At 72.8% G+C, this 45,052-nt stretch carries 37 protein-coding genes, 1 tRNA gene and 2 pseudogenes; 25 read left to right on the top strand and 15 right to left on the bottom strand.

Annotation, left to right across the window (positions count from 1 at the left end):
- Positions 1–1,658, top strand: a 1,658-nt coding sequence (locus PINTE_RS06655; protein WP_169798475.1) for a PD-(D/E)XK nuclease family protein, incomplete at its 5' end; no start/stop codon positions are given.
- A complete protein-coding gene (locus PINTE_RS06650) occupies positions 1,655–5,302 on the top strand; it encodes an ATP-dependent helicase (protein ID WP_068427721.1) in 3,648 nt (1,215 codons plus the stop codon). The genes PINTE_RS06655 and PINTE_RS06650, both read left to right, overlap by 4 nt.
- Positions 5,303–5,411: 109 nt before the next feature.
- On the opposite strand, the gene PINTE_RS06645 is transcribed toward PINTE_RS06650, so the two are convergent.
- Positions 5,412–7,796, bottom strand: a complete 2,385-nt coding sequence (locus tag PINTE_RS06645; protein ID WP_068427719.1) for a phosphotransferase — start codon at positions 7,794–7,796, stop codon at positions 5,412–5,414.
- 95 nt (positions 7,797–7,891) lie between these two features.
- Between PINTE_RS06645 and nudC the strand changes: the two genes are divergently transcribed.
- Positions 7,892–8,902, top strand: coding sequence for an NAD(+) diphosphatase (nudC, locus tag PINTE_RS06640; protein WP_084343323.1), 1,011 nt, complete (start codon positions 7,892–7,894; stop codon positions 8,900–8,902).
- A gap of 282 nt (positions 8,903–9,184) precedes the next feature.
- Positions 9,185–11,338 (top strand): ATP-dependent DNA helicase UvrD2, encoded by a 2,154-nt coding sequence (locus PINTE_RS06635; RefSeq protein WP_068427717.1) that lies wholly within the window; start codon positions 9,185–9,187, stop codon positions 11,336–11,338.
- Between the two features lie 52 nt (positions 11,339–11,390).
- On the opposite strand, the pseudogene PINTE_RS06630 reads toward PINTE_RS06635, so the two are convergent.
- Together PINTE_RS06630 and PINTE_RS22595 are read right to left on the bottom strand one after the other, a co-directional pair.
- Positions 11,391–12,074: pseudogene (locus PINTE_RS06630) on the bottom strand (MBL fold metallo-hydrolase); the annotation flags it as partial.
- A 12-nt stretch (positions 12,075–12,086) separates the two neighbouring features.
- The gene (locus PINTE_RS22595) at positions 12,087–12,227 is read right to left on the bottom strand and encodes a hypothetical protein (RefSeq protein ID WP_157087117.1); all 141 of its coding nucleotides are present in this window, start codon (positions 12,225–12,227) and stop codon (positions 12,087–12,089) included.
- Positions 12,228–12,388: 161 nt separating this feature from the next.
- Here PINTE_RS22595 and PINTE_RS06625 point away from each other — a divergent pair, with 161 nt between their 5' ends.
- From PINTE_RS06625 to PINTE_RS25000, 3 genes are all read left to right on the top strand, one after another.
- Positions 12,389–12,733 (top strand): hypothetical protein, encoded by a 345-nt coding sequence (locus PINTE_RS06625; RefSeq protein ID WP_157087116.1) that lies wholly within the window; start codon positions 12,389–12,391, stop codon positions 12,731–12,733.
- Positions 12,734–13,021: 288 nt separating this feature from the next.
- Positions 13,022–13,282 carry a WhiB family transcriptional regulator gene (locus tag PINTE_RS06620; protein WP_217996519.1) on the top strand — a complete coding sequence of 87 codons (261 nt, stop codon included), beginning with the start codon at positions 13,022–13,024 and terminating at the stop codon, positions 13,280–13,282.
- Positions 13,279–13,842, top strand: a complete 564-nt coding sequence (locus PINTE_RS25000; RefSeq protein ID WP_084343325.1) for a pentapeptide repeat-containing protein — start codon at positions 13,279–13,281, stop codon at positions 13,840–13,842. The genes PINTE_RS06620 and PINTE_RS25000 overlap by 4 nt, the downstream gene beginning before the upstream one ends.
- Before the next feature lie 440 nt (positions 13,843–14,282).
- Here the strand turns inward: PINTE_RS25000 and PINTE_RS06610 are convergent, their stop codons facing one another.
- From PINTE_RS06610 to PINTE_RS23145, 3 genes are all read right to left on the bottom strand, one after another.
- Positions 14,283–15,614, bottom strand: a complete 1,332-nt coding sequence (locus PINTE_RS06610; RefSeq protein ID WP_068427707.1) for an ABC1 kinase family protein — start codon at positions 15,612–15,614, stop codon at positions 14,283–14,285.
- A complete protein-coding gene (locus PINTE_RS06605; protein ID WP_068427705.1) occupies positions 15,611–16,828 on the bottom strand; it encodes a hypothetical protein in 1,218 nt (405 codons plus the stop codon). Before PINTE_RS06605 ends, PINTE_RS06610 begins: the two co-directional genes overlap by 4 nt.
- A gap of 142 nt (positions 16,829–16,970) precedes the next feature.
- On the bottom strand, positions 16,971–17,135 hold the full coding sequence (locus PINTE_RS23145) for a DUF5679 domain-containing protein (RefSeq protein ID WP_169798474.1): 165 nt from the start codon (positions 17,133–17,135) through the stop codon (positions 16,971–16,973).
- Positions 17,136–17,324: 189 nt separating this feature from the next.
- Between PINTE_RS23145 and PINTE_RS06600 the strand changes: the two genes are divergently transcribed.
- Positions 17,325–17,972, top strand: a complete 648-nt coding sequence (locus PINTE_RS06600; RefSeq protein ID WP_373280145.1) for a M48 metallopeptidase family protein — start codon at positions 17,325–17,327, stop codon at positions 17,970–17,972.
- 9 nt (positions 17,973–17,981) lie between these two features.
- Here PINTE_RS06600 and PINTE_RS06595 read toward each other — a convergent pair whose 3' ends face one another.
- From PINTE_RS06595 to PINTE_RS06585, 3 genes are all read right to left on the bottom strand, one after another.
- On the bottom strand, positions 17,982–18,743 hold the full coding sequence (locus tag PINTE_RS06595) for a YwiC-like family protein (RefSeq protein ID WP_068427703.1): 762 nt from the start codon (positions 18,741–18,743) through the stop codon (positions 17,982–17,984).
- Between the two features lie 83 nt (positions 18,744–18,826).
- A complete protein-coding gene (locus tag PINTE_RS06590) occupies positions 18,827–19,417 on the bottom strand; it encodes an NUDIX hydrolase (protein WP_245642831.1) in 591 nt (196 codons plus the stop codon).
- Positions 19,414–21,099, bottom strand: a complete 1,686-nt coding sequence (locus tag PINTE_RS06585; protein ID WP_245642830.1) for a zinc-dependent metalloprotease — start codon at positions 21,097–21,099, stop codon at positions 19,414–19,416. Before PINTE_RS06585 ends, PINTE_RS06590 begins: the two co-directional genes overlap by 4 nt.
- A 198-nt stretch (positions 21,100–21,297) precedes the next feature.
- On the opposite strand from PINTE_RS06585, the gene PINTE_RS06580 reads away from it, so the two are divergent.
- Genes PINTE_RS06580 through PINTE_RS06570 form a run of 3 tightly spaced genes read left to right on the top strand, consistent with a single transcriptional unit; the run spans position 21,298 to position 24,085 of the window.
- Positions 21,298–22,407 carry an NAD-dependent epimerase/dehydratase family protein gene (locus tag PINTE_RS06580; protein WP_068427702.1) on the top strand — a complete coding sequence of 370 codons (1,110 nt, stop codon included), beginning with the start codon at positions 21,298–21,300 and terminating at the stop codon, positions 22,405–22,407.
- Complete coding sequence (locus PINTE_RS06575; RefSeq protein WP_084343320.1) at positions 22,407–22,892, top strand: molybdenum cofactor biosynthesis protein MoaE; 486 nt, start codon at positions 22,407–22,409, stop codon at positions 22,890–22,892. Before PINTE_RS06580 ends, PINTE_RS06575 begins: the two co-directional genes overlap by 1 nt.
- Positions 22,889–24,085 (top strand): YlbL family protein, encoded by a 1,197-nt coding sequence (locus tag PINTE_RS06570; protein WP_068427699.1) that lies wholly within the window; start codon positions 22,889–22,891, stop codon positions 24,083–24,085. The genes PINTE_RS06575 and PINTE_RS06570 overlap by 4 nt, the downstream gene beginning before the upstream one ends.
- Positions 24,086–24,119: 34 nt before the next feature.
- On the opposite strand, the gene PINTE_RS06565 is transcribed toward PINTE_RS06570, so the two are convergent.
- Positions 24,120–24,635, bottom strand: a complete 516-nt coding sequence (locus tag PINTE_RS06565; RefSeq protein ID WP_245642829.1) for a PPA1309 family protein — start codon at positions 24,633–24,635, stop codon at positions 24,120–24,122.
- Positions 24,636–25,226: 591 nt separating this feature from the next.
- Between PINTE_RS06565 and PINTE_RS06560 the strand changes: the two genes are divergently transcribed.
- The 3 genes from PINTE_RS06560 to PINTE_RS06550 all read left to right on the top strand — a co-directional run bounded on the left by PINTE_RS06560 (position 25,227) and on the right by PINTE_RS06550 (position 30,004).
- Positions 25,227–28,256: a UPF0182 family membrane protein gene (locus tag PINTE_RS06560; protein WP_068427694.1), complete on the top strand. Its 3,030-nt coding sequence runs from the start codon at positions 25,227–25,229 to the stop codon at positions 28,254–28,256.
- A 251-nt stretch (positions 28,257–28,507) separates the two neighbouring features.
- Entirely contained in the window at positions 28,508–28,972 is a 465-nt protein-coding gene (locus PINTE_RS06555; RefSeq protein ID WP_068427692.1) for a MaoC/PaaZ C-terminal domain-containing protein, read from the top strand.
- A 279-nt stretch (positions 28,973–29,251) separates the two neighbouring features.
- Positions 29,252–30,004 carry an endonuclease/exonuclease/phosphatase family protein gene (locus PINTE_RS06550; protein WP_068427690.1) on the top strand — a complete coding sequence of 251 codons (753 nt, stop codon included), beginning with the start codon at positions 29,252–29,254 and terminating at the stop codon, positions 30,002–30,004.
- A 37-nt stretch (positions 30,005–30,041) separates the two neighbouring features.
- Here the strand turns inward: PINTE_RS06550 and PINTE_RS06545 are convergent, their stop codons facing one another.
- Complete coding sequence (locus tag PINTE_RS06545; protein WP_373280144.1) at positions 30,042–30,875, bottom strand: NADPH-dependent F420 reductase; 834 nt, start codon at positions 30,873–30,875, stop codon at positions 30,042–30,044.
- A gap of 108 nt (positions 30,876–30,983) precedes the next feature.
- Here PINTE_RS06545 and PINTE_RS06540 point away from each other — a divergent pair, with 108 nt between their 5' ends.
- The 9 genes from PINTE_RS06540 (at position 30,984) to PINTE_RS06500 (ending at position 39,321) form a co-directional block, all read left to right on the top strand.
- Positions 30,984–31,562: a TetR/AcrR family transcriptional regulator gene (locus PINTE_RS06540; protein ID WP_068427685.1), complete on the top strand. Its 579-nt coding sequence runs from the start codon at positions 30,984–30,986 to the stop codon at positions 31,560–31,562.
- A 33-nt stretch (positions 31,563–31,595) separates the two neighbouring features.
- Positions 31,596–32,450 (top strand): NmrA family NAD(P)-binding protein, encoded by an 855-nt coding sequence (locus tag PINTE_RS06535; RefSeq protein WP_068427683.1) that lies wholly within the window; start codon positions 31,596–31,598, stop codon positions 32,448–32,450.
- A gap of 156 nt (positions 32,451–32,606) precedes the next feature.
- Positions 32,607–33,596, top strand: a complete 990-nt coding sequence (locus PINTE_RS06530; protein ID WP_068427680.1) for an LLM class flavin-dependent oxidoreductase — start codon at positions 32,607–32,609, stop codon at positions 33,594–33,596.
- Between the two features lie 51 nt (positions 33,597–33,647).
- Positions 33,648–33,721, top strand: a tRNA-Met gene (locus PINTE_RS06525).
- A 243-nt stretch (positions 33,722–33,964) separates the two neighbouring features.
- A complete protein-coding gene (locus PINTE_RS06520; protein WP_068427678.1) occupies positions 33,965–34,420 on the top strand; it encodes a helix-turn-helix domain-containing protein in 456 nt (151 codons plus the stop codon).
- 1 nt (position 34,421) lies between these two features.
- Positions 34,422–34,973 carry a PIN domain-containing protein gene (locus PINTE_RS06515; RefSeq protein ID WP_068427676.1) on the top strand — a complete coding sequence of 184 codons (552 nt, stop codon included), beginning with the start codon at positions 34,422–34,424 and terminating at the stop codon, positions 34,971–34,973.
- A 154-nt stretch (positions 34,974–35,127) separates the two neighbouring features.
- Positions 35,128–36,516, top strand: a complete 1,389-nt coding sequence (locus PINTE_RS06510) for an NAD(P)/FAD-dependent oxidoreductase (protein ID WP_068427725.1) — start codon at positions 35,128–35,130, stop codon at positions 36,514–36,516.
- 88 nt (positions 36,517–36,604) lie between these two features.
- Positions 36,605–37,939: a M16 family metallopeptidase gene (locus PINTE_RS06505; RefSeq protein ID WP_068427674.1), complete on the top strand. Its 1,335-nt coding sequence runs from the start codon at positions 36,605–36,607 to the stop codon at positions 37,937–37,939.
- Positions 37,936–39,321, top strand: a complete 1,386-nt coding sequence (locus PINTE_RS06500) for a M16 family metallopeptidase (RefSeq protein WP_068427673.1) — start codon at positions 37,936–37,938, stop codon at positions 39,319–39,321. Before PINTE_RS06505 ends, PINTE_RS06500 begins: the two co-directional genes overlap by 4 nt.
- 49 nt (positions 39,322–39,370) lie before the next feature.
- Here the strand turns inward: PINTE_RS06500 and hisN are convergent, their stop codons facing one another.
- The 4 genes from hisN to aroA all read right to left on the bottom strand — a co-directional run bounded on the left by hisN (position 39,371) and on the right by aroA (position 43,752).
- Positions 39,371–40,204: a histidinol-phosphatase gene (gene hisN, locus PINTE_RS06495; protein ID WP_068427671.1), complete on the bottom strand. Its 834-nt coding sequence runs from the start codon at positions 40,202–40,204 to the stop codon at positions 39,371–39,373.
- 110 nt (positions 40,205–40,314) lie between these two features.
- The gene (gene ppk2 / locus PINTE_RS06490; protein ID WP_068427669.1) at positions 40,315–41,223 is read right to left on the bottom strand and encodes a polyphosphate kinase 2; all 909 of its coding nucleotides are present in this window, start codon (positions 41,221–41,223) and stop codon (positions 40,315–40,317) included.
- 88 nt (positions 41,224–41,311) lie between these two features.
- Positions 41,312–42,352 carry a ribosome small subunit-dependent GTPase A gene (gene rsgA, locus PINTE_RS06485; protein WP_068427667.1) on the bottom strand — a complete coding sequence of 347 codons (1,041 nt, stop codon included), beginning with the start codon at positions 42,350–42,352 and terminating at the stop codon, positions 41,312–41,314.
- Positions 42,349–43,752, bottom strand: coding sequence for a 3-phosphoshikimate 1-carboxyvinyltransferase (aroA, locus tag PINTE_RS06480; RefSeq protein WP_084343318.1), 1,404 nt, complete (start codon positions 43,750–43,752; stop codon positions 42,349–42,351). The genes rsgA and aroA overlap by 4 nt, the downstream gene beginning before the upstream one ends.
- A 158-nt stretch (positions 43,753–43,910) precedes the next feature.
- Here aroA and PINTE_RS06475 point away from each other — a divergent pair, with 158 nt between their 5' ends.
- Together PINTE_RS06475 and PINTE_RS06470 are read left to right on the top strand one after the other, a co-directional pair.
- The gene (locus PINTE_RS06475; protein WP_068427665.1) at positions 43,911–44,738 is read left to right on the top strand and encodes an SOS response-associated peptidase; all 828 of its coding nucleotides are present in this window, start codon (positions 43,911–43,913) and stop codon (positions 44,736–44,738) included.
- A pseudogene (locus PINTE_RS06470) lies at positions 44,735–45,052 on the top strand (hypothetical protein); the annotation flags it as partial. The gene PINTE_RS06475 and the pseudogene PINTE_RS06470, both read left to right, overlap by 4 nt.

Below are 45,052 nucleotides of genomic sequence, written 5' to 3'. Positions count from 1 at the left end.
CCGCCCTGGCGCCACCGGAGCCGCCGCACGAGCGCGAGCAGGCGGGGGAGCCGGAGACGACGCAGGCGCAGCACCGGCCGGGCCCTCCCCGGGCGCGTCCGCAGGTCGAGGTCGACGAGGTGCTGTGGGCCATCTGGTCGAGTCTGGGGCTGGAGCGGACGTGGCGCTCCCAAGCCCTGCGCGGGGGTCCGGCGGGGGCGCGGGCGGATCGCGACCTCGACGCGGTGTGCGCCCTGTTCGACGCCGCCGCACGGTACGTCGAGCGGCTGCCGGGAAGCCGCCCCGAAGGGTTCCTCGAGCACGTCGCGGAGCAGGAGATCGCGGCCGACAGCCTCGCGGCGCGCCGGGCGCGCGCCGGGGAGGTGACGTTGACCACCCCGGCCGGGGCGGTCGGTGGCGAGTGGCACACGGTGGTCCTCGCGGGCGTGCAGGACGGCGTGTGGCCCGATCTGCGGCCACGCGGCTCCGCGCTGCAGATCCCTCGACTGCTCGACGTCCTCGATGGCCGCGACACCGAGGCCGACGCCGACCGCGTTCGGCGGGTGCGTCACGACGAGGCGCGGCTCCTGTACGTCGCGGTGACGCGCGCCACCGAACGGCTCGTCGTGACCGCCGTCCGCGACGAGGAGACCCGGCCGTCGGCCTACCTCGACGTGATCGACCCCGTCGACGACCCCGACACCCGTCGCGCCACGGCCCCGGCTCAACGCCCCTTCTCCGAGAGCGGCGTGGTCGCCGATCTGCGCCGCCGGCTCCTCACCGAGACCGACGAGCGGGTGCGGGCCGCGCTGGCCGAGCGGCTCTCCCGGCTCGCGGAGGCGGGGGTGGCGGCCGCGGATCCCGATCGGTGGTGGGCGGGGCACGAGGTGACCGACGACCGCCCGGTGCGTCCGGCCGGCGAGCACGTGTCGGTCTCGCCGTCCCGGGTGGAGGCGTTCACGCGGTGCGGCCTGCGCTGGTTCCTCACCTCGTGCGGAGGCCAGTCGACCCACGAGTCGACGGCGGTCGCGGTGGGCAACCTCGTGCACGAGATCGCCGCCGAGGTCGACAACGGCGACGAGTCGGCGCTGCACACGGCGCTGGAAGCGCGGTGGGCCCGCCTCGGGCTCGGCGACGGGTGGCTCGTGCGGCGGCAGTACGACCTGGCGCGCTCGATGCTCAGCCGGCTCGCCCGCTACGACGCGCAGGCGCGCAACGACGGGTGGCAGGTCGTCGGGCGGGAACTGCCGACGGCGGTCGAGGTCGGGCGCGCCACCGTGCGCGGTCGGGTCGACCGGCTGGAGCGCGACTCCGAAGGCCGGCTGCGTGTCGTCGATCTGAAGACCGGAGCCGGCAAACCGACTCGCGCGGAGGTCCCGCGGTTGCCGCAGCTGGGCGCCTACCAGGTGGCCGTGAACCGGGGTGCGTTCGCGGCGCACGGCGCCGACTCCGCCGGTGCCGCGTTGCTCCAGCTGGGGCGTGCGGCGGGCGCCCAGGTGACCCTGCAGGTGCAGGACTCGCTGGACCGCGACCCCGAACCGGGGTGGGCGGAGAACCTGTTGGCACAGGTTGCCGAGGGCATGGCCGCGGATCGCTTCGAGGCCCGGCTCTCCGAGAGCTGTCGAACCTGCCCTGCGGCCGACTCCTGCCCGTTGCTGGCGACGAGGTGGATGCTGTGACCGGCGCCGGTGCGCACGCGATCGCGCGGGCGCTGGGGCAGCCGCCGCCGACCCCGGAACAGACCCGCATCATCGAGCACCCTCCCGCGTCGATGCTGGTCGTCGCCGGCGCGGGCTCGGGCAAGACCGAGACGATGGCGTCCCGGGTCGTGTGGCTGGTGGCCAACGGGCACGTCGCGCCGCGCTCGGTCCTCGGCTTGACGTTCACGCGTAAGGCAGCCGGGGAACTCGCTGAGCGCATCGAACGTCGGCTGCGACGCCTGCAGACCACCGGCCTGTGGACGCCTGCCGCCGAGGCGCCGGGGGCGGCCGTCGACGAGCGGCCGTCCGGGCCATCCGAGTTGCCCGGGTCGTCCGAGGCACCGGGCGCATCGGGGCTGACGACCGCGGAACCGCCGACGATCTCGACCTACCACGCCTACGCGGGGCGGCTGTTGCGCGACCACGGGTTGCGGCTCGGGGTCGAGAACGATGCGCGACTGTTGACCCAGGCCGCGGCCTGGCAGTTGGCTCACGAGGCGGTGACCACGTACGACGGCGATCTCGACGGCCTCGACGCCGCCGAGTCGACGATCACCCAGGCGGTGCTCGCGTTGAGCGCCGAACTGGCCGAGCATCTGCGTGCGCCGGCCGACGTCGAGGCCGTGCTGTCGGGCCTGGGGGAGCGGGTGGCCGGGCTGCCCCTCGGAGGTCGTCGTCGCGGGGTGCCGGCGCAGGTGGCGGCGCTGCTCGCGCACGCCCGTGGCCAGCGAGCGATCCTGCCGCTGCTGGAGCGGTATGCCGCGCTGAAGCGTCGCCGGGACTGCCTCGACTTCGCCGACCAGATGGCGCTCGCCGCGCGGCTCGTGCAGCGCTACCCGGACGTCGCCGCTGCCGAGCGCGCCCGGCACACGGTGGTGCTGCTCGATGAGTTCCAGGACACTAGCGAGGCCCAACTCCGGCTCCTGGAGTCGCTGTTCGCCGACCCGGCCGCGTCCGACCCGGTGCCGGTCATGGCGGTCGGAGACCCCAACCAGTCGATCTACGGGTGGCGCGGGGCGAGCGCGACCACCCTGTCGGCCTTCACCGAACGGTTCGGGGCCGGCCGCCGCGGGGTGCCGACGCTCCCGCTGTCGACGAGTTGGCGCAACGACGTGGCGATCCTCGACGCCGCCAACACGCTCGCGGAGCCGCTGCGTCGCGGGTCGCCCGTCGACGTGGCGCGACTCGTGCCGGCCCCGGCTGCGGGGCCGGGGCGGCTCTGGGCGTCGCGCGAACTGACGCACGTGGAGGAGGCACAGCGGGTGGCTGACTGGGTGGCCCAACGCTGGTGGGCCTCCGACGCCGACGGGCGCCGGTCGGGCGCGAGCGCCGCGGTGTTGTGCCGACGGCGGGCCCAGTTTCCGGCGGTCGTCGACGCCCTGCGCGATCGCGGGCTGCCGGTGGAGGTCGTCGGCGTCGGCGGTCTGCTGCTCACTCCGGAGGTCGGCGACCTGCACGCCCTGCTGGGGGTGGCGGCCGACCCCGCCCGCGGCGACATGCTGATGCGGCTGCTCACCGGTCCCGCGGTGCGCCTCGGCGCCGCCGACCTCGACGCACTCGCCGCCTGGACCCGACGCCTGCACCGCTCGCCGCGAACGCCCGCCGAGCCGGACGAGTCGGGCGAGAGGGGCAGGTCAGACACGGCGGAAGCGGCCCCTGATGCACCTGAGGCACGTGAGGCACGTGAGGCCATCGAGGTTCCGGTGGGGGAGGTGCACGACGCGCCGAGCATCATCGAGGCCGTGCACCGGCTCCCGCCGCCGGGGTGGACGGGGCCGGACGGGCAGTGGTTGTCGGCACCGGCTCGCAGCCGCCTACACGAGCTGGAGTCGGCGATCGCCGTGGTGCGGCGCGCCGCTGATCAGCCGTTGTCCGACATCGTGCGGGTCGCCGAGGAGGCCCTCGGCCTCGACGTGGAGGTCGCCGCCCGTCCGGGCGCCGACTGGGCGACGTCTCGAGTGCATCTGGACGCCTTCGCCGACGTCGCCCGCGATTTCGAGGCGGCCGCCGACCGGCCCGGGCTCGATGGTTTCCTTGCGTGGCTCGAGGTGGCTCGCAGCGAGGAACGAGGGTTGGAGACCCCGGCCTCACACGCCAGTGACGACTGCGTGCAGGTGCTGACCGTGCACGCGGCCAAAGGACTCGAGTGGGACGTGGTGGCGATCCCGGGGCTGCTCGAGGGTTCCTTCCCGTCGTACCGGTTCGGTCGGTCGACCCCCGAGGGAGATCGTTGGGTGCTCGGGCCGCCCAAGGACCGCGGGTGGGTCACCGGGCTCGACCGCATTCCGTACGAACTGCGAGGTGACGCCGCGGCGCTGCCCGTGCTCGGTTGGCGGTCCAGCGCCACGATGAACGATCTGGAGGCCGAGCTGGACGACTTCGCGCAAGAGGGCGGGCGCCACGCGCTGTCGGAGGAACGACGGCTCGCCTACGTCGCGCTGACGCGGGCCCGGCACGAAGTGCTCCTGTCGGCGTCCGTCTGGGCCGAAGCGGGCAGCCCCAGGGTGACCTCGCGTTTCTTGACCGAGCTGCTCGACACCGTCTCGACCGAGGTCGAGATGCTCGACTGGGTCGAGATGCCCGCGACCAACGATCCGTCGATCGCCAACCCACTGCAGGACAGCGCCCCCGTGGCGTTGTGGCCCGTCTCGAACGACGATGCCGGGCGGGCCGCAGTCCATGTCGCGGCGGCTGGCCTCGTTCGCCGACACCGCTCCGGCGACGCGCCGCCGCCGGCCGTGGGCGACGAGTTCGATGAGCAGACCGACGCTCTCCTGCGCGAGGCGGACCTGCTCATCGAACGGCGAGAGCTGGACCGGCGGGCACGCAGCCGCGAGACGGCTGGCGATCGTGGTGATCTCGGTGGACCCGGTGGACCCGGTGGACCCGGTGGACCCGGTGGACCCGGTGGACCCGGTGGACCCGGTGGACCCGGTGGACCCGGCGACCTCGGTGAGCCCGGCGAGCCCGGTGCCGTCGGTGAGCTCGACGACGAGGCGGCCCGACTCATGCCGGGGCACCTGTCCACGTCGCAGCTGGTGCGCTACGCGGAAGACCCCGACGGCTTCGTGGCCGACCTTCGCCGCCCTGTGCCGTCGAGGCCGTCTCGCGGGCGCCGGGCCGGCACCCAGCTGCACCGGTGGATCGAGCAGCATTACGGGAAGGCCTCCATCGTCGACCTCGACGACCTGCCCGGCTCGGCGGACGACGAACTCGGCCCCGACCTGGAGCAGGCGAAGGCACGGTTCCTCGCGAGCGAATGGGCGTCCCGGGAGCCGGTCGCCGTCGAGTTGCCTGTCGAGACCGTCATCGACGGGGTGCCGTTGCGGGGACGTATCGACGCGGTCTTCCCGGATCCTCGCAACGCCGGGGGCGTCGTCATCGTCGACTGGAAGTCGTCGCGACCGACCACTGCAGACCGGTTGCGGGCACGCACGCTGCAGCTGAGCGCCTACCGGCTCGCCTATGCCCGCTTGGCCGGACTGGCCCTCGACGACGTGGCGGCCGCATTCTACCACGCGGCGACCGGCCAGACGGTGTACCCGCCGCGCGCGCAGGACGCCGAGCACGATCTGCGACGGTACGTGGCTGCCCTGCGAACAGGGGGTGAGCCCGATGGCTAGGTGACCGTTCCGGCTGTCCGGACACTGCGCGGACTCCGGGCGTCTGCGGGCGTCGGTCGGCGTCGGTCAGCGCCTCGTCAGTGACCGTCAGCGCGCCCCGCGACTTCCGTCAGCGCCCCCGTCGTGGGGAGCGTGGCCGTTGCTGGAGGCGTCGATCGGACTGCCGTGGGTCGGCGGACATGCGCCGGCGGTTGGCTGCCCGCTGTTCGGCCAACTCGAGCCGGGTCAGCGGACGGGGCGGCTCGTCGTCATGGACGTCGTGGACGTCGTGCTGATCATCGGCTACGTGGTCCGGGTCGTCACGGGGCGCCGCCTCGGCGTGCTCCACGACGTCGATCTGTTCGACGTACTCAGCGTGCTCGACGTACCCGGCTTGATCGACGTACCCGGCTTGATCGACGCGGTCGGCTTGCTCGACGTACTCGGTTTGTTCGACCTGCTCGACCTGCTCGATGTGACCGATGTGCCCGCGGTCCTGGTGTCGTGGACTGGGCCCGGACGCGGCGGAGTCGGGCGACTCGGTCGACGCAGCTGTTGGGGCGTGCTCGCTGGTGAGATCCGTCGGCGCGGTGTCGGGCTCGTCGACCACCGGGACGATGTCGTCGTCCTCGTAGCCGATCTCGACGCCCGAATCCGCCGGTAGCACGACGTCGGCCTGGCGCGAGCGATACGCCTCTCGAACTCCATGCGTCTCGTGCCGCTCGTCGCGATCCGTCGGGCCAGGTGAGTCCCGGTCCGAGGAAGGCTCGACCGTCCCGTTGTCGTCGAGTAGTACCGGCGAGGGCTCGGCCGGCCCCGCCTCGCCGCGAGGACTCGATGTCGTTGTCACGGCGCGCTGGGTCGGGACGTCGGGCTCAGCCGTGGTGGTGGGTTCGGCCGTGTTGGTGGGTTCGGCCGTGGTGGTGGGTTCGGTCGAGAGGTCGGGTTCGGTGGGGACGTCGGGCTGTGCCGTCACGGTCGCTTCGAGTTCGACGCTCCCGTATCCATCGCGCTCGTCCGAGACGGCCGGGAACGGTGCTGTCCGGGCGCCGGTCTCGACCGTCTCGGGGCGGTCGATCGATTCGTCCTCGCGGTCCGCCGCGGAGATGTGCTCGCTCGCCTCGTCGCTCGCCTGGTCGCGCGCGATCGGCAGCGGAGCCGTCGGGGTAGGCCCATGCGGTCGTGACGTCTCCGCGCGGTCGGCCGCGCTCACGGGCAGCGGAGTTGTCGCCTCCCGGTCATTCCACTCGGAGTCGGACGGCGAATCCCCCGAATCCTCCCGAGACTCGGGCTCCCGCGCCGCCGTCGATGCTGCTTCCGGCGTGACCTCGCCACCCGGCACCTGCGGCTCGCCCGGCACCTGCGGCTCGCCCGGCACCTGCGGCTCGCCCGGCACCTGCGGCTCGCCCGGTGCAGCTGTCGCCTGCGACTGCTGACCGGCCCTGCCCGGCTTTTCGTGCACAACGCCGTGCTCGCCGAGGCGCCGGGTCGGGCCGCCCGCCTGATACAGCTCATCGGCGCCGGAGGGATCCGGCTCGAAATCCACCGGGAGCCGGTCCACGGCCGTGCCGCTGCGATTGCCGCCGTGCCCCATCGAGACCAGATCGTCGAGGCGGCGCAGGGCTTCGGTCGCCTGCGTCAGGTGCCGCCGGTCGCCGAGCCGCCGCGCCGTCAACAGCTCCGTGAGGTACTCCAGCTCGGCCAACAGCCTGGCCCGGTCGGCCAGGTGTGGGTCGGGGAGTTCGTGCCGCGCCCCGGCGTAGGCCTCGACGACCGTGTCCACCGCGTCCGACGGGCACAACGCGAGCAGCGCCGCCAGGTCCTGAGCCGGGTCCGCGATCTGCGCGTTCTCCCAACTCGTGATGCCGACCACCTGCGCGCTGGCCGTGTCCGCCGGGTCGCCGAAACGCAGCAACACGTGGTCGTCCTGCAGCCGTCCGTGCACCGGGGACGGCGCGAACCGCCACCACGACACGTCGTCGAGCATCCGCTCCCAGCGCGCCAACAAGCCCGTCGGCACCAATCCCGTCGCAGCACCACGGTCGACATCCGACTGCCGGCGCCGCCGCAGGTCGTCGGCCTCGTAAGCCGGCACCCCCGCCTCCTCGAACAAGCGCCGGTCCAGGTTGTGCACAGCGGCGATCGCGGCGGCGATGCCGGCCGTCAGCCCCGGTCCCGGGGGCAGCAACGTGAAGTCGACGCAGCGCCCGGTGATGAGCGGGTAGACGACGGCGCGCCGCCCGTCCCGCAGCGGCGCCACGCCGGTGATCTCCGGCACCGCGAACGGCAGTCGCCCGGTGAGCATCTCCGCCAGGGCGAACGACTCCTCCTGCTGCGCCGTGGCCACCGCGTCCGTCGGCACCCGCACCACCCAGCGACCGCCCTCGGCGCCCTCGATGAACCCCACCCGGAAGCGTTCCCCGACGCGGTCGACCAGCTCCTCGACGAGGTGCGGTCGCAATCCGGGCACGGCGGCATCCGCCAGCGCCGCGAGGGTCCAGGCCGAACGTGTCACCGCCCCACGGTATCCATGTCCCGCTCGCACGCACGCTCACCGCGCGGGCGGGGCGCCGACGTGGCCGGCCCGCGTCGTGTGGGAGTGTGACGCATATGGTTCCCCAGCCGTGGACGGCCTACCTCGACCGCTGTGCCGACGAACGGCTGCGCGAGGGCCTCATCGCCGACCTGCTCGCCGACCCCGCCACCCGCGTTGTCGACTGGTCCTCCGACGGGGCCCTCATCGACACCTCACTCGATGGAGCGGCTAGGAGCACGCGTCTCGCCCTGCGACCCGGCTCCGCCTATCCGCACCCCGGGCTCGCGTTCTTCCTCGGTCGTGACGACACCGGCTCCGCCTGGGTCGCCGTCGTCACCGATGAGCCGCGCGAACCCGGCGAGCCCGGCCACGTTGCGGGAGCGTCCGGCGCGCCCGGCGCCGCGGAACCCGTGCGGCTCGGGCTGCGCGACATCGGGCACCGCCTTCCCGGCGTAGAGCTCGAGGCATACCTGACCACTCAGGCGCTCGCCGGGTGGCATCGCAACCACCCGTGCTGCCCGCGCTGCGGCGCGCCCACCGTCGCCACGCACGCCGGGTGGGTGCGGCGCTGCGAGGCCGACGGCTCCGAGCACTATCCGCGCTGCGACCCGGCCGTCATCATGGCTGTCACCGATCCCGACGACCGCCTTCTGCTCGCCCGAGCACCCGCGTGGCCGCGGAACCGCCGCTCCGTGCTCGCGGGTTTCGTCGAGCCGGGAGAGCGACTCGAGATGGCCGTCGCCCGCGAGGTCGCCGAGGAGGTCGGCCTCGCCGTCGACGACATCGAGTATGTCGGCAGCCAGCCCTGGCCGTTTCCGGCCTCCCTCATGCTCGGCTTCACCGCCCGCGCCGGCACCGCGGACCTGCGCATCGACGACGGGGAGATCGCCGCCGCGGAGTGGTACACCCGCGAGCAGCTGCGCGCCGTCGTCGCCGACGGCACCTTGGGCCTGCCCGGGCGCCTGTCGATCGCGCGCCGCCTCATCGAGGGGTGGTTCGGGGAGCCGTTGACGCCGCAGCGCGAAGTGCCGTTCCACCGCCCCGACGCCTCGCACCTCGACGGCCCGCCGAGCAGCGGACGCTGAGGCGACCGTCCCAGCCGTTCCCATCCGTTCCCAGCCGTTCCCAGCCGTTCCATCGGAGGCAGTGACGCCCCCCGAGATCTGCTGCGCGGGTGCGGTCACCGCGCATCGGGTCGTCCGGCGGGCAAGCCGCGCCGTGCGCGCGTCGGCCCGGGCGCTCTGAGAGGATCGCCGGTGATGGCCCAGCGACCCGACTCCCGCCCGACCGGCAATCCAGCGCCCCTACGGGGCTCGCCGGTTACGCCCGTCGCGCCGGCGGTTCCGGTCGCCCCGGCTGGGCCCGGCATGCCGGTCGAACGGCTCACGACGAGCACCGCCGACCCCGACAGCCTGCTCGCCGCGCTCGACCCCGAGCAGCGGGCGGTCGCCGAGCAGCCGCTCGGCCCCATGTGCGTGCTGGCGGGCGCGGGAACCGGCAAGACGCGCGCGATCACCCACCGCATCGCGTACGGCGTCGCCGCGGGCATGCTCGTGCCGCAGCGCGTGCTCGCCGTGACGTTCACGGCCCGAGCGGCGGGGGAGATGCGCACGCGGCTGCGCGAACTCGGCGCCCGCGGCGTGCAGGCCCGCACCTTTCACGCCGCCGCCCTGCGGCAGTTGCACTACTTCTGGCCGCAGGCCGTCGGGGGAGCCGCCCCGGAGGTCGCCGCGCACAAGGCGGCCCTTGTGGCCGAGGCCGGCGGTCGTCTGCAGCTGCGGCTCGATCGCGCCGCGATCCGCGACCTGGCGGCCGAACTCGAGTGGTCCAAGGTCGGCATGCTCACCCACGAGACCTATCCGGAGGCGGCCCGCGCGGCCCGGCGCGAACCGCCGGGCATGGACGTCACCGCGATGGCCCGACTCATCGCCGAGTACGAGCAGGTGAAGGCCGAGCGCGGCGTCATCGACTTCGAAGACGTGCTGCTGCTGCTCGTCGGCATCCTGCGCGAGCGCGGCGACATCGCGGCCCGCATTCGCGAGCAGTACCGCCATTTCGTAGTCGACGAGTACCAGGACGTCAACGCCGTGCAGCAGCGTCTGCTCGACCTGTGGGTCGGAGACCGCACAGACGTGTGTGTCGTTGGTGACCCGGCGCAGACGATCTATTCCTTCACCGGCGCCTCTCCGCGCCACCTGCTCGACTTTCCGCGCCGCCACCCCGGCTCCAGCACCGTGCGACTCGTGCGCAACTACCGCTCCACCCCGCAGATCGTCGGCCTGGCCAACACGGTCATCGCGACCCGTCGGGGCGCCCACGCCGGCGTCGAGCTGACGGCCGTGAACGCGGCAGGTCCGCAGCCCGAGCTACGCCGCTACGACGACGACGACGCGGAGGCCGAGGGCACGGCCGCCGCCATCGGTGGCCTGATCTCCGCTGGTGTGCCGCCGGCGGAGATCGCCGTGCTCTACCGCACCAACAGTCAGTCGGAGGCGATCGAAGCGGCCCTCGCAGCCGCCGACATCCCCTATCTCGTGCGCGGCGGTGAGCGGTTCTTCGCCCGCCAGGAGGTGCGTCGCGGCGTCGTGCTGTTGCGGGGTGCGGCCCGCTCCGACGACGGGACGACGCCGCTGCCCCGGCTCGTCGGTGACGTGCTCACCGGCGCCGGTTGGACCCCGACGCCGCCCACCGGCCGGGGTGCGGTCCGCGAGCAGTGGGAGTCGCTCACCGCGCTCGTGCGGCTCGCCGAGGACCTGTGCCGCGTCAACCCGCAGGCCAGGCTCCGCGACTACATCGGCGAGATCGAGGAACGTGCCGCGGCCGCCCACGCCCCCCGCGTCGACGGCGTCACCCTCGCCAGCCTGCACGCCGCGAAGGGCCTGGAATGGGACGCGGTCTTCCTCGTCGGCGCGAGCGACGGCCTCCTGCCGATCTCGATGGCGCGGGGTGCCGCGCAGATCGAGGAGGAGCGCCGCCTGCTGTACGTCGGCCTCACCCGCGCCCGCAGACACCTCACCCTGTCGTGGGCGGCGGCCCGCGCGGCCGGGGGGCGACCCAATCGGGTGCCGTCCAGGTTTCTCGCCCCGGCCGTGGGCATCCTCGGGGAGTCGGTGCGCGGCCCAGAGCGAGCCGCGGCGCCCTCGGCCGGCGGCCAGAGTCGCCGAGGCCGGGCGGAACGCCCGAGGGTGCCGGCGCGCTGCCGCGGGTGCGGTGCCGAGCTGTCCGACGCCGCGGCACGCAAGATCGGCCGCTGCGCGGACTGCCCCCCGGCCTACGACGAACAGACCTTCGACCGGCTCCGGGCGTGGCGGCTCGAGGTCTCCCGCCGCGCCAAGGTGCCCGCCTTCGTCGTCTTCACCGACGCCACCCTCGTGGCCATCGCCGAGCGCGAACCCGCCGACCTCGCCGACCTCGCCCGCATCAGCGGCGTGAGCGGCACGAAGCTGGCCAAGCACGGCGAAGCGGTGCTGGCCGTGCTACGCGGCGAGGCCGTCGTCGGCGCCGTCCAGGCCGACGGCTGAGGAGGCGGTCCGGCCCCGCCCTCGCACGGGTGGCGCGGCTCCCGTCGGCTGGTCACGCGTCGATCAGGACGCGGCGCTCATCGAGCCGCCGGTGGGCGAGCGGGTCGTGGGCGGGCAGCAGCACGGTGGGCTCGGACCGGGCGAACGTGCTGATGGCGTCCATCGTGCGCAGCGACTCGCCGATGTCGGAGGCGGGCCCGTCGACGATGCGACGCCGCAACAGATCCTCGTCGTAGGTGGCGTCACCGGTGAGGAAGTACGTGACTTTCGGCGTGCGGACCACCAGCGACAGGTGCCCGGGCATGTGCCCCGGTGTCGGCACCGCGAACACCGTGCCGTCGTCGGTCAACGCCACGGACCCGTCGAACCCGGGCACCCCTGGCTCACGCATGTCGATCTGCTCCGGCTCGAACCACGCCGGCCAGCGCGAGGGTACCGCCCCGAGCAGTGCACCGCGCAGGCCGCGCGAGGCCGCGTAGTTCTGCCGGGACACCACGATCCGGGCGCCCTCGAAGTGCTCCATGCCGTCCGCGTGATCGTGGTGCAGGTGGGACAGGACCAGCGCCCGCAGGTCCCGGCCGGGGTCGATGCCCATCGCTCGCAGCTGCGGCCCGATCTCCTCGCCCGGCTCGATCGCGATGTCGCAGGCGAACCGGAAGAACGGGTGCCACCAGGGGAAGAAGCCGGCGCGCGAGGTCTCGCCGCAGTCCAGCAGGATCAAGCCCTCGCTGTGGTCGACGAGATACGTCTAGATCGGCAGCGGCTCCGTCCAGTCGCGGTCGGTGAGCATCGTCAGCCGCCGCCGCCACACCGGCAGGCCCATGTCGCCGGCACGGTGAGAGGGGCGGATACGGATGGTGCCCGTGCGGATCGGGACGATCGTCGTCACCGTCGCCTCCTGTCGAGTCTCGTTCGAGGAGCCCGCGCGAAGTCGCGGAATAAATACGTTGCACCGCCGCGACCGCCTCGCCTAGCCTAAGGTCCGTCCTGGTCACGGCCCTGCGTGCAGCGCCTGTGACGTTCATGATGCACCGAGAGGAGGAGCGACCGATGATCACGATTTCCCTGCCGACGCTGAACCGTCCGGCCCCCGTCGCTCCCGCCTCGCTCGATCGCGCACCGATGGCCGAAGGCCCCGCCGGGGCTACGGCGCGAAAGCGCGTCGACCGCACGCCGGCGCAGGCCATGCCGGCAGGTGCCGAGCGCACCGGGCTCGCCGAGATCGCTGCGTCCGCCGAGATCGCTGCGTCCGCCGAGCTCGCTGAGTCGGTGGCCACGGCGACCGCGGCCAGCTGGTCGCTCGGCGCCGGCAGCAGCGTTTTTGCCCACACCACGTACACGACCAAGGGTTTCGACCCGGCTCGCAGGAGATCGCGAGTGTCGAGCATCGTCTAGCTCGACCGTTCACCTCCAGGCCGCGGAACCCGCCAGGGTCCGCGGCCTTCGTCATCCGCGAGGCAGCGCACCCGCCCGAAAGAGCAGGTAATGACCAGCGCAGTCGCTCGCCCGAAGGTCCCGAACTCCGGGGCCTCGACGAGACCGCCCGCCAGGACGACCCGCCGCCACCGCGGCGAGAAGGAGGTGACGCCCGTGACAACGACCACCGTGACCCAGAGGGCACCGGAGCGCGGAGTCGACACGTTCGGCGTCGCCGACCTCGTCACCAGCGATCCACTCGCGGAGCTGCCGTGCCGCGAGCACGACGGCGAGTTGTGGTTCGCCGAGAGTCCCGAGGACGTCGAGCGGGCGAAGTCGCTGTGCGGCCACTGCCCGCTGCAGGAGCAGTGCCTCGACGGCGCGCTCGCGCGGCGGGAGCCGTGGGGCGTCTGGGGCGGACAGCTGTTCGTGCAGGGGAGCGTCGTGGCGCGCAAGCGCCCGCGCGGTCGACCCCGCAAGGACGGCACGCCCGCGCGCAGCCGCCTCGGTGACCCGAACGCCGCCTGACTCGAACGCGCCTGACTCGAACGCGCCTGACTCGAACGCGCCTGACTCGAACGCGCCTGACTCGAACGCGCCTGACCCGAACGCGCCTGACCCGAACGTGGCGTGACCCGAAAACATCCCCGGGCCGTCACGAGGTCGCCGGGATGTGGCCCGAGGCGGGTTCGTTGCGGCCTCCGACCGCGAGATACCTGACCACGATCCGAGACGACCACGTGGGTTGCTTGCGCCGAGGCTCGCTTCAGGCGGCCTTCAATACTGATGCACAGAACTCTGTGCGAACTTCTCCCTCTGGAGATCGACATGTTCACCCATCTCTGGGCCCGGTTCAGCCGGCCCGCGCCCGAACGCCCTCCCGAACCCCGGGCGAGCCGACCCGCCCGCGAGATCGCTATGCAGGACCGCCACCAGCAAGAACTCTGGCTTCGCGGGCCCTGGCAGCGGGGCTGAGGGTGCACATCGCAGCCAACGTGGATCGGGACGGGTCGAGCGCTTCGGCTCGACCCGTTCCGCGCGATGTCACACTGATGCGCTCTTGTTGGATACATCGCGAATCACATTGATACGACATGCATTGCGCCATAAATATGCCTCCGGATAACCTGTCATGCAGTACCGGGACATGGTTCTGAGTTTTCCGCGTGGTGTTCGGGGGCCGCGCGCCGGCACCGCGTCCGTAGGTACGCCGCCCTACGCCGCCACATTCAGTCATCGAGGGAACCCACGCGCATGCCTGCACCCGCCCGACCCAACACCGTTCTCACGCTCGATCGCCTCCGTCTCGCCGTGGCGCGCAACACGTCGACCGCGCGCCGCAGCGCCGACGTGACCTCCGTCGTCACTGCCGCCGACGCACAGGCTCAGGCGGTAGGGCCGCTGCGCTCGTTCGTCGCCATGCGGTCCGCGCGCGAGACCGTAGACCGCTCCCAGCGGTAGGCGGCAACGGCCGCCGGAAACCGAATCGCCGAGCGTGTTGACGCCGGCGGTCAACCAGGAGCCTGCGTCAGGCCGTCGATTCCGGAGCCGGAAAATCGGCTTCAGGCAGCCACTCGCCGAGGATCCGGCTGGCCGGTACCGCGCCCTCCAGCTGACACAGCACGCCGATGCCTCCGGCCCAGACCCGGTGGATGAGCAGGTATTCCGGCGGCAGGTTCATCCGGATGCCGGTGCGCCACTGCTCGCCGCGCGGGTCCTGCAGTGCGGTGGTGACCTCCCGCAGCCAGGCGCGGCGGAAGGTGTAGGTGGGCACGCGCAGCGCCTCGAGAAACGGCGTGACGAGACGCAGCACCCGGTCGGGGTCGAGTTCCTGGGACGGCAACACGAATCCCTCGGTGCGCAGCCCGTCCAGCAGCGGCTCCGCCTCCCCGCGCAGGGCCAGGCTCACGAGCCGGCCGATCGCCCCGGGTAGCCCCTGCGGCAGCGGCGCCACCGCCCCGAAGTCGAGCACCCCGAGACGACCGTCGTCCAGCAGCCGGAAATTGCCCGGGTGCGGGTCGGCGTGCAGGAGCCGGGCCTGTTGCGGCCCCGAGACGAGGAACTCCAGGTATCGGGTGGCGGCCTGCGAGCGCTCGGCGTCGCTGCCCTCGGCGATGATCCGAGACAGCGGCGTGCCGCCCATCCACTCGGTGATGATGACGGCGCCGCGCTGGTGCACGACCGCCGGCACGAAGACGTGAGCGTCGCAGTCGAAGGCCTCGCCGAACCGGCGCTGCCGGTCGGCCTCCAGCTCGTAGTCGAGTTCCTCCTGCACGCGGGCGACGAGTTCGGCGAGCACCGGGCCGAGGTCGAGGCCCGGGATCCACGACGCGAGCGCGCGGGTGGCCTGCGACAGTCGACGGAAGTCGCCGACGAGGGCGTCGCCGGCGCCGGGGTACTGGATCTTCACGGCGACCTCGCGACCGTCTTTCCAGATCGCGTGATGCACCTGGCCGACAGAGGCGGCGGCCGTGGGCTGGTCCTCGAAGAGCGCGAACTTCGTGCGCCAGCGGTTGCCGAGCTCGCGGGTCAACACCTCGTGGACGGTCGCGGTCGGCAGCGACGGGGCCGAATCCTGCAGCTTGGTGAGGGTCGCGCGGTACGGCCCGGCCAGTTCTTCGGGCATCGCGGCCTCGAGCACCGACAGCGCCTGGCCCACCTTCATCGCGCCGCCCTTGAGCTCGCCGAGAACCGTGAACAGCTGCTCGGCGGTGCGGGCCTGCAGTTCGGCGGCGACCGCCTCGGCCGGCTTGCCGCCCAGTCGCTTTCCGGCGCCCAGAGCGGCGCGACCCGCGACCCCCAGGGGCAGGGAGGCGAGCTTTGCGCTTCGGACGATCGCTCGTCGTGGCAGTTGGGTCACGACGCCATTGTCACCCGGGCCGCACAGTCACGACACCGAGGATGGGGGTGCCACACGTGATGCACCGCCTCCGGGGACGGGAGCCGGTACGTGACGGTGAGACCGGCCGGCCAGGGCTGCCCGTCGAGGCGGGCGTGCACGAACATCGCGGTGAGCCCGGCCGCGATCGAGCGCAGCGCGCTCTCGGCGTCGACCGCGGCCCGCGCCACCGGCGACCTCCCGTCGTCGAGTTGCGCCACGACTCGTGGCCATTGCGGGTCGCGGTCGGTGCGGTGCAGGTCGAGGCACAGCAGGCACGGCGCCGGCCCGTCGACGAGCGGACCGACCCGCAGCACCGGGCCGTCGACGACCACGGGGACGTGCGGCACGTCGCGGCGGCGCCACGGCTCCGCCCGCCGGTGGTCGACGGCGCCGTGACCCAGCAGCACGACGAGGTCGACGTCCGCCGCCGGGGTGTCCGAGGCCGCCGGGGTGTCCGAGGCCGCCGGGGTGTCCGGGGTGTCCGAGGCGTCCGGGATGTCGGGGGTGTCAGGGATGTTCGGGGAGCCGGACGAGCCGGACGAGCGGCTCCGCTCGCCGGACCCGAGGGAGCCGGGCGAACTGGGCGAACTGGGGGAGCTGGGGGATGTGAGGGAGCTGCCGGCGCCGCGGCGGGCGCGTCGCCGGTTGCGTTCTTCGCGTCGGCGCAGGGCCAACTCGGCGGCGTCGGCAGCGTCGGCGCCGACGTCGATGCGCCCGATGCCGCCGGCCCGCAGGCAGCGGGCGATCTCCGCGGCGAGACGGCCGTGCCCGTCGACGACGACGCGGCGTCGAGACCGCGCCAGGAGGAGCCGGTAACCGTCGTCGTCGGTGCCGTAGGCGCCGGTGCGGGCGGCGGCGTCGGGGCGAAAACCCCAGATCCGTCGCGGGGTCAGCGACCGCAGTCGTTCCGTCGGAGTCGGTCGCGCAACGAGCAACCGGCGCTCGCGGAGCAGCGCGACGACGTCGGCCACCCGCGTGGAGTCGAGCAAAGCGGCCGCCGGCACCCCGGGCCGCTCGGGGCCCTCGACGTCGTCGCCCTCGGAGGCGGGGCTAAGCCGCAGCAGCTGGTCGATCTCGTGTTCCTCGAGCCCGGTGACGACGACGCCGGAGTCGACGAGCCCGATCTGCAGGGCGCCGCCACCGCGGCGCAGGAGGCGGGCGTGGGGCTGCAGGACGAGACGGGACCGGCTCATGGGGGCAGTCTGCCGCGGCCCACCGACCGGTGGTCCCGGTTATCCACAGCCCCCGGGGACGCGACGGCGGGCGGGTGGAGCGTCCACCCGCCCGCCGTCGCGTGGCGTCGGCAGCCAGCCCCCCAGCCGGCCGCGAGCTGCCTCAGGCCTTGCCGAGGATGCGGTTGAGGTTGGTGCCGCAGGAGGGGCACTTGCCCTTGGCCATGCGGCGGCCGTTGGTCTCGACGACGTTGCCCTCCGCCTCGCGCTTCTCCTTGCACTTCACGCAGTAGAACTCGCCCTTGTAGGTCTCACCGGTGTCGGTCATGTCTGTGGATCTCCTTGTCGATTCGTGCCGCCCCAGGCGGCCCGGGACCAGGCCACAGTAGACCAGCGATTCCGTCGGAGCGCGCATGTCGGAGCCGGTGACCAGGGGTGTCGTGTCGCATCCGTCCGACCCGGTCGCCGGTGCGCGTGCCGTGTCGGCGGCGTCGGCAACGATCGGTATCCTGCGCCGGTGAACCCTGCGTGGCGCGAATCCGACCATGCCGAGCGGCGCAGCCAGCACCCCGGCGAGCACCCGAGCGGGCAGGCGAACGAGCCTGCGGTGGAGGTGCGCCGCAGCGCGCGGCGCCGCCGCACGGTCAGCGCGTACGAAGAAGACGGCCGGCTCGTCGTGCTCATCCCCGCCGGATTCACCCGCGCCCAAGAGCGGATGTGGGTGCAGCGGATGCGGGAACGGCTGGCGGCCCGCCGCGCCCGGCGCACCCCCGGCGACGACGAGCTGGCGGCCCGCGCACGCCGGCTGTCGACCCGCTACCTGCAGGGACGCGCCCGGCCCGCCTCCGTGGCCTGGGTCGGCAACCAGCGCCGCCGGTGGGGGTCGTGCACCCCCGCGACGCGCACGATCCGCATCTCCGAGCAGGTGCGCGGCATGCCCGGCTGGGTGCTCGACTACGTGCTGCTGCACGAGCTCGCGCACCTGCTGGTGCCCGGTCACGGACCGGACTTCTGGGCGTTGCTCGAGCCCTACCCGCGGCTGGAGCGGGCCCGCGGCTACCTCGAGGGCGTCGCGGCTGCCGCCCACCTCGACATCAGCGACGACGGCCCCGACGGCCACGACGTGTCCACCGATCGGGACGGGCGGGGCGAGCACGCGGTCTGAGCCGGCAGCTCAGCCCCAGACCCAGACGACGGCGAGCAGCGCCGCGCACACGGCGATCTCGCCGAGCCCGATGTACAGCGGCCGGATCGACCGCCCGGCCAGCGCCCAGGCCCGCGCGGTGAGCAGCGCGAAGATCGCCGCCAGCACGGCCAGCGGCCGGCGGTGCATGCCCGGCGGCAGCGCCGAGGCCACGGTGACGAGCGCGGTGAGGGCGAGGGTGACCGCGCCGTGGTAGGCCACGGACGCCACCTTCCAGCCGGCCCGGCCGCGCTCCCGGATCATCGTCTTGACGTACAGCGCGGTGCCGACGAAGTAGGCGAACAGGACGACGGTGATCGTGACCATCGCGCGCCACCCGGCGAGGATCGTGCCGCCGGGCTCGTATCCCGCCTGATACGTGACGAGCCCGAACACGCAGGCCGCGAAGATCGTCACGACGTCGTTGGTCAGCGCCCGCTCCCGGCGCCGCCACGAGAACAGCAGGCTCACCGCCAGACACACCCCGAAGACGGGCGCCCACCACAGCAGGTCGGGGCGCCAGAGCGCGAGCCCCACGCCGAGCGCGCCGGCCACCGCGCCGTACGTGAGCACCGGAGGCCGATAGCGCGCCTTGAACCCCGATTTCACCCACAGCGCGGCGGCGTTGAACGCGAAGTACCCGACGATCCAGAACGCCAGCATCGGCAGGTGGATCCACGCCCCGTTCGAGCGGATGGCGCCGACCAGGAACGGGACGAGCAGCATCGCCCACGCGCCGTGCTGCGACGGCATCCAGCCCGGACCGCGCCGGCTCCGGCGGGAGCGGACCTGTCGTGCGGCGCCCGGACCGGGGCCGGTCGCCCCGCGGGAGGCGGTCATCGCCGGCCGCCGCGGAGCCGGGCCACGCCGGCGGCGACGAGTCCGGCGACGTCGTCCTCGGGCAGGTCGTCGACGGGCCACCAACGCACGTCGAGCGATTCGGCGCTGACCCGGGGCGCGTCGGGAGTCGCAGTGGTCGCGAGGAAGCGCACGTCGAGGTGCTCGCGGCAGGTGCCGAATTCCGCCGGCAGGGGGTGCCGGTCGAGGTGCACCGGAGTCGGGTCGAGGCGCAGGCCGGGCAGGCCCGTCTCCTCGCGCGCCTCCCGCGCGGCGGCCGCCGCCAGGTCGGCGTCGTCGGCCTCGATGTGGCCGCCCGGCTGGAACCAGCGCCCGGCCTTGCCGTGCAGCACGAGGAGCGTGCGCGTGCCGGACTCGTCGAGCACGACGACACCGACCGTCAGGTGCGCGGGCGGACCGGTGCGCGCGCACGCCGCCTCGTGGTCGCGCAGGTGACGCAGGTACTGCCGGCGCAACGCCTCCTGGTCGGCGTCGGGCGCAGCCCAGGCGGTCAGCGTCGCGAGCGCCGACTCACGCAGCCGCGCGAACGCGCCGTCGGGATCGGGAGGGGGGATCGGCGAGCCGCTCACGACCGTGGGTCGTCGCCGCGGGTCTCTTCGTCCAGCAGGCGCTTGAGGGCTGCGTCCATGTCGTCCATGTCGGCGAAGTCGGAACCGCCCGCCGGCTCGCCCGAGCCCCCCGACGCGGCGGGCTTGGCCGACCCGGTCGACCCGGCCGAGCCGTCGTCGGCGTCCGAAGGCTGCTGCGAGCCCGGCTCCGCGGAGGTGGCCGGCGTCGGTTCCTGCGCCGAGCCGTCTCCCGTCGGCGCGCCGCCCTCGCCGCGGCCCTCCTCGAGCCCGGCCGCGGCAGCACCGCCAGAACCCGCAGCCCCGGCGGCACCTCGACCGGCGCCGCCGCGTCGGCCGGTGACGCGTTCGACGTAACCGAGGATGTCGTCGAGATCCTCGCTGGTGGGCGCGATGTCGGGGTGCCCCCAGGCCTTGTCGCGCGTGGCGGCGTCGCCGGCGTTCTCGAGCGCGGCGAACAGGTTCGCGGCGTCGCGCAGCCGGCGGGGGCGCAGCTGCAGCCCGACGAGCTGGTGGAAGAGGTGCTCGGCGGGGCCGCCGGTGGCGCGTCGGCGCCGCACGGCCTCCCCGAGCGCGGCCGACTGCGGCAGGTGCCGGGCCGTGGCCTGCGCGGTCACGACGTCGACCCAGCCCTCGACGAGCGCGAGCAGGGTCTCCAGGCGGGCCAGGGCCCGCTGCTGCGCGGGGCTCGGGTCGGGCGTGAACAGGCCGCCGGTCAACGCGTTCTGCATCGCCTGCGGGTCCATCGGGTCGATGCTCGACAGCTTGGCCTCGATGCCCTCGGTGTCGACGGAGATGTCGGCCGCGTAGGCCTGCACCGCCGCCACGAGCTGCGGGCCGAGCCACGGCACGTCGGCGAACAGCCGCGCGCGGGCCACCTCCCGCACCGCGAGGTACAGCAGCACCTGGGCGTCGTCGACCTCCAGGCCCTCGGCGAACGTCGCGACATTCGCGGGCAGCAGCGCCACCGTGCCGGCCGGCAGCAGCGGGAGGCCGACCTCGGTGCCGCTGACGACCTCGCCGGCGAGGTTGCCCACGGCCTGGCCGATCTGCGCGCCGAACATCGAGCTGCTCATCCGCGCCATCATCGGCTCGAACTGGTTCATCATCGCGCCCAGGTCCGGCATGCCGCCGCCCGGCATCCCCGGCATCCCCGGCATCCCGGGCATCCCCGGCAGCTCGGGCAGTTCGCCGCTCTCGGTCAGCTTGTCGAGCTGGGCGCGCATGGCCCCGGTGATGGCGTCGTTGACGGCGGTCGCGACCGGCCCGACGAGACGGCCCCACATCGGCATCGTCTGGTCGACCCACTCGGCGCGGCTCAGGGCCACGCCGGTGGCGCCGGGCAGGCTGAAGTCGGTGACCTCCTCCAGCCACAGGTCGGCCACGCCGACCGCATCGTGGACACCGCGCTGCAGGGTGGCGCTCACCACCGCGTCGCCGCCGGCGGCCACGGTCTTGCGCGCGACGTCGGTGCTGAGGTCGAGGTTGAGCCCGTCGGTGGGCTCCGCCGCGAACATCGCGGACAGCTGCCCGGCGAGCATCCGCATGGTCGGTTCGTCGATCTTGTCGAGGCCCATCGACTTCATGGCCTCGGCCATGGCCGGGTTGTCGGCGCTGCCGAGGAACTGCTCGAGCATGCGGCGCAGGTCGTCGGGGTCGGGGCCTGGCTGCTGACTGGACGACACGTCCGTCTCCTTGGGTTGTGAACTCGTGTCCGGGTTGCTGACAGGATGTGACTAGACGATATCCACGACGGGATAGCGCGCAGCACATCGATGGATGCACGGACGGGCGCAGTCGCGGACCTCGTGACGGTGGGGTCACGGGGCGAGACTCCGGCTCCGTGCACACGACGCTACGAGAACAACAACGGGAGGACGCCTGTGAGTTCCGGTGACGGGGCCGACACCGGCACCATCTCGCTGCGTGTGCTGAACGCCGAGCTGTCGGTGCGCGGGGTCGACGGGCGGATCGCGCGCGAGATCGTGCGGCTGGGCCGAGACCGGTTCGGCGTGGAGGCGGTGTCCACCCGGCTGCGTGCCCCGGGCCTCGGACCGTCCAACGGGGCGAAAGCGGCCAAGCACCCGGCGGGCTCGCACCCCGACTCCCCGGCCACGAGCCCCGTGGTGGTGCACGTCGCGTTGAGCACCGACCTGCACCGCGACCTCGCCGTCGCGACCGCGGTCCGGCGGGCCGCGCTCGTCGAGCTGCTGCGGGCCTCGGCCGACGCCACCGCCGAGGGCGGGCACCTCGTCGTCGTCAGCTCGGCCCGGGTGTACGGGGCCCGCGCCACCAATCCCGTGCCGATCCCGCCGGAGGCGCCGCTGCACGCCCGCGACGACGGGGGACTGACCGGTGACCTCCTCGTCGTCGAGGCCGAACTGGAGGCGGTCCGGCGGGCCCGCCCCGACCTGCGCGTCAGCGTGGTCCGGGCCGCAGCGGTCGTCGGCCCCGGCGTCGACACGACGATCAGCCGGCACTTCGAGTCGCCGCGGCTGCTCGTGCTCTCCGGCAGCTCGCCGCGGTGGCAGTTCGTGCACGTCGAAGACCTGGCCGCCGCGGTGATGTGCGTCGTCGGCCACGGCCCGGACGGCGGTCTCGGGCCGGTCGTCACCGTCGGTGCCCCGGGGTCGATCTCGCAGGCGCGGGTCGAACTCGTCAGCGGCAAGCGCCGCCTCGAGCTGCCGGCCGCGGTCGCGTTGGCCACCGCGCGGCGGCTGCACGCCGCGGGGGTGCTCAACACCTCCGGCGTCGACCTCGACTACGTGCGCTATCCGTGGCTCGTCTCGGCCGAGCCGCTGGAGGCGGTCGGCTGGCGCGCCGTCCACGACAACGAGACCTGCCTGCAGGTGATGCTCGACGGGATCCGCCGCGACCGGGGCCTGCTCGCCCTGCGCCGCGACGCGGCCGTCGGCACGGCCAGCGCCGCGGTGGCGGTGGTGGGCACCGCCGCGATCGTGCGGCGACGCAAGCGACGAGGGAGCCTGATCTGATGAACGCAGCGGACCGCCTCCACGGCCTCCACGGCGAGGAGCCCCGGGACGAGAACTCGCGACCCGGCCGCGTCTGTCTCGCCGAACTGCGCGAGACCCCGCTCAGCGTCGACGAGGTGACGGCCGCGGTGTCGGTGCCCGGGGTCGGCGGTGTCGTCACGTTCACCGGCGTCGTGCGCGACCACGACGGCGGGCGCGACGTGACCGCCCTGGAGTACTCGGCGCACCCCAGCGCGCCCGCCGTGCTGCGAGAGGTCGCGCAGGAGATCGCCGCGCACGAGGGGGTCGTCGCGGTCGCCGCCACCCACCGCGTCGGGGATCTGCGGGTGGGGGACCTGGCGGTCGTGCTGGCCGTCGGCACCGGGCACCGCGGCGAGGCCTTCACGGCGGGCCGCGAGTTCATCGACACGCTCAAGGCGCGGGTGCCGATCTGGAAGCACCAGATCTTCACCGACGGCGACGACGAGTGGGTGGGCACCCCGTGAGGCTGCCCCTGCGGGGCGAACGCGCCCGCGAGGGCGACGACCCCGGCTCCGGCTCAGCGGCACCGGGCCGCAGCGGCCACGGCGATCAGGGGGAGCCGGGTCAGTCGGTTGAGTCGGCTCCCGGGCACGCCACCGGCCGCGGCAGCCGGGTCTCCTGGAGCCTGTCGCGCCAGACCCGCACCAGCCTGATCGCGCTGCTGCTCGTGCTGCTCGTCCTCATCGCCGGCACCCTGTACCACCCGGCGTACGTCATCCTGCGGGCCGGCCCGGCGGTGGACACGCTCGGTGAGACCGGGGGCCACAGTCTGGTCTCGATCAGCGGGGTGCAGACCTATCCGACGACCGGCAGCCTCGACTTCACGACGGTCGCGCAGTACGGCGGCCCCGGCTACGACATCACGGTGTGGGACCTGCTCGTCGCGCGCCTCGACCCGCGGGCCCAGATCATCCCGCGTGATCAGCTCTACCCGCCGAGCGCGACCGCCGACCAGGTGCGCCAGCAGACCTCGGCCCAGATGCAGGGTTCCCAGAACGCGGCGGCGGCGGTGGCGCTGCGGGCCGTCGGCAAGCCGGAGGAGGCGGTCGTCGCGCAGGTCGCGCCGAACGGTCCCGCCGTCGGGCACCTGCAGGAGGGTGACGTCGTCACCGCGGTCGGCGGTACCCGGGTGCAGGCGGCCGCCGACGTGTCCCGGCTCGTGCAGGCCGGGGGCGACAGCGTGCGGATGACCGTGCGGCGGTCGGGCTCCGCCCTCGACGTCGACGTGCCGACCCGCGTCATCGACGGGCGCCGCATGGTCGGCGTCGGCCTGGAGGCGCGCTTCGACGACTCCATCAAGGTGACGATCGACGCCGGCAACGTCGGCGGGCCCTCGGCGGGCATGATGTTCGCCCTCGCCGTCTACGACAAGATCACCCCCGGGCCGCTGACCGGGGGGCAGAAGATCGCGGGTACCGGCACGATCGGGCTCGACGGCGCGGTCGGCCCGATCGGCGGCATCGAGCACAAGATGGTGGGCGCCCGCGACGCCGGGGCCGCGTGGTTCCTCGCGCCGGCCGCCGACTGCCCGGAGGTGGTCGGCAACGTGCCCGATGGCCTGCACGTCGCCCGCGTGGCGACCTTCGACGAGGCGCGAACGGCCGTCGAGGCCATCGGAGCCGGTCGCGGCCAGTCCCTGCCCACCTGCACCGGCTGAGCCGCAGCCGGAGTCGGCGCCGGGCGCCGCGACGTCAGTCGCGCAGGGTCTGGCGGAGGGCGTCGAGCAGGCCGGGGGCGATGTTCTCCCCGACGGCCACGTCGTCGTCGTTGTCGTGGTCGCGCTGGCGCAGCAGGCACGTCGCGGAACCGTCGCGCAGGGCCGCGACGAGCAGTCGCACATCCTGGCGCTGCGGATGCTTGGCGACCGCCTCCAGGGCAGCCTGCTCCTCTTCGGGCAGGTCTGCCTGCGCCTGCGGGGGCAGCACGATCCGCTCGACGGCGATCGCCGCCCCGTGCACCTGCGGGGGCCAGCCGATCTGGGCGAGCAGCTCCTCCAGCCCCGAGGAGGCGGGCAGGTCCTCCTGTTCGATGGCGCTCAAGGCGTCCGGGCCCTCGGCCTCCAGGTGGCTCAGCTGCGGCTGGTTCTCGCGCAGCTGCTCGGTGGTGACGAGGGCGAACAGGCGGGCGGGTTGATCCCACCCGGCGCCGGCGACGTAGCGTTCGATGTCTCGCGCGCAGGTGAGCAGGGGCGGCAGATGCACGGTCACCCGCCCCACTCTGCCGGACGCCCGGCCGCAGGCATGTCAGGGGCACGAGCCGAACGCTCTCGCGCGTGCGAGCATATTCGGCACGCCGTACTTTTCCCCAGGGTCTTGGGCATCCGGTGGGGGTAGGTACGTTGGGGGGTATCGGACAGTGACGAACCGGCACGCGAGTTCGGCGAACGGGACGGCGACGGAACGGCGGTTGGCGTGAGCGACGAGAAGGATCAGGGGCCCACCGGCCCGGACGACCCGCGGCGTGACCCGGGCGGGGGAGACGCCACGCCCCGGGGTGGCTCCGGCTCCGGCTCCTCCTCGGGCTCGGGATCGGGCTCCGGTTCGGGTTCAAGCTCGGGTTCGGGCTCCGGTTCGGGTTCGGGCTCGTCAGGGTTCGGCGGCGGCTTCCGGTTCCCCGGCGGTCTCGGCGGTTTCGGAGCCGGTATGGGCGCCGGCGGCGGCCGTGGACCGGGCGGGCCGGGCGGGCCTGGCGGCCCCGGCCGTCCGGGTGGACCGGGTGGACCGGGTGGACCGGGTCGTCCCGGTGGTCCAGGTGGACCCGGTGGACCCGGCAGCGGAGGACCGACGGGTCCGCGTCGCATGCCCCCGCCCGGGCAGCTGCGCACCCGGCGCCCCGGTCCGCTGGCGATCACCGTCACCGCGCTCGTCGTGCTGGCCGGGGTGCTCGCCGCGGCCTCGCAGTTCTGGACCGAGGTGCTCTGGTACGACAGCGTCGGCTACGCCCGGGTGCTGTGGACCCGCCTCGGCACGCAGGTCGCGCTGTTCCTCCTCGGCGGCAGCCTCGTCGCGCTCCTGGTCGCCTCGAGCCTCATCGTCGGGTACCGCACCCGACCGCTGTACGCCCCGAGCACCCCGCAGCAGGAGGCGCTGGACCGCTACCGCGAGCTCATCGAGCCGCTGCGCCGTCTCGCGCTGCTCGGCGCGCCACTCGTGCTCGGCGCGTTCGCCGGCGCGGCGGCCGCGAGCCAGTGGCGCCTGGTGCTGCTGTGGCTCAACCGGCAGCCGTTCGGCACCAACGACCCGACGTTCAACCTGGACGTGGGCTTCTTCGTCTTCACGATGCCCTGGGTGCTGTTCATCGTCTCGTTCCTGACGATGGCGCTCGTGCTCGCGCTCATGGCGGCCGCGTTGACGCACTACATCTACGGCGGCCTGCAGCTCGGCGGTCGCGGCCCGCACACGTCCCGCGCCGCGCGGGTGCACCTGTCGCTGCTCGGCGCCGCCCTCGTGCTCGTGCGCGGCGGCGGCTACTGGCTGGAGCGCTACCAGCTGAGCGTGCAGGATTCGGCGCGGATCACGGGGCTGACGTACACCGACCAGTTCGCGGTGCTGCCGACGAAGACGATCCTCGCGATCGCCGCGGTGCTGTGCGCGCTGCTGTTCATCGCGACCATCTGGACGTCGTCGTGGCGCCTGCCGATCATCGGCGTCTCGATGCTGCTCGTCATGTCGGTCGTCGTCGGGGGCCTGTACCCGATGGCGGTGCAGAGCCTGCGGGTGCGCCCGAACGAGGCCGCCCTGGAGGCGGAGTTCATCCAGAAGAACATCGACTCCACCCGCGCGGCCTACGGCCTGACGGACCTGACGAAGACGCAGTACCAGGCGCAGACCGACGCCACCCCGGGGCAGCTGCGTTCGGACGCGGCGACGATCCCCGGCATCCGCATCCTCGACCCGCTGATCGTCAGCCCGACGTTCACGCAGATGCAGGGTCTGCGGCAGTACTACCGGTTCCCCGACGTGCTCGACGTCGACCGCTACCGGATCCAGGAGAACGGCACCCCGCAGGACACCGTCGTCGCGGTCCGCGAACTCGACATCGACCAGGTGCCGCAGCGCAACTGGGTCAACGACCACACGGTGTACACGCACGGGTACGGCCTCGTCACGGCCTACGGCAACCGGCGCACCGCCGACGGCGAGCCCGACTTCTTCACCCGCGACATCCCGCCGCAGGGCCCGCTGACGCCGTTCGAGCCGCGCATCTACTTCGGTGAGCGCACGACGAACTACTCCGTGGTGGGCGCCCCCGAGGGCGCGCCGCCGCGCGAGATCGACTACCAGAGCGCCGAGGGTGAGCAGCGGTTCACGTACGTCAACGGCGGCGGCGTGCACATGGACAACATCTTCAAGCGGGCCGCGTACGCCATGAAGTACCGCGCGTATCAGCTGCTGCTCTCGGAGCAGGTGGGCGACCACTCGACGATGCTCGACTACCGCCAGCCGCGCGAGCGGGTGGAGCGGGTGGCGCCGTGGCTGACGCTCGACGGCAACGCCTACCCCTCGGTCGTCGACGGGCGCGTCGTGTGGATCCTCGACGGGTACACGACGTCGTCGACGTACCCGTACAGCAAGTTGCAGAGCCTCGACACGGCCACCTCCGACGCCCTCACCGCCCGCACCCAGAGCGTGCAGCAGGTGCGGGCCGGTCAGGTCAACTACATCCGCAACTCCGTCAAGGCCACCGTCGACGCGTACGACGGCTCGGTGCGGCTGTACACGTGGGACGACCAGGACCCGGTGCTCAAGGCGTGGTCGCAGGCGTTCAGCAACACGCTGCTGCCGATGAGCGACATCAGCGGCGACCTCATGAGCCACCTGCGCTACCCCGAAGACCTGTTCAAGGTGCAGCGCGAGCTGCTGACCCGCTACCACGTCACCGAAGCGGGCGCCTTCTTCGGAGGCGGTGAGTACTGGCGCGTGCCGGTCGACCCGACTCAGGCCGAGCAGGGGACCAACGAGGGGCAGCCGCCGTACTACCTGTCGATCCGCATGCCGGACCAGGACGCGCCGGCGTTCTCGCTGACGACGTCGTTCTCACCCGCCGGTGACGATCGACCGTTCCTCACCGGCTTCCTCGCCGTCGACTCCGACGCGGGTGATCAGGCGGGTCAACGGCGCGCCGACTACGGCAAGATGCGCCTGCTCGACCTCCCGAGCGCCACGAACGTGCCCGGCCCGAGTCAGGTGCAGAACCAGATCAACTCGAGCAACAACAACTCCGTCGACTTCCCGATGACGTTGAACAACTTCCTCAACATCTCCCAGACGGGATCTCGGGTGCAGCGCGGCAATCTGCTGACGCTGCCTGTCGGCGGCGGGTTGCTGTACGTCCAACCGATCTACGTCTCCGGGCGCGACGCCGGCTACCCGCTGCTGCAGGCGGTCGTCGTCAGCTTCGGTAACACGATCGCGTGGGGCCGCACGCTCGATTCGGCGCTCGACCAGCTCTTCGGAGGCAGCTCCGGAGCCACCGCCGGTGACGCCGGGGTGCCCACCGACGGCGAGCAGGGCCAGCAGCAACCCGGTCAGTCGCCCTCGCCGACGCCGTCACCGTCTCCGGCGCAGCTCAACGCCGCCCTCGCCGAGGTCGACCGGCAGTTCAAGGCCGGCCAGGACGCGATGCGCAAGGGTGACTGGGACGCCTACGGCAAGGCGCAGCAGGCGCTGAGCCGGGCCATCGCCCAGGCGATGGCGCTGCAGCCCGAGGGCGGCTCGGTCACCCCCGGCGGCACCGCGAGCCCCAGCCCCACCGGTACCGGCACCGCGACCGCGAGCCCGACCGCCTCGCCCACGGCGACCCCCACCCCCACCGGCACCGGCGGCTGACGCCCCTCCCCGGAGGGTGGCGCCACCTCCCTGAGAGCTCGACGCCATCTCGCTGAGAGCTCGACGCCATCTCGCTGAGAACTGCGTGTCATGGTCGGGACTGCGGTTCGTGCCGCAGTCCTCACCGCGACACGCAGTTCTCAGCGACGTCGGGGAGGGCCCTGGCAGGGCCTGGCGAGGGCCGGCGAGGTGTCGGCGACGTCCGGAGCGGTTGCGTCGAGGGCCTTGTCGCAGCGGGAGAGGAGGGCTTCATGACCGCGCCCGAGCTGGTCTACGGCGACGACCTGCCGTTGGGGGAGGTGCTGGACCTCGGGACCCACACCGTGCAGGACGGCGAGATCGTCGACTTCGCGAGCCGGTGGGATCCGCTGGCGATCCACACCGACGCCGAGATCGCCGCCGGTGGCCCGTTCGGGGGCCTCATCGCGAGCGGCATCCACACCGCGGCCATCCTGCAGCGGCTGGCGGTGAGCTCGCACTACTCCCGCTGGGCGATCGTGGCCGGCCGCGAGATCCGGTCGATGCGGATGCTGCGACCCGTGCGCACGGGCGACACTCTCGCCGGGAGCCTGATTCCGGTCTCGCGAACCGCCGCTGCGCGCGGTCGGGTCGACGTGCTCTTCGAGGCCCGCCTGACCAACCAGGACGGCAAGGACGTGCTGGCCCTGGAGATCGAGATCGTCATGCTCGCGCGGCCTGCGCAGGACCAGCTCTAGCACGGCGAGATGCCGGCCCGGCGCGGGCGTGACGGACCTGCAGGGATGGTGGCGCGAGCATGCCGATGAGTGACTCCGACGCACGCGTCATCGTCATGACCGGCGCGACCTTCCGGCATCGGCGGGCAGGCGCTGGAGCTGCTGGCCCGCGAGCCGGGGACTCACGTCCTCGTCGGCGCCCGCGGCACCAACCGCGTCGCAGCGCGGCGATGGTCGGCCGGTAGGCGCGAGCAGCGGCGGGTCGCCGTCGGTCGGGTGCGCCATGCCTATCGTGGCCTGATGGTGACGGCAGGTGCGGCGGCGAGCAGTCTGGGCGTGCTCGCGCTCAACGTCGCCGCGCCGACCAAGGAGACGGCCCGCGGCCTCCTCGAATACCTCTGGGCCGCGGACGAACCCCTCGTCGTGCTCAGCGAGATCACGCGCGGCGAGGGTTCGCGGCTGATCCTCGACGTCTGCCGCGCGGCCGGCTACAACGTCCTGACGCCTGCGCTGAGCGGCCGCGACCGCGGCGTGGCCCTCGTCGTGCGGGACACGAGGCTGTCGGTGGGGGAGCCGACATTTCCCGCCGGTCCGCGGGTGGTCCGGGCCCGGATCGGGCAGGCCACGGTGCTCGGGGTGTACGGCGCGGCCAGCGACCCGGTGCGATACGCCTCCCACGCGCAGCGGGACCGCAAGCGCGCGTGGCTGCGCGAGTTCGCCGACCTCGTCGACGCCGAGTGCCGCGCCGACGCGAGCCCGCTCCTGCTGGCCGGTGACCTCAACATCGTCGACCCGGCCGACCGCCCGGGGCTGCCGTACGTGCTGGCGGAGGAGCGGGACGCCTACGATCACCTGCTCGACCTCGGGTTGCTCGACGCCTACCGGTACGCGACCGGCGGCTCGACGCCGACCTGGATCGACCACACCGGGGTCGGGTGCCGCTACGACCACGTGTTCGTGCGCGGCCTCCGCGTGGTGTCCGCCCGCGTCGACGACACGCCCCGCCATCGCGGCCTCAGCGACCACAGCGCCGTCCTCGCGAGCCTGACGTGAGAGCCGCCACCGGACGGAGTGGCCCGGGCGCGCTGGGCTAGCGGTAGAGCACCCGGTTGAGCCGCAGGGCCCAGTCGAAGTCGGGCATCGTCGTGAAGTCGTCGGTCCGCTCGACGACGGCTGCCCAGGCGAGGTCGCGGCGCTTCGGCACGCGCCCCCGATCGGCCCGGGCAAGGCCCTCCACCACCTCCGCACGGGTGAGGTCGGTGCAGTACACAGGTGCGCCGGGCTGCTGACGCCACGACTCCGCGAGCCGGCCGGCATCGACGGCGTCGAAACCGGTCTGTTCGACGAGGTCCATGGCCGCCCGGCGATCCTCGTCCCGATCCGCGGCGACGGGCAGGGCGATGCGCCCCTGCGCGCCCGGCTCCGTGCCCTTGTCGGCCAGGGAAGGGGCCCCGATCGAGTTCCAGGCTTTGACGAGCGGGCGGCCGATGGTCTGCGCGACCCAGACGCTTTCGACCTGACCCGCGTCCACCGCGTCATGCCGACCGTCCCGCCCGGGGTAGTAGTTGCCGGTGTCGATGAGAGGCACGTTCTCCGGAATCTGCGACAACAGGCCCGCCACGTCCGGGATCCTGGCGAAGGGCACCGACACGATGACGACCTCGGCGCCGGCGGCGGCGTCGGCCGCCTCGACCGCGCGGACTCCCTCGGTGAGGATGCCCGGGTCGATCGTCTCGGGTCCGCGGGAGTTGGCGATGGCCACGTCGTGGCCGGCCGCGCCGAGCTTCGTCGCGAGCAGCGCGCCGATGTTGCCGGCTCCGATGATGCCGATCTTCATGGTGATCTCCTTGGGGTGCGATGAGGGTCGTGCGGGGGGACGCCGCGTGGGCCGTCCGCACGCTGATGTCCACGTCACGGTCCGCATCTCCTCGCATGGGCTACGATGCGAAAGGGCGGAGAGCGTCTCCGTTTGTGACGATATGGAGACGGTCTCCGGTTGTCAACGTCGGCGGGGGGCGAGGGAGGGGAGCACATGGCGAGTCCGTCCGGGCGCGCGGATGCGGTGCGCAACAGGCAGAAGATCGTGACCGCGGCCAGGGAGAGTTTTGCGGCCCACGGCCTGGAGGTGTCCCTCGATGCCATCGCCAAACGCGCCGGAGTCGGTGCGGGCACCCTGTACCGGCACTTTCCCGACCGGCACGCCTTGATGGCCGAAGTGCTCGCCGGCGAGCTCGGCGACCTCGCCGAGTCCTACGCCGCGCTCCAGCGGGCCGAGCTGAGCGCCGATGAGCGGCTGGAGCGCTGGTCGGAGGCGTTGCTGCGCTACATGACCAGCTACGAGGGGTTGCCCCAGCCGCTGCGGGCAGCGCTGGATCGGGAGAGTTCGCCGCTGTCCCTGCGCTGTGACGTGGTGATCGGGTGGACCGACGCCCTCGTCGAAGCCGCCAAGGCGCAGGGCGTGGTCAAGGATTTCGTCACTGGGCGCGACTTCTATCGGGCCGTACTCGGCGCGGCCTGGGTCGCTGCCGCCTCCGGCCCGGTGGGTACCGCCTCGGTCGAGTCGATACGACGGATCAACCGCGAGGGCTGGCGGGTTGGTGCGGCGCAGTAGGCCGCCGCCGAACTCGTCGAAAGGATCAGCATCATGACCACGCTCGTCAGCGGAGCCGGCGGCAACCTCGGCCGCATGATCATCGCCCACCTGTTGGACCGCGGCGTTCCCGCGGCCGACATCGTCGCCGGGGCGCACTCGCCCCGCAAGGCCTCCGATCTGGCGCAGCGTGGCGTCCGGGTCGTCCGTTTCGACTACGACGACCTGGCGACGCTGCGCGAGGGGCTGCAGGGCATCGACCGTTTCGTCCTGGTGTCGGTCTCGATGCCCTTTACCCCGGTCGACCAGCACGACCTGGTGATCCAGGCGGCGGCGGAGGCCGACCTGGCCGCCCTGGCCTACACCAGCGTGTACCGGGCCGACACCACCGCGCTGCCCCTGGCCCCCATCCACCTGGCCGCCGAGCGCGCCATCACCGACTCCGGGGTGCGCAGCGTCATCCTGCGCAACAACTCGTATTTGGAACTGCTCAGCGGCAGCGTCATCCAGGGCGCCCAGACCGGCGTCATCGCAGCGGCGGCCGGCGACGGGCGGGTCGCCGGGGCCACCAGGACGGACTACGCCGAGGCCGCCGCGGTGGCGATCCTCGACGACAACCGGCTCGGGCAGACCCTCGAGCTGTCCGGTGACACGGCGTACTCCCATGACGATCTCGCCGCCGTCGCGCAGCGCCTGTCGGGGCGTCCGGTCCGCTACGAGCGGGTGATGGCCGAGCAGCGGACCTCCTCGTTGCGCGCCGCCGGGCTGGATCCCCGCATGGTCGAGGTGCTCATCGCGATCGATACGGCCACCGCCCGCGGAGACCTGGATGCCTCCGACCGCACCCTGTCGGACATGATCGGGCACCCCACTGTCGGTCTTGACGAGATGCTGGGCGCGCGCCGGTAGGCGCGGCGAGCGTGGTCCAGGATGGGCGCGCGTGAGCTTGCAAGAACGGAGTAGGTCTCCATATTCTGCCTAAACGGATGACGTCTCCACTTGTTGCTCGGTCGTTGACCTCGACCGGCCCGAGCGTCTCCAACCCCGCCACCGAGAGGACAGCCCATGCCCGTCTCCGTTCCCCTGTCCCTGCTGGACCTCGCGCGCACGCAGCCCGGAGACCGTGGTCCCGCCGACGCGATCGCTCGCTCGGTGGAGCAGGCCCAATTGGCGGACACGCTCGGGTATCACCGCGTCTGGTTCGCCGAGCACCACAACACGCGCACGATCATCTCCTCGGCCACGGCGCTGATGATCCAGCATGTCGCCGCGCAGACGTCGCGCATCCGCGTCGGTGCCGGCGGGATCATGCTGCCCAACCATTCACCGCTGGTCGTGGCCGAGAACTTCGGCATGCTCGAGACGCTGTTCCCGGGCCGCATCGACCTGGGCCTGGGGCGCGCTCCGGGTACCGATATGCCCACGGTGCGCGCGCTGCGGCTCGACGGTCGGGAGGCCGAGCGCTTCCCGACCGACGTCGTGGAGCTGCACGGACTCCTCAGCGACACTTCGCCGATCCCGGGCGTCGAGGCGTACCCGGGGGCGGGCACGAACGTGCCTCTGTACATCCTGGGGTCGTCGATGTTCGGCGCCCGGTTGGCCGCGCAGCTGGGACTGCCGTACGCGTTCGCCTCCCACTTCGCCCCGGCGATGCTGCGGGAGGCCACCTACGCCTACCGCGACCAGTTCGACCCCTCCGGTCCGTTGGCGGGGACGGACGCGGCGCCGCACCTCATGGTCGCGGCCAACGTCATCGCCGCCGACGATCACGACACCGCCGTCGAGCAGCGACGCCTGGCCGAGGACGAATGGCTGCAGGGCTTCCTCGGCCGGCAGCGACGGCTGGGTGCCGACGAGCTCGCCGCGGTCCGCAGCCACCCGCAGGCGCAGCAGATCCTCGGGATGCTCGACCGCACCGTCGCCGGCTCCGGGCCGGAGGTGATCGCCGGGCTGGAGGACCTGATCGCCGAGGTCGGTGCCGACGAACTCATCCTCGTCAACCTCGCCCCCGACGCCGCGCAGCGCCGCCGCACCCTCGAACTGCTCGCCCCGTAGCGAGCGTGGATTTGGACGCGCGACGCGGATTGGTTAAGGTGGAATCACCGACGCGGGGTGGAGCAGCTCGGTAGCTCGCCGGGCTCATAACCCGGAGGTCGCAGGTTCAAATCCTGCCCCCGCTACAAAGTCCGGCCCCTGACCTGCGAAAAACGCAAGGTCAGGGGCCGGAGTCATGTCTTGCCCGCTGTCCAGCAGCGTCGCGACATCTGGACCCAGCCCCGAGTGGACTGACCGCGGCCGGCCCCGGCGAGCCCGCCACCGAAGCATTGCGCCCCGACCTCTGGAGCTTCTGACTCCTGTCCGTGCGATGTATTGCGTTTGCTTCGAATATTGCGAATAATGGTTGGCTCCTGAGAGGAGCCATGATGACCAGCCTGGCGCTCGCCCCTATCCAGCCCGACGAGTCCGACATCAACACCGCCGCCGAGGCGCTGCCGCACGTCAAGGACTACCTCGCCACCCACACCGACAGCGTCATCCGGCTCGTGGTCGCTGACGACCCCGAAGGGACGCTCATCGTTCCCCGCGGCGCTGTCGAACTGCTGACGCGCGTGCTCGCGCACATGGCCGCCGGGCACGGCGTGTCGGTCGTGCCCGCCCACGCCGAACTCACCACGCAACAGGCAGCCGAGCTCCTCAAGGTGAGCCGGCCCTTCCTGATCGGCCTGCTCGATCAGGGTGACATCGAGTACCGCAAGGTCGGCAAGCACCGCCGGATCAGGGCCCAGTCGCTGATGGCCTATCTGGCCTGCGACGACCAGGAGCGCCGCCAGGCCGCCGATGAGCTCACCCGACTCAACCAAGACATGGGCCTGCTCTGAGGTGGCCTTCGTCGTCCTCTACGACGCCAAAGTGCTCTACCCGAGCACGCTCCGAGACCTGCTGATCCGCATCGCCCAAGCCGGACTCGTCCAAGCGAAGTGGACCGACCAGATCCTTGACGAAGTCTTCCGCAACATCGGTGAGAATCGGCCCGACCTCGACCCGCACAAGCTCGCCCGCACCCGCGACCTAATGAACAAAGCTGTTCGCGACTGCCTGGTCACCGGCTACCAGCCGCTCATCGACGCCCTCGAATTGCCCGACCTCGACGACCGGCACGTGCTCGCCGCTGCGATCAAGGTCCGAGCCCAGGTCATCGTCACCAACAACCTCAAAGACTTCCCAGCCGCCGCTCTCGAGCCGTGGGACATGGAGGCCAAGTCGCCCGACGATTTCGTCCTCGATCAGATCGCCCGCAGCAGTGCAGCGGTGTACGGCGCCGTCCAGCGGATCGCAGACTCGCGTAGGAGTCCGCCAGCAACGTTCGTCGACGTGCTCGCCATGCTCGAACGCGACGGCCTCGTCGAGTCGTCAGCTGCGCTCCGCCCCTGAGGCGGGCGCCCGCGCGTGACGCGCGGTGGCAAGCGAATCGTCTCGGCGCCCCACCCCGATGGGCGTTCGCGTGCCGTGGCGTTTACATTCGCCACATGCCCTCGCGCGCTCCCGTGGCGTGCGCGTGCACGTCCCGTTCCCGGCCCAGGAGTTGATCTTGTCCAAGACCTCGCGCCACCACGTCGTCGTCATCGGATCCGGTTTCGGCGGGCTGTTCGCGACCAAGGCCTTCGCCGGCGACCGCGACGTCGCCGTCTCCCTCATCGCCAAGACCGGTCACCACCTCTTCCAGCCGCTGCTGTACCAGGTGGCCACCGGCATCCTGTCCGAGGGCGAGATCGCCCCGCCGACCCGCGAGATCCTGCGCCGCCAGCGCAACGCTCGCGTGCTGCAGGGCCTGGTCGCCGACATCGACCTCGAGAACAAGACGGTGACCGCGCGCTTCCACGACAAGCAGTACGTCGTCTCCTACGACTCCCTCATCGTCGCCGCCGGCGCCGGTCAGTCCTACTTCGGCAACGACCAGTTCGCCACCTTCGCCCCCGGCATGAAGTCGATCGACGACGCCCTCGAGCTGCGTTCGCGCATCTTTGGCGCGTTCGAGCTGGCCGAGCTCGAGGAGGACCTCGAGAACCGCCGTCGGCTGCTGACCTTCGTCGTCGTCGGAGCCGGTCCCACCGGCGTCGAGATGGCCGGCCAGATCCGCGAGCTGGCCAACACGACCCTGTCGAACGAGTTCCGGCGCATCGACTCCCGCGACGCCCGGGTCATCCTCCTCGACGCCGCCCCGGTCGTGCTCGGCGCGTTCGGTGACCGGCTCGGCGGCAAGGCCAAGAGGGAGCTCGAGCGGATGGGCGTCGAGGTGCGACTCGACGCCATGGTCACCGACGTCGACGACACCGGCCTGGTCGTCAAGCTCAAGGACGGCACCACCCAGCGCATCGAGTCGGCGTGCAAGGTGTGGGCCGCCGGGGTGCAGGCCAACGAGCTGGGCGCCGTCATCGCGAACGCGACCGGCGCCGAACTCGACCGCGCCGGCCGCGTCAAGGTACAGCCGGACCTCACGGTGCCCGGCCACCCCGACGTGTTCGTCGTCGGCGACCTCGCCTTCGTCGACGGCGTGCCCGGCATGGCGCAGGGCGCCATCCAGGGCGGCGAGCACGCGGCCGCGACGATCATGGCGCGAGTGCGCGGCGAGGAGACGCCCGGCGCGTTCCGGTACCAGGACAAGGGCAGCATGGCCACGATCAGCAAGTTCAAGGCCATCGCGAGCGTCGGTCGGCTGCGTCTGACCGGATTCCCGGCCTGGGTGCTGTGGCTCGTCGTGCACCTCGTGGCCATGGTCGGCTTCAAGGCCCGCCTGACGACGCTGCTGCGGTGGTTCATCACGTTCGTCGGCAACGGCCGCAGTGAGCGCGTGACCACCAACCAGCAGCTCATCGGGCGCTTGGCCCTCAAGGAACTCGGGCAGGGCATCACCGGCCCGCTGCTGCGCGGAGCCCACATCGAGCCGGACAGCGTCACGCCGCGCAAGTACGACTGAGCACGCGCCCGGGGCGCCAGGCGCGCGCCCCGCGGCCCGTTGCCGTGTCGCCCGCATCACGAGGTTGTGCGTCTCCTAACCTGGGGTGATGCCCCTTGCCTACGACATCGCCGAGCACACCCTCGGCAACGGACTGCGGGTCGTCGTCAACGAGGACCACAGCGTGCCCGTCGTCGCCGTCAACCTGTGGGTGGGGGTGGGTTCGCGCCACGAGCACGCCGGCCGCACCGGCTTCGCGCACCTCTTCGAGCACCTCATGTTCCAGGGGTCGGCCAACGTCGCCTCAGGGGAGCACTTCGCGGTGCTCATGGGGCACGGCGCCCGGCTCAACGCGACGACGTGGTTCGACCGCACGAACTACTTCGAGACGCTTCCGGCGGGCGCGTACGAGCTGGCCCTGTGGATGGAGGCCGACCGGCACGCCAACCTCCTGGCCGCGGTGACCCAGGAGAACCTCGACAACCAGCGCGACGTCGTCAAGGAGGAGAAGCGCCAGCGCTACGACAACGTGCCGTACGGCCAGGCGCTGACCCGCATGTACGAGGCGGTGTTTCCGCCGGGCCACCCGTACCGGCATCCGACGATCGGCTCGATGGCCGACCTCGACGCCGCCACCCTGGACGATGTGCACGAGTTCTTCGCCACGTGGTACCGGCCGAGCAACACGGTGCTCACGCTCACCGGAGACCTCACGCCCCGCGAAGGGTTCGCCGCGGCGCAGAAGTACTTCGGGCACATCGCCGACGCGCCGGTGCCGCAGCCGCCGCTCAGCGCGCCGCTCGAGCCGCTGACCGAGCCCGTGCGGGTCGACGTCGTCGACGAGGTGCCGGTGCCCCGGCTCTACCTCGGCTTCCGGCTCCCCGTCGACGACACCCCGGACTTCTTCGCGGCGTCCGCGGCGATGGACGCGCTCGCCGGTCTGACGATCGCCCGCATGGAGCGTCGTCTCGTGCGTGAGCTCGAGTTGTGCACCGACGTCTCGGCCGCGTCCATGGGGCTGGCCGACAACGTCTCGCTCGGCTTCTTCGTCGCCGAGGCCGCGCCCGGCGTCGAGCTGGACCGCATCGAAGACGAACTGTGCACCCAACTCGAGGAGTTCGCCGCGCAGGGCCCGCGCACCGCGGAGATGGAAGCGGTCGTCGCGCAGAACGAGCGGGCCTGGCTCAGCTCGTTGGCGGCGCTCGACGAGCGCGCCGACCACATCAGTCGCTCGACGCTGCTGTTCGACGACCCGCGCGCGATCAACACGCTGCTGGACCGCACGGCAGCGGTCAGCGCCGATCAGGTGGGGGAGGCCGCCGCGCGCTGGCTGCTGCCGCAGTCGCGCGCGACGGTCAGTTACACACCGGGCGCACCCGCCTCCGACGAGTCCGAGGCCGCCCTCGGGATGGGCGCCGACGCGGCGACCGGGGGTGCGCGATGAGCCGGTCCAAGCCCGCGAAGCGGCCGGCGGTGCGCTCGGCGCGCGCCTGGTCGTTCCCGGAGCCCGTTCGCGGTGAGCTCGACAACGGCCTGACGACCTTGGCCTACCACCTGCCCGGTCAGCACGTCGTCTCTGTGCGGCTCGCGGTGCCGCTGCCGCTGACGCGCGAGCCGCACCGCATCGAGGGCGTCGGCACGCTCATGGCCCGCACCCTCGATGAGGGCACCACCCGCTGGTCGGCCGAGCAGATGGCCGAGCTGCTCGAACGCCGTGGCGTCGCGCTCGGGGCCGGAGTCGGTGAGCGGGGCTTCGTCGTCGAGCTCGACGTCGCGCGGCGCCGGCTGCCGGACGCCCTCGACCTGCTGCGACAGGCCCTCTCGGAGCCGGCCTTCGGCGAGGCGGAGGTGCGCCGCAACGTGCGGGCCCGCCTCTCGGACATCGAACAGGAGCTGGCCTCGCCCGGTCAGCGGGCCGCGATCGAGTTCATCCGCCGGTACTACCCGGCGACCTCGCGGCTGTCGCGCCCGACGGGCGGTACCGCGGCGTCGGTCTCCGACATCACCTCGGCCGACCTCGCCGACTACCACCGGGCCACGCTCGGGCCGGTCGGCGGCACCGTCGTCGTCGCCGGTGACCTCTCGGAGGTCGACGTCGAGCGCGAACTCGAAACCGGGCTGGGCGCCTGGCAGGACCCGCCGCAGCGCCACGCGCCGGAGACGGTGGCCACCGTCGGGCGCGACACCGCCTCCGGGGGCATCGTGCTCGTCGACCGGCCCGGCGCCGTGCAGAGCGAGCTGTACCTGGGCTGCCCCGGCCCGGGCCGCGACGTCGACGGCGGCTGGGCCCCGTATCCGGTGCTGTCCTTCCTCATCGGCGGGGCCCCGCAGGCGCGGCTCGACGCCCGGCTGCGTGAGGAGAAGGGGTACACGTACGGCATGCGCTGCGGCTTCCGGCCGCGCGTGGGCGCCGGGCTGTTCGTCACGAGCGGGGCGGTGCGGGCCGACGCGACCGCGCCGGCTCTCGGTGACACCCTCGACATCCTGCGCGCCGCCCGCGACGGGTTCTCCGACGAGGAGACCCGCTCGGGTGTCGACTTTCTCTGCGAGACCGCCCCGGGCCGGTACGCCACGGCCGACGCCGTCGCCGACGAGGCCATCTCGCGGGCGCTCGAGGGGCTCGACACGCAGCACACGACGCAGACGCTGCGGCAGATGCGCGAGCTGACCCCCAAGCGGCTGCGCCGGGCCTACCGGGCGTACGTCGCCGACGACGACGCCCAGTGGACGATCGTCGTCGTCGGAGACGGTGAGCGGATCGGACCGGGCCTGGCCGGCCTGGCGGCCGATCGCGGCCTGGGACCGGTGCGGGTGCTCGAACGCTGAGTCGGGCCGGCGGCCCGCTCGTCGCCCAGGTCGTCGCTTCGGTCGTCGCTCAGGTCGCGGTCTTCGAGTCCGCCACCTCGGCGGACGCTGCGGACTCGGCGGGCGCGTTGAGCAGGTCGAGCACGCTGCCGTGCAGCCGCCCGTTCGTCGCGAGCGCGTTGCGGCCCCAGGGGCCGGGGGTGCCGTCGAGGGAGGTGAACGAGCCGCCGGCCTCGGTGACGATCGGCACGAGCGCGGCCATGTCGTAGACCTCGAGTTCGGGCTCGCAGGCGATGTCGACGCCGCCGTCGGCGAGCAGCATGTACGACCAGAAGTCGCCGTACGCGCGGGTGCGCCAGCAGCGCCGCGTCAGCGTGAGGAACTGGTCGAAGCGGTCGGCGGTGCGCCAGCCCTCGAGGCTGGAGTACGACAGGGAGGCGTCGTCGAGGGCGCCGACGCTGGAGACCTGCAGGCGGGTGGCGCTGCTCAGGCTCCGGCCGGTCCAGGCGCCGGTGCCCGCGGCGGCCCACCAGCGGCGTCCCAACGCAGGGGCGGCGACGAGTCCGATCGCCGGCTCGTTGTTGTCGTACATCGCGATGAGCGTGGCCCACACCGGCACCCCGCGCACGTAGTTCTTCGTGCCGTCGATGGGGTCGATGATCCACTTGCGCGACCCGCCTCCGGTCTCGCCGCCCTCCTCGCCGAGCACGGCGTCGCGGGAACGGGCCCGCTTGAGCTGGGAGCGGATGAGCTCTTCGGCGTCGGTGTCGGCGTCGGTGACGGGGGTGAGGTCAGGCTTGGCGTCGACCCGCAGATCGGAGGCGCGGAAGCGGGCCATCGTGATGCGTTCCACCGAGTCCGCCAGGACGTGGGCCAGCCGCAGGTCGTCGTTGTAGTCGGGCACGCCCCTAACCTATCCTCCGCAACCGCCCCGCACGGGGAGGCGCCCGTCGCCGGGCGCCGCGCCGAAGGCCCTGCGCGGCAACGCCGGCCGCGTTTTCAGTCGCCGCGCGCTTAGGGCTCCATGTCTTCCCGGGCCAACGGAGCGTCCTTCTTGGCCGCTTTACCCGACTTGCCCGACTTCTTCGCCTTGCCCGGCTTACCGTCCTTCTCGGCCGCCGCGGTCACCTCCGCCGCGTGATTCGGCACCTCGTACTGGAGCGACCGGTCGGTGCGCTTGTAGCCGGTCGACGGCGGCCGGTGCGGCAGCTTCAGCTCGGGCTGCTCGACGTGCTGGTAGGGGATCGAGTTCAGCAGGTGCGCGATCATGTTGATCCGCGCCGCGCGCTTGTCGTTGCTCTCGACCACGTTCCAGCGGGCCTCGGTGATGTCGGTGTGCACGAACATCTCGTCCTTGGCGCGGCTGTAGTCCTCCCAGCGGGTCAGCGACTCCAGGTCGGTCGGGGACAGCTTCCACCGGCGCATCGGGTCGGTCAGGCGGGACTTGAAGCGGCGCTCCTGCTCGTCGTCGCTGACCGAGAACCAGTACTTGCGCAGGATGATCCCGTCTTCGATGAGCATCCGCTCGAAGATCGGGCACTGCCGCAGGAACCGGCGGTGCTCCTGGGTGGTGCAGTAGCCCATGACCCGCTCGACGCCGGCCCGGTTGTACCAGGAACGGTCGAACAGACGGATCTCGCCGGCCGCCGGCAGGTGCTCCACGTAGCGCTGGAAGTACCACTGGGTCGTCTGCCGCTCGGTCGGAGCCGGCAGCGCGACGATGCGCGCGATGCGGGGGTTGAGGAACTCCGTCGCCCGCTTGATCGCGCCGCCCTTACCGGCGGCGTCGCGGCCTTCGAAGATGATGACGACGCGCTTGCCCTCGGTCTTGACCCACTCCTGCAGTTCGACCAGTTCCTGCTGCAGGCGCAGCAGCTCGGTCTCGTAGAGCGTCTTGTTCATGCGCTTGGGCTTGTCGGCCATCGGAACCTCTTCGCGTCGTCGGCGGTATGGCGAAACCTTATGGTCGCATCGCGGCGCCGTCATCTCCGGGCCGAAGGTCCACCCAGTCTCAGTCGCGCGACTCGCCGGCGCGCGCCCGCAGCAGCCGCCGCAGGGAGGCGAGCCGAACCGCTCCCGCCGGCCCCGCGCCGCCGGAGGCCACGAAATCGTCGAGCCCGCATTCCGGCTCGTCGTGGCTGCAGCCGCGCGGGCAGCCCCGGGTGCCCGGTTCGAGGTCGGCGAAGTGGGTGATGATCTCGCCCGGATCGACGTGCGCGAGACCGAACGAGCGCACCCCGGGGGTGTCGACGATCCAGCCGTCGTCGTCGGGCAGCCGCAGCGCGATCGCCGAGGTCGAGGTGTGCCGCCCGCGACCGGTGACGTCGTTGACGTGGCCGGTGGCCCGGTCGGCCCCCGGCACCAGCGCGTTGACCAGCGTCGATTTACCGACTCCGGAGTGCCCGACGAAAACCGTGACGAGGCCGCGCAGGTGCTCCTCGAGGTCGCTGAGCCCGTGCAGCCCCGAGCCATCGCCCGCACCGTCGTCGAGGTCGGTGCGGCCCGTGACCACGACCCGGATGTCGGGCAGGTCGGCGTAGGCGGCCAAGAACTCCTGCGGGTCGCCGAGGTCGGACTTCGTCAGCACCAACAGCGGCACGAGCCCGGCGTCGTACGCCGCGACGAGGCAGCGGTCGATCATCCCGACCCGCGGCTCCGGGTCGGCGAGGGCCGTGACGATCGCCAGCTGGTCGGCGTTGGCGACGATGACCCGCTCGACGGGGTCGACGTCGTCGGCGGTGCGCCGCAGCACCGAGCGGCGCGGTTCGATCCGCACGATGCGGGCCAGGGCGTCGGGGCCACCGGAGACATCGCCGACGACCGCGACCGCGTCACCGACAACGACGCCCTTGCGGCCCAGTTCGCGGGCCTTCATCGCCGTGACCGTGCGGCCCTGCACGAGCAGCGTGAAGCGCCCGCGGTCGACGGCGACGACCCGGCCGGGCGTCGCGTCGGCGTGCGCCGGCCGGGTCTTCGTGCGCGGACGGCTGCCCCGCCGGTTGGGGCGGATCCGCACATCCGACTCGTCGTAGTCGCGGGCGCGACGGCTCACCTGGTGCCGACCGCCGTCGAGCCGGTGCGCTCACCGGCCACCGAGCCGGCTCCGGCCAGCATCGCCGACCACAGGGCGGTGAAGTCGGGCAGCGTCTTGGCGGTGGTGGCGACGTCGTCGACGAGCACGCCGGGCACCGCGAGGGCCAGCACCGCGGCGGCCATCGCCATGCGGTGGTCGGCGTACGTCGCGAGCCGGCCCGCGCGCAGCGGCCGCGGGCGGATGTGCAGGCCGTCGTCGTGCACCTCGACGTGACCGTCGAGGCGCTCGATCTCGGTGGCCAGCGCCGCGAGCCGGTCGGTCTCGTGCCCGCGCAGGTGCGCGATGCCGCGCAGCCAGCTGGGGGAGTCGGCCAGGGCCGCGAGCGCGGCGACGACGGGCGTGAGCTCCCCGGCGTCGTGCAGGTCGATGTCGATGCCGGTGATCGCCTCCGGCCCGCGCACCGTGAGCCCGTCGCGGCCGAGGGAAACGTCGCCGCCCATCGCGTCGAGGATGTCGCGCAGCGCGTCACCCGCCTGCGTCGTGTACTGCGGCCAGTCCGGCACGTGCACCCGCCCGCCGGTGACCATCGCCGCGGCCAGGAACGGCGCCGCGTTCGACAGGTCGGGCTCCACCTGCACGTCGAGGGCGTGGATCGGCGACGGGGCCACCCGCCACCGGTTCGGCTCGTCGTCTTCGACGTCGACGCCCGCGTCGCGCAGCACCTCGACGGTCATCGCGATGTGCGGTTCGCTCGGCACCGGTTTGCCGTCGTGCACGACCTCGACGCCCTCGTCGAACCGGGCCCCGGCCAGCAGCAGCGCGGAGATGAACTGGGAGCTCTCCGAGGCGTCGAGGCTGATCACCCCGCCGCGCACGGAGCCGGTGCCGAGCACGGTGAACGGCAGGGCGCCGCGGTCGTCGTCGCGCACGTCGACCCCGAGGGCGCGCAGCGCCTCGATGCCGGTGCGCATGGGCCGGGTGCGGGCGCCGGCGTCACCGTCGAAGGAGACGGGCCCGTCGGCGAGCGCGGCGACCGGCGGCAGGAAGCGCATGACGGTGCCGGCGAGCCCGCAGTCGAGGTGCCCGCCGCCGCGGAGCGGGCCGGGCTCGACGAGCCAGTCGTCCTCGCCGTCGTCGCCGGGGATGTCGTCGATGACCGTGCCCAGCGACCGCAGCGCCTGCGCCATGAGCAGCGTGTCGCGCGACCGCAGCGGGCGCCGGATCCGGGAGGTCTCGCCCGCCAGGGCCGCGAGCACGAGAAAGCGGTTGGTCAGCGATTTGCTGCCCGGCAGCCGCACGGTGGCGTCGACGGGACCGGTGGCGTGCGGGGCCGGCCACGGGTCGGCCGCGGCCGGTGCGCTCGCGGAGGTGCTGCTCGTATGGTCGGAGCGGTCGGAGTCGGCGGCGCGCTCGTTCATGCGAGGCCCCCGCGTCTGCCGAAGTGGTGCGGGTACATCGGGGTCAAGCTCTCCTCGTCGGTGGGCGTGGGCGCTCGGAAGACGCCCGGTCGGCGGGCCCCCGAGACCCCTGGGAGTCCTACGGTAGTGCGTCGCGCCGACAGATACCCTTGGGCCGCATGTGCGGGCGGTATGCGGCGAGCGCCGGCAACGACGACCTCATCGAGCAGCTCGACGTCGACACCGACGTCACGGGCGAGCGGGTACGCAGCGTGCTCAAGCGACCGCAGGAGCCGCCGGCGGGGCGCCCCGACTACAACATCGCCCCGAGCAAGAACGCCCGGGTCGTGCTCGCGCGCGCCCCCAAGGACGACCCCGCCGCGCCACCGCAGCGCCAGTTGCGGCTGCTGACGTGGGGTTTGGTGCCGTCCTGGGCGAAGGACCCGGCGATCGGCGCGCGGCTGGCCAACGCCCGCGCCGAGACGGTGACCACCAAGCCGGCGTTTCGCTCGGCGGTGCGCTCGCGGCGCGTGCTCGTGCCCGCCGACGGCTGGTACGAGTGGCAGGTCAGCCCGACCGCCACCGACGCCAAGGGCAAGCCGCGCAAGCAGCCGTTCTTCATGCACCGGGACGACGCGGTGCCGGTGACCTTCGCCGGCCTCTTCGAGTTCTGGCGCGATCCCGCGGCGCAGGCCGACGACCCGCTGGCGTGGCTGACGACGTTCACCATCATCACGACGGCCGCGGAGCCGGGCCTGTCCCGCATCCACGACCGCCAGCCTCTCGTGCTCGACCCCGACCAGTGGTCGGCGTGGCTCGACCCGCAGACGCCGCCGGACGCCGTCGAGGAGCTGCTCGGCACGCACCGACCCGGGCGGTTCGGCGCCTACCCGGTGGGCCGCGCGGTCGGCAACAGCCGCGTCAACGGCCCGCACCTGCTCGACCCGGTCGGCGCGGACGAGCTCGTCGGCGTCGTCGACCCGAGTACCGGCGAGGTCATCGGGTGAGCGCCGCCCGCCGGCCCAGCGTGCGCACGATCCCGACGCCGGTCGGGCCGGCCCGCGCCACGCTGCACCGACCACCGTTCGGAACGGCCGCGCGGGGCAGCCTCGTGCTCGGCCACGGCGCCGGGGGCTCCGGGCCCAGCCGCGACCTCGCGGCGCTGACGGCCCTGACGCAGGACGGCTGGGTCGTCGTGCTCGTCGACCAGCCGTGGCGGGTGGCCGGGCGCCGGGTCGCCACACCGCCTCCGCAGCTCGACGTGGCCTGGGCCGCCTGCTGGCGCGCGCTCGTCGGGCGGCCCGCCGCCGAGCGCGGCGAA

Source organism: Piscicoccus intestinalis NBRC 104926, assembly GCF_001515525.1.
GTDB classification, from domain to species: domain Bacteria; phylum Actinomycetota; class Actinomycetes; order Actinomycetales; family Dermatophilaceae; genus Kineosphaera; species Kineosphaera intestinalis.
This window is presented reverse-complemented; position numbering and strand designations above follow the sequence as displayed.

Bases quoted from the DNA above. Each gene is read 5' to 3' on its own strand.
- nudC (WP_084343323.1), top strand. From the start codon at position 7,892: ATGGTTCCCCAGCCGTGGACGGCCTACCTCGACCGCTGTGCCGACGAA.
- PINTE_RS06635 (WP_068427717.1), top strand. From the start codon at position 9,185: ATGCCGGTCGAACGGCTCACGACGAGCACCGCCGACCCCGACAGCCTG.
- PINTE_RS06625 (WP_157087116.1), top strand. From the start codon at position 12,389: ATGATCACGATTTCCCTGCCGACGCTGAACCGTCCGGCCCCCGTCGCT.
- PINTE_RS06605 (WP_068427705.1), bottom strand. From the start codon at position 16,828: ATGAGCCGGTCCCGTCTCGTCCTGCAGCCCCACGCCCGCCTCCTGCGC.
- PINTE_RS23145 (WP_169798474.1), bottom strand. From the start codon at position 17,135: ATGACCGACACCGGTGAGACCTACAAGGGCGAGTTCTACTGCGTGAAG.
- PINTE_RS06595 (WP_068427703.1), bottom strand. From the start codon at position 18,743: ATGCCGTCGCAGCACGGCGCGTGGGCGATGCTGCTCGTCCCGTTCCTG.
- PINTE_RS06575 (WP_084343320.1), top strand. From the start codon at position 22,407: ATGAACGCAGCGGACCGCCTCCACGGCCTCCACGGCGAGGAGCCCCGG.
- PINTE_RS06560 (WP_068427694.1), top strand. From the start codon at position 25,227: ATGCCCCCGCCCGGGCAGCTGCGCACCCGGCGCCCCGGTCCGCTGGCG.
- PINTE_RS06555 (WP_068427692.1), top strand. From the start codon at position 28,508: ATGACCGCGCCCGAGCTGGTCTACGGCGACGACCTGCCGTTGGGGGAG.
- PINTE_RS06550 (WP_068427690.1), top strand. From the start codon at position 29,252: ATGGTGACGGCAGGTGCGGCGGCGAGCAGTCTGGGCGTGCTCGCGCTC.
- PINTE_RS06545 (WP_373280144.1), bottom strand. From the start codon at position 30,875: ATGCGGACCGTGACGTGGACATCAGCGTGCGGACGGCCCACGCGGCGT.
- PINTE_RS06540 (WP_068427685.1), top strand. From the start codon at position 30,984: ATGGCGAGTCCGTCCGGGCGCGCGGATGCGGTGCGCAACAGGCAGAAG.
- PINTE_RS06535 (WP_068427683.1), top strand. From the start codon at position 31,596: ATGACCACGCTCGTCAGCGGAGCCGGCGGCAACCTCGGCCGCATGATC.
- PINTE_RS06530 (WP_068427680.1), top strand. From the start codon at position 32,607: ATGCCCGTCTCCGTTCCCCTGTCCCTGCTGGACCTCGCGCGCACGCAG.
- PINTE_RS06520 (WP_068427678.1), top strand. From the start codon at position 33,965: ATGACCAGCCTGGCGCTCGCCCCTATCCAGCCCGACGAGTCCGACATC.
- PINTE_RS06505 (WP_068427674.1), top strand. From the start codon at position 36,605: ATGCCCCTTGCCTACGACATCGCCGAGCACACCCTCGGCAACGGACTG.
- PINTE_RS06500 (WP_068427673.1), top strand. From the start codon at position 37,936: ATGAGCCGGTCCAAGCCCGCGAAGCGGCCGGCGGTGCGCTCGGCGCGC.
- ppk2 (WP_068427669.1), bottom strand. From the start codon at position 41,223: ATGGCCGACAAGCCCAAGCGCATGAACAAGACGCTCTACGAGACCGAG.
- aroA (WP_084343318.1), bottom strand. From the start codon at position 43,752: ATGAACGAGCGCGCCGCCGACTCCGACCGCTCCGACCATACGAGCAGC.
- PINTE_RS06475 (WP_068427665.1), top strand. From the start codon at position 43,911: ATGTGCGGGCGGTATGCGGCGAGCGCCGGCAACGACGACCTCATCGAG.